This is a genomic window from Flavobacterium sp. (genome assembly GCF_013823965.1).
GTDB lineage: Bacteria > Bacteroidota > Bacteroidia > Flavobacteriales > Flavobacteriaceae > Flavobacterium.
In genome coordinates, this window is the sequence record NZ_PNNA01000044.1 from 1 (window position 1) to 54,078 (window position 54,078).

Here is a 54,078-nt window from a genome sequence, read left to right on the forward strand (position 1 = left end):
TTTTAATTGTTATATAAAAGTACAATAATTATCGTTTAAATACACAATAAAATCGATGAAATACACAAAATAAATAATTAAAATATATTTTTCTTACAACAACAAATGCATTTAATTAAAAAACCTTAATCAAAGTTGTAAGTAGAACCTAAGATCTGCAAAAAATAAAAAAAGACATAAAACAGAAGTAAAAGTTAAGCGCATAAAAAAGTCCCGTGAATGCACGAGACTCTTAAAATATCTAAACTACAAATTTTAAAACTTGACCAATTTCAAAACTTTTTCAAATTGCTCTTGTTTTGAAATATTGGAATTATCAAACTCCAATGCATCTTTGGCCCTTACAAGTGGGGAATCATCTCGGTGAGTATCAATATAATCCCGTTCCTCAATATTCTTTAAAACTTCTTCAAAAGAAACTTGATCTCCTTTTTCTTTTAGTTCCTTAAAACGTCGTTCTGCTCGAGTATGTGCGCTGGCATTCATAAATATTTTAAGTTCGGCTTCAGGGAAAACTACCGTTCCTATGTCTCTGCCATCCATCACGATGCCTTTACTTTTCCCCATTTCTTGTTGTTGTTCGACCAGTTTTGAACGAACTTCAGGTATTTCGGCAACTTTACTCACATAATTAGAGACTTCGATAGTGCGTATTTCTTTCTCTACATTAACATCATTGAGATACATTTCGGCAAAACCCAAATCTGGATTGAATTTAAATACCAATCTAATAAAAGGCAAACTATTGATAAGAGATTGTATATCAAAAAATTCTTTGTCAATATATCCGTTTTGCATTGCAAACAATGCCACGGCACGATACATCGCTCCAGTATCGACATATACATACCCCAAATGCTTGGCTAATTCCTTGGCCAAGGTACTTTTGCCAGTTGATGAAAATCCGTCTATTGCTATGATAATTTTTTTGTCCAAAATAGTATTATTGTAAGTTCACGGTTAAACCAAACAAACTTGTGTTAGCTGCCAATGTGTATCTGGAATAAGAATAGTTAAATTTCAGTTTGTTCATTTTCAATCCAAAACCTATGGAAATTCCAGAAAAATTTCTTTGTTCCAAAATTAGTAATTCTTCGGCTCTTCTGAAATTATATCCCAATCTAATATTGAACGATTTTTGTGGAAAAAGTTCCGCTCCAAAAACCACGTGCCGCAAAGCATTGCCAAACACGGAAACTTTTTTCTCGCTGGAACTGCCGTCAATCGATGTTTGTGCTTGGTTTGGATTGGAAAAAGCGATATTCCATTGCTGTAAATTATCCAAGGTGAGATGCCAGCGCAAGGGAACATTTTCCAATTCTTGCGATACTCCCGCCATAATTTCCAAAGGCAATTTTTCATTCAATCCATTATAGGTGGTAAACTGTATTCCAATGTTTCGAACCACGAAAGCCCAATTGACATCGTTGCCTTCATCGATAAAAACGGCTCCCAAATCGACCGCTCCACCCAAGGAATTGTAACTTTCCAAAGTCGAAGAAATCAATTTTCCATTGGCACCCAAAAATAAATTCGTGTAAGGCACATTATAGGCATATCCAAAAGAAAGTGCCAATTCATTACCCGTAAATTGCGAGGTGGCTACCCCATTTTCGTCATAACCATCAAATTTTCCGTAATTCACGTAATTGACGCCCACCTGAAAAGTTTGCAAATGGCGATCATAGGTATATGCATAAGAAGCCGTTCCGTAACTCACTTCTCCAAAATAACTTCCATAATTCAAGGCCAATTGATTGTCCATTTCCTGATTAATCGTGGCAGGATTAAAATGGGCTTGATTGACGTCGTTGTCATAAATAGTAATCGTTTTTCCACCCAGGGCGGCCTGCCTCGGCGAAGTAACCAAATTTAAAAACTGATAGGTGTACTTACCTCCTATTTGTCCGTAAGATACGGTGCAAATGGAAAATAAAAGAAATAACAAAAGTTTTTTAGGCATACTCAAAAGGACTATTCGCTATTGTAAACGCAAATGCGAAGATAAAATTATAATGATATAAATTCTTGTTTTTCTTTTCGAAGTTCGAAACGATTTTTAACCAAATAAAAATTCCACCCCGAAATTTCAGGGTGGAATTAATTAAAATTTAGAAACCAAGACTATAATACTTTTGCGTTTTTTACCTTTTGATCGGTGATGGCAATTTTCAATACCTCGCTCATTTCCTTTACATAATGGAAAGTTAGTCCTTCTATATATTCCGGTTTTATTTCGTCGATGTCGCTTTTGTTCTCGTGACACAGGATGATTTCCTTGATGTTGGCTCTTTTGGCAGCCAAAATCTTTTCTTTGATACCGCCCACAGGCAATACTTTTCCACGCAAAGTGATTTCTCCTGTCATGGCCAATCCTTTCTTCACTTTCTTTTGTGTAAGCACCGAAACCAAAGAAGTCAACATGGCAATTCCGGCACTTGGACCATCTTTTGGAGTCGCGCCTTCCGGAACGTGCAAGTGAATATTGTATTTGGACAACATTTCGGGACTCAATCCCAACAATTCAGTATTGGCTTTTATGTATTCCAAAGCTATCGTTGCCGATTCTTTCATCACGTTTCCTAAATTCCCCGTTATGGTCATTCCTCCTTTTCCTTGTGAAATCAAGGATTCGATAAAAAGAATGTCGCCACCAACGCTTGTCCAAGCCAGTCCAGTCACCACTCCGGCCACATCGTTGCTTTCGTATTTGTCTCTTTCCAATCTAGGAATACCGAGTACTTGCACGATATCTTCATCGGTTACTTTCTTGTTGTATTCTTCCTCCATTGCAATGGATTTGGCAGCATTTCGAATCACTTGCGCAATTTTGGCTTCCAATCCACGAACACCGGATTCGCGAGTATAACCTTCGACAATTTTTTCCAATTGTTTTTTTCCAATGGACAAATGTTTGGTTGTCAAACCGTGTTCTTTCAATTGTCTTGGAAATAAATGCTGACGGGCAATTTCCACTTTTTCTTCAATCGTGTAGCCCGACATTTTGATGATTTCCATTCGGTCTCTCAAAGCCGGCTGGATTTCCCCCATATTGTTGGAAGTGGCAATGAACATCACTTTCGATAAATCGTATCCCATTTCCAGGAAATTATCATAAAAAGTGCTGTTTTGTTCCGGATCCAAAACTTCCAACAAGGCCGAAGACGGATCCCCTTGATGGCTGTTGGACAATTTGTCTATTTCGTCCAAAACAAAAACTGGATTGGAAGTCCCGGCTTTTTTCAAACTTTGGATGATTCTTCCCGGCATGGCACCAATGTAGGTTTTTCTGTGACCGCGGATTTCCGCTTCATCACGCAAACCGCCAAGCGATATTCTCACGTATTCTCTTCCCAAAGCTTCTGCCACCGATCTTCCAATGGAGGTTTTTCCAACTCCCGGAGGTCCTGTCAAGCAGATAATTGGCGACTTCATGTCGTTTCTCAATTTCAGGACGGCCAAATGTTCTATCATTCTTTTCTTGACGTCTTCCAAACCAAAATGGTCTCTGTCGAGAATTTTTTGGGCACGTTTCAAATCAAAATTGTCTTTGGAATATTCGTTCCAAGGCAAATCCAAAAACAACTCCAAATAATTTCTTTGAATGCCAAAATCAGGTGCTTGCGGATTCATTCGACGCATTTTTGACAATTCCTTGTCAAAATGTTTCTGGGTTGTTTCGTCCCATTTTTTGGTTTTGGCCTTGGCAACCATTTCGTCCATTTCCTCTTCTTGCGAAACGCCTCCCAATTCTTCCTGAATGGTTTTCATTTGTTGGTGAAGGAAATATTCGCGTTGTTGCTGGTCTAAATCAAAACGAACTTTGGATTGGATATCGTTTTTCAATTCCAATTTTTGCAACTCCAAATTCATGTAACGAAGTGTTTCCAGCGCTCGTTCTTTCAAGGAATTAATTGACAATAAATTTTGCTTTTCCTCTACGGATAAATTCATGTTGGAAGTCACAAAATTGACCAAAAACGATTGGCTTTCAATGTTTTTGATGGCAAAAGTGGCTTCGCTTGGAATATTCGGGTTTTCTTTTATGATTTGAATGGCCAACTCCTTGATGGAATCCAGAATTGCCAAAAATTCAGTGTCTTTTTTCCCTGGTCTTTTTTCGGCAACTTCTTTAATGTTTGCCGTTATATAAGGCGTTTCAGATACTATCGCATCTATTTGGAAACGTTTTTTTCCTTGAAGTATAACGGTAACATTGCCATCGGGCATTTTGAGAACGCGCAAAATTCGGGCTACGGTTCCTATTTTATTGATGTCATTTTTGGAAGGATCTTCTACCTCTTCATTTTTTTGGGCAACTACTCCAATTATTTTCCCCGCTGCATAAGCATCATTGATTAATTTTATGGATTTATCGCGACCTGCAGTGATTGGAATGACAACTCCAGGAAACAAAACCATGTTACGCAAAGGCAAAATTGGCAACAAATCCGGTAATTCTTCATTGTTCATTTCCTCCTCGTCTTCGGGAGTCAATAAAGGTATTAAATCAGTATCTGCGTCAAATTCTTGAAGTGACAGATTGTCAAGAGTTCTTATTTTATGGTTTGACATATGTTATTTAAGTCTTTTTGTCATTAAAAAATTTCATTTGCAAACAAAAGTAAGGCAAGGAGTCAATAAATTTAAACAAAATCGACTTATGCTACTTAATATTCGCTTAACACTAAAAATTGACAATCATTATGCCAAAGTCTTGATCAAACGAATTCTGTTTGTCATGAAATGAATTCTTTCGAAAAAAGTTAGCTTACAAAAAAGTGAATTATCGGTTAAATCATTCTGTTCATATTTCATACTGTTGGATGTACTAATACTCTATTTAATGATTTCAAACGCATATTGCATTCCAATTTTTATTCAAAAACTATAGTTTTGAAGCTTCCATTTTCTTCATAAAACTAAGTACGATATAACCCAATAAGAAGAAAATCGCCAAAATAAAAATAGAATTCCGCATCGAATTAGTCAATGAACCCACAAAGCCGAAAATAAAAGTTCCCAATACAATGGCAATTTTCTCGGTTACGTCAAAAAAACTAAAATAAGTGGCGTGGTCTTCAGTTTCGGGCAATAACTTGGAATAAGTGGAACGCGACAAGGATTGAATTGCGCCTAAAACCATCCCTATTGTGGCACCAAGCGAGTAAAATTGCAAATCAATATAGGTGTTGTCCTTATCCAATAAATAAGCTGCAAAACAGATAAATCCCCAGATGGCGATCGTCAGTTTCAGGGTTTTAATGTTTCCAATGTTTTCGGAAATTCTGGAAAAAAGATAGGCTCCAAAAATAGCCACTATTTGGATTAACAATATGGTAATAATCAATTGACTGGTTTCAATTCCCAACTCCACTTTTCCGTAAATTCCAGCCAATAAAATTATGGTTTGGACCCCAATGCTGTATAAAAAAAACGCAATTAAAAACTGTTTCAAAGAAGTCAGTTGCTTCAAACTCAACAAAACTAATTTAAGTTCTCTCAATCCTTTGAAAATAAAATCTTTTCTGGGTTTTTTATTGAACACGTTATTGGGCAAAAAATAAAATGTCACTTGGGCAAAACCCATCCACCAAATTCCAACAGATAAAAAGGATATTCTCGCTGGTAAAGTTGGATCAATAATTCCGTACCATTCCGGTTTCATAACCATTGTCAGGTTAAAAGTCAACAAGAACACAGAACCTGTATAACCAAACATAAATCCCTTGGCACTCACTCTATCGTGTTGCTCCGGAAAAGCAATTTCCGGTAAATACGAATTATAAAAAACGATACTTCCCCAAAAACCAATGCTTGCCAAGACCGTTGCCAAAATCCCTATCCATAACGTATCTTGACCTTTAAAAAAAAACAAACTCATAACCGATAGCGATCCCAAGTAACAAAAAAACTTCATAAAAGCCTTTTTATTTCCTGAATAATCCGCAATTCCTGACAGTATTGGAGATAAAAGAGCAACAATCAAAAACGAAAATGACAACGAATACGACAATAAAGAACTGTTGAGCAATGAAGTTCCCATAAAATTTACCATTCCGTCATTTCCGCTGGTCACGGATTCATAATAGATGGGAAAAACGGCTGTGGCAATTACTAACGAATAAACCGAATTTGCCCAATCATAAAATGCCCAAGCATTTATAAGTTTAGGACTTCCTTTTGGTAAATTTTGCATTTGTGAAATTTAATGTTTCAAATATAGTCAAAAAACTAGTATTTCATAAGTAGATTTAAATCTTCCATACCAAGAAATTGCCAAGAAATCAAAATAGAATTCTTGGCAATTAAATGCTTTTCAAAAGTCCAAAATTTATGCTTCCCTAGTATTCAACTTGCTGTTTTTTCGGCTAAAGCCAAAGTAAATCAAGAGTCCAATAAGCAACCAAATGGTGAAATAAATCCAGTTCCAAACACTCAATTCCGCCATCATGTACAAACAGCAAATCAAGCCCAATAAAGGAATTAACGATAAATTTTCTTTGTATGACCAAATTGTCAGTCCAAACAAGACAATCAAGAAAATCCACATTGGGATTTTGTGTTTAAAAAGGTCGAAACCGCTTTCGTATTTGATGGAATCATCAATAGGCATTCCTTTGATAACTTCGGCATATTTCGCGTCATCTTGTTGATATTGGCTCAACATAAGCTCTAAATCCGGTGTTTCCCTGGTATTATTTTGGGCATCAAAGTTCACTAGATATTCGTAAACTTTCGCAAAATGTTCTTTATCCAATGAAGTAATAATATTTGCCGGATTGTTTATTTGCGTTTCATTTGTCAAAAAATCCATCGTTGCTTTTTTATTGTAACCAAAAGAAAAAACAAGCCCAATGACAATCAAAATCGGCATGATAAATTTTGAATTTATGTAAGGTATTTTAAACTTACCACGAGGAATATCCGTTCTATTTTGCAAAACCAAAACACCGGCACAAACCAATACAAAAGCAAACAAAGTTCCAATGCTGCATAAATCCGTTACCATGGTCAAGTTCAAAAACAAGGCAGGAACGGCAACCACAAAACCGGTTACCACGGTTGCATAAGAAGGTGTTTTGAATTTTGGATGCACTTTAGAAAAACGTTTTGGCAACAAACCGTCACGACTCATGCTCATCCAAATTCGAGGTTGTCCCATTTGAAACACCAATAAAACGCTTGCCATGGCCACCACTGCACTGACGGCGATAATTCCGGACAACCATTTTAGATTCAATTTATCAAATACAAAAGCCAACGGATCACCCACATTCAGTTCACTGTAACTCACCATCCCGGTCAAAACCAAGGCAATGGCAATGTATAAAATGGTGCAAATAATAATGGCCCACATCATGCCGCGGGGCAAATCTCGTTGCGGATCTTTACATTCTTCGGCTGTGGTAGAAATGGCATCGAAACCAATGTAGGCAAAGAAAACTGCTGAAACTCCTTTTAAAACGCCTGAAACACCATTTGGCGCAAATGGTTGCCAATTGGCAATATCTACATAAAAAACACCAACAGCAATTACCAAAAGAACCACGCAAACCTTGATTACAACCATCAAATTACTGGCATTTCTGGATTCTTTCATTCCTCGATAGACCAAAGCAGTAATCAAAATGATAATCAACAAGGCCGGCAAATCAGCAACAAAATGAAAAGAACCAATTACCGGAGAAGTTGTCCAGGCGGTGTAAGCTAATTGCAAACCAGAACTTAAATTTTCGAAAGATTTTCCGCCTTGCATCAAAGCCGTGGCGTCTTTAAAACCGTTTGAGGCGGTTAAGTAATCCATTTGAATCCATTGCGGCAAATAAATTCCTCCACTTTCGAGCAAGCCCGTAAAATAATCACTCCACGAAATGGCTACCGTAATGTTCCCGATTGCATATTCCATAATCAATGCCCAACCAATAATCCAGGCAATAATTTCTCCAAATGCAACGTAAGAGTAAGTGTAAGCACTTCCTGAAACCGGAACCATAGAGGCAAATTCGGCATAAGCAAAAGCGGCAAAACTACAAGCAATGGCGGTAAATAAAAATAGAAATATAACGGCTGGTCCACCGTCGGCACTGGCTTTACCAATGGTGCTAAAAATTCCTGCTCCCACAATTGCGGCAATACCAAAGGCGGTCAAATCGCGCGCTGTCAAGTGTTTTCCTAAAGCATTGTGTCCATCAGATTCATTTTTTGCCACCTGTTTTAAAATGTCTTGAACTGTTTTTTTTCTAAACAAACTGGAAAACGCCATAGTTGAAATTTTATCTGTAGTAATTAATATCCTGTGATTTTTTTCTATTCTATCTTGCAAAAAATTGAAATAGTTTTAAAAATCTAAAAGTATAAAACTATTTCAATTTATGAAGTTTTGGGATACTAATTTTTAGTTTAAAATTTTAAACTCATAAAATATACGTTCAAAAATGGTAAAATTTCTATTTAAGACAAGTTCTCAAAATAGTCACCGGATGCTTTGCTTTTCTATTGGTACCATCAAAAATTTGGTGACGACAACTTGTTCCGGCTGCGGCAATCGCTGTTTCAGCATCAGTTGTGCGAATTTTTGGAAACAAAGTATCTTCGCCCATTTGCATACTGATATCATAATGTTCTTTTTCGTACCCGAAAGATCCCGCCATACCACAACAACCCGAATTATAAATCGTGACAGTACTGTTTTTGGGCAAATTCAACATTGCAAAAGTGGCTTCAACGGAACTCAAGGATTTTTGATGGCAATGTCCATGGATTTTTATGGATTTTTCCACGTCAGAGAATTGGTCGGAATGAATTTTCCCTGAAGTGATTTCTTTTTTGAAAAACTCTTCTATGGTGAGTGCATTTTTGGATATTTTCACTGCACTTTCTTTGTCTTTTGCCAGTCGAATGTATTCGTCCCTGAAGGTCAATATCGCAGATGGTTCAATTCCCACTAATGGTGTGTTTTCGGAAATTAAATCTTTGAAAATGGCTACGTTTTTGTTGGCTATAACCTGTGCTTCTTCCAGAAAACCTTTTGAAATGTATGCTCTTCCACTTTCTTCGTGGTGAATCATCTCTACTTTATAACCCAATTCAGTCAATAGTTCGAATGCGTCAATTCCTACTGAAACATCGTAATAATTGGTAAATTCGTCACAAAACAAATAGACTTTTCCGTTTGGAAATGAATTTTTGTGTGCTTTTGATTGATGGTTTTCATACCATTTTCTAAAAGTGATTTTGGCTAACAAAGGAACTTCTCTTTTTGGAGCAATTCCCATCGTTTTCTTCACCAAAGGCAGGTTTACCACAAAATTAGTTATACTTGGCAAGAGACTTCCCAATTGATTTAATTTGGAATTATTGGCAAAGATTCTATTTCTAAGGGAATAGCCATTTGACTTTTGGTATTGGTACAAAAACTCGGCTTTTAAGGCAGCAACATCCACATTGCTGGGACATTCGCTGGCACAAGCCTTGCAACTCACGCACAATTCAAAAACTTGGTACAGTTCTTTATGGTTAAATTTGTTGTCTTTTTCAGAATTTGTGAGATATTCTCGTAAAGCATTGGCTCTGGCCCGAGTTGTATCTTTTTCGTTTCGGGTGGCGCGATAACTTGGACATAATGTTCCTCCAGCCGAAGGTAATTTTCTACAATCGCCGGAACCATTGCATTTTTCTGCAGCTCGCAAAACACCCAAACTATCCGAAAAATCTTGAATCGTTTGAATATCAGGCTCCACTCTACCGGCTTCCACCCGAAGGTTTTCGTCCATTTTTGAGGTATTTACAATTTTTCCAATGTTTAAAATGGCATTGGGATCGAAAGCCGATTTGATTCGTTTGAGCAGTTCATAATTTTTATCACCAATCATGAAAGGCAAAAACTCGCCACGAACGATACCGTCACCGTGTTCTCCACTTAGCGAACCTCGGTATTTTTTGACCAAATGTGCTACTTCGGTGGCGATGGTTCTAAAAAGTACTACATCTTCTTTTTTCTTCAAATTCAAAACCGGACGCAAATGCAATTCGCCTGCTCCGGCATGTGCATAATAAATTGCCTCTTGATTGTATTTTGCCATCATTGCGGCAAATTCAGCGATGTAATTGGGCAAATCGCTCAATTCTACGGCTGTGTCTTCGATGGAATCGGCAGCTTTATCATCGCCAACGATGCTTCCCAATAGACCTAGACCCGCTTTTCGGAGTTCAATAATTTTATCAATATCGGCTCCATATAATTTTATCACGGCATAACCGAAATTATTTTTTTGCAAATCTTCCACCAAAGCATTGGCTTGATTTTCGGCCTCTTCCATTGAATCCGAAGCCAATTCAAACATCATGATGGCCTTTGGATTTCCTTCAATAAAAAGTCGGTTTTTGGCTTGTTCCCGGTTGTTTTTGGTACAATCCAATATCGTGTCATCCATCATTTCGCAAGTGTACAAATGATGTTTCATTGCCACGACAACGGCTTCCAAACTTTCTTGTACGGTGTGAAAATGCGCCACCACCATCACATTATTGGCTGGCGGTAAATCATCCACTTTCAAGGTGATTTCAGTTGTAAAAGCCAAAGTTCCTTCGCTTCCGCAAAGTAATTTCCCTAGATTTATCGTTGGTTCCGTTCCCGAAAACAACTCTGAATTTAACAATAAATCGACTGCATATCCCGTGTTTCGCCTATGAATTTCAGGTTTTGGAAACTCCGCAACAATTTCTTTTTGGTTGGCTACATTCGAAAGTTCCTCATAAATGGTTTTATAAATAGTGCTTTCTAGCGAATTGCCTTTTGTTTTTTCTATAAAATCAGGCGAAGAAAGTTCTTTGAAAACTGCCGAAGAACCATCGCTCAAAATCGCTTTAATCTCCACAATTTTATCTCGAGTCACTCCGTATCGAATAGAAGTTGTTCCCGATGAATTGTTTCCTACCATTCCTCCTATCATGCATCTGTTTGAAGTAGAAGTATTCGGTCCAAAAAACAGGCCGTGAGGTTTTAAATATAAATTCAATTCATCCCGAATGATTCCGGGTTGGACTGTTATTGTTTTTTTATTGGCATTGAATGAAATAATCTTGGTAAAATGTTTTGAAACATCGACGATAATTCCATTTCCGACAGTTTGTCCTGCCAATGAAGTCCCTGCAGTCCTTGGTGTAAGCGAGATTTTATTCTCGGTTGCAAAATGCATCAACTTGACAATATCCCCGTTGTTTTTGGGATAAGCTACCGCCAGCGGTATCATCCTATATGCAGAAGCATCGGTGGCATATATTGTTTTATGAAGATCATCAAATAGAAGTTTTCCTTCTAATGACGCAGCTAATTGTTGTAATTGAAATTGGGTAGGCACTTAGTTTATGGTATTTCGATTTTGTATACAAAAGTAAAATATAGCTTTATAATTTAATGCTATCGCCTTAAAAAAAACTAATTTATCAAAGCCTCACATTTGTAATTAAAACCATTTGTTTAATAATCAAAACGTTTGAAAGCTTCGATAGCTTGATATTCGGCCAATCCTAAATCATCATATAATTTTGCCGTATTCTTGTTACGATCTTCAGCTCTTACCCAAAATTCTCTTGAGTCGTTTCCTTGAAACATTACTCTGTCTTTTTGAGATTGATGATATAAAATAGCGTGTCTTTTCAACAAAACTTCATCTGGACTTAATGGCACTGCCATGTCAATCTCGTGAATATCCCATTCGTGCCAAGCTCCCCTGTACAACCATAACCAACAATCTTTCATGTAAGGTTCTGGTTTAAGTTCTTTCATGGCAGCAAAAATGGCATTCAAACAAACTTCATGAGTTCCGTGCGGATCGGCTAAATCTCCTGCTGCAAAAACTTGGTGTGGTTTTATTTTTGCAATAATATCTTTTACAATTTTTACATCCTCGGTGCCCAATGGATTTTTCTTTACTAAGCCTGTTTCATAAAAAGGAAGATCTAAAAAATGAATATTTTCATCTTTTAATCCAATGTATCTTGTGGCCGCATATGACTCGCGACGTCTAATTAATCCTTTTAATTTTCGAACTTCCAAAGAATCAACTTCGTTTTCTTTTTTATTGTTTATGAACTCAATAATCTCCTGAAAATTAATTCCCAAGTCTATTTTACCCACAAAATCGTTGCACACTTCGGCAAATTTCAATGCCTCATCGTCAGTAACAGCGATATTTCCAGAGGTTTGGTACACTACGTGAACATCATGTCCTTGTTTTATCAATTTAGAAAATGTTCCTCCCATAGAAATCACGTCATCGTCAGGATGGGGACTAAAAAGGATTACTCTTTTCTTTGCTGGATTGGCTCTTTCTGGCCTGTGGGAATCATCCGTATTGGGTTTTCCACCTGGCCATCCGGTAATGGTGTGTTGCAAAACATTAAACATGTTGATGTTTAAATCATAAGCAGAACCTTCTTGTGCCAAAAGATCGGACATTCCGTTGTTGTTGTAGTCTCTATCAGTCAATTTTAATATTGATTGATTGGTTTTTTGGCAAAGCCAAACGATAGCTTTGTATTTCAATTCCTTGGTCCAAACACATTCTCCAACCAACCACGGTGTCTCAAATCGAGTCAATTCTGAAGCTGCCGATTGATCTAAAACGAAAGTTACATTTTTATGATTTTGTAAAAAAGTAGCTGGAACTTCTGGACTTATTTCTCCTTGAATGGTTCTCTTGATGATGGAAGCTTTATTTTGTCCCCAAGCCATCAATATAATTCTTTTGGATCTGAGAATGGTGGAAACGCCCATGGTAATCGCTCTTTTAGGAACGTTGTCAATCCCGTTGAAATCTGAAGAAGCATCAACTCTGGTTATGTGGTCCAAAGTAATGATGCGGGTTCCTGAATTAATGTGAGAACCAGGTTCATTAAATCCTACGTGACCTGTACGACCAATTCCCAACAATTGAAAATCAAGTCCACCGGCATTTTTTATCTTCATTTCATAATCGACGCAATACTGATTCAAGTTTTCAATTGCTATTGTTCCGTCGGGAATATTGATATTTTCCGGTTTGATGTCGATATGATTGAAAAGATGCTGATGCATGAAATAATGATAACTCTGATTGTTCTCTTTTTTCATTGGATAATATTCATCCAAATTAAAAGTGACAACATTCTTAAAACTAAGCCCCTCTTCTTTGTGAAGACGAACCAGTTCTTCGTATACTTTTATAGGAGACGATCCAGTGGCCAAACCTAAAATACAGTTTTTATTTTTAGCTTGTTTGGATTTTATCAATTGTGCTATTTCTTGAGCAACAATTCTTGAGGCTTCTGTAGAATTTTGAAAAATTATATTGTGAATTTTTTCAAAACGTGTCGTTTCATACTTACCAGGTTCAGTATAAGATAAAGATTGAATTGTGCTCATAAAGGTGTTGGATTAAAGATTTACAACACAAATATACGCAAGAAAAATACAAAAAAGACATATTTATGCATTATTTTAATAAAAACAAATCAATAACGCAAAATAACGCAAATATATCTATTTTTACAAAACTTGAACACCTGCTTTTACATACTCTTCCAATATTGGATTCTTTGGATTCAAATCGGTTATAATCGTATTAAGTTGATTGAGTTCGCAAACTAGATAAGGCATCTTGGTATTTAGTTTTTCAGAGGTTACCATACAAACAACCTTGTCCGAAGCCTCCATCATGGCTTTCTTGACTAACGAAACCTCGTAACCCATTTCCGTAAGACCTAACCTGACATTAATACTGCTTGATCCCATAAAGCAAATATCAGCTTTCACTTTTGACAAAACCTGCACTACATCCATTCCTATTGTTACCATTGCTTTTTTTTGCATTTTTCCTCCAATAAATATAAGTTCCACGTTAGGATGTTGGGATAATTGCATTGCTATTGGCAGACTATAAGTATATATAGTTGCTTTTAAATCATGAGGAATTAATTTTGAAAAAGCCAAGTTTGTAGTACCACCACTTATTATAATAACCTGTCCGTCATGAATTAAGGAAAGCGCTTTATTTCCAATATTATTTTTTTTATCTCCATTTACAATGGTAATGTCAAAAATATTGGTAGGCTTGTCTACAATAGGAAAAGCGCCTCCATACACTTTTTCAAGAAGACCTTTTCGATTCAATTCATTCAAATCCCTTCGAATACTATCTTCTGAAATATTCAAATCTTGTGCTAAATTAATGGTATTAACTTTTTGTTCTTCAACAAGTTTATCCATTATATATTTATGTCTCTCGGCTTTTAACATACCTTATATTTTTAAATTCTATCGACAAATATATTAATTATTATTAGATATTATAACACACAATATGCGCATTTATAATATCAATATGCATAATTAGTAATTAAAAACAATAAAATCATAAAAATTTAATAAATAAATGCATTATTATGCGTTATTTAAAAATAAAATAAAAAAATAAGGACAAATATCGCAATTATATGCAAAAGAATAAATATATTTGCTTAACAATCAAAAAACCATTATAATTATGAAAAAATTATTTCGAATTTCTTTGTTGTTTTTGTTAGTACAAACCGCATTTGCACAAGCACAAACAATTACCGGAACTGTTAAAAACAAAGTAGATGGAATTCCTATACCAGGAGTATCTATCTCAATTCAAGGAACCACTAAGGGCAGTGTGACTGATTTAGACGGAAAATACAGTATTTCTGCATCAGCTGGGCAAACACTTGTTTTTAGTTACATTGGTTTTGAAACCAAAGTAGTAAAAATCACAAAAGAAAAAATACTTAATGTTGATCTCTCGGAAAGCGCATCGCAACTAAATGAAGTTGTGATAGTAGGTTTTGGCTCACAGAAAAAAGCAAATTTAACCGGTGCTGTTGCTACAGTTGATGTGGCAAAAGTTTTTGAAAGCAGACCTGTAACAGATATCAATAAAGCATTACAAGGAACAACCCCTGGTGTAAATATCGGTTTTAATTCAGGAAACATTAGTAGAGGCGCAAATTTAAATATCCGTGGTTCTGGAACCATCAATGGATCTGATGCTCCTTTAGTATTGGTTGACGGAGTTCCTTCTGATTTAGCTCTTATTAATCCAAATGACGTTGAAAGTATGTCTGTATTGAAAGATGCGGCCTCTGCATCCATCTATGGAGCTCGTGCAGCATTTGGTGTAATCCTTATCACCACAAAAAGTGGAAAAACAGGTGAAGGACAAGTTAAATTCTCCTACAGTGGGAATTCAGCATTGTACAATCCAATCTCAACTCTTAAATTTCTTGATCCAACAGTAGAAATCCCTGGTTTGTTAGCCGCAGGAAATCGTACAGACGGTGCTGACCCAGAGTTTTTTGGAGCAAACTACAGAACATTGCTTGCAGGAATAGAAAATTGGAAACAAAATTATGCAGGAAACCGTACCAGTAACGAAATGGTTTATGGTGAAGACTGGGAAATTAAAAATGGCACACCTTATTTCTACAGAGTTTGGGATACTAATAAAGAATTGTTTGCAGAGAATTCACTACAAATCTTCCACAACTTCTCGGCACAAGGAAATCTTGGAAAAAATAGTTCTTTTTATGCCTCTTTAGGATATTCTTCACAAGACGGTATGCTTAAAGTTAATCAAGAATCAAAAGTAAGAACTAATATCAATTTAGGATTTACCACAAAATTAGCAGAGTGGTTAACTGGAGATTTCAAAGTAATGACAATCCGTAGCAATTACAAACAACCTTTCAACTATTATGGAGGTTCTGGGACTGATGACTCTGGTTACGGTGGATATTTTGGTTATGCACTTCGTTGGGGACAATACACTCCAAATTTCGGAACATATAGAGGATACAATTTCCGTACTGCGGGAGGGTATTTATCTAATGCTTCGATGAATGAAAACAACCAATATAACAATAGATTGAGTGCGAAATTCACAGCAGAAATCACTAAAGATTTAAATCTTATTACTGAATTTAGCCAAGTATCTGATTTTTATAGTAGAAAACAAAATGGTGGAAAATTCCAAGCATGGGACAGCTGGTCTGCCATGCCTTTCAATGCGACAACTATACAAACTGCCGTTCCCACTATTCTTGAAGCTGGAAATGATTACGTGGCACAGTCTAAAGCGGAATCAACAACAAATGTTGCCAATATTTATGGTAACTACTCCAAACAAATCGAAAAACATAGTGTTAAAGTATTAGGAGGTTTCAACTCTGAGTGGCAAAATTTTTCTCGTACTTATGCCAGAAGAAACACCCTTTTGGACAAAACAAAACCAGAATTCAACCTTGCAACAGGCGAACAATTTGTTTCTGGATCAGCTAACGGTTCTTTGAATCCAGCTGAAACAGCCTACTCTATCGCAGGTTTCTTTGCTCGTGTAAACTACAATTATGATGGAATTTATTTATTAGAAATCAACGGTCGTTATGATGGTTCTTCAAAATTCCCAACAGCTCAACAATGGGGATTCTTCCCGTCAGCATCCGTGGGATATAAAATTTCTAACGAAAAATTCATGGAAGGTACACGTGGTTGGTTGAACGACCTTAAATTGCGTGCTTCCACAGGATCTATTGGAAATCAAAACGTAGGGAACAATGCCTTTTTATCGGTATTAAATTCTGCAAACCCTTGGTGGGTAAACAGTGGTGTTATAGCGCCTCCTTCAATGGGTTTACCTACGAATGTTGATCCAGCTCTTACTTGGGAGAAAGTGTATACAAATGACGTGGGTATTGATGTAAGAATTTTTAATATGCTTGGCGCATCCTTTGACTGGTACGAACGTAACACTAAGGGAATGTTGGCACCAGGTATAACTCTTCCTGGAACTTTTGGACAAGGAGCTGCGCAAACAAACTCTGGAAACATGAAAACTACAGGTTGGGAATTATCTCTTAACTTTAATAAAGATATCAACAAAGACATTTCTGTTTTTGCCAATGTAGCTTTGTCTGATTACAAATCAGTAATAACTAAATGGAACAATAGCTCCAAATTGTTGACAACTTATTATGACGGTTATGAAATTGGTCAAATTTGGGGATTAACAAGCGACAGACTTCTTCAAGCTGATGACGTAATCACAAACAATGGAAAAACTGTAAATGGAATTGACTATTCAAAAACTATGGGAGGTAATTTCAAATATGGTGCTGGAGACGTTCACTATGTAGATACAAATGGTGACGGAGTAATCTCTCGTGGAGCAGGAACTGAAGCTGACCACGGCGATTTGACCAAAATTGGTAACTCAACTCCTCGTTACAGATATGGAGTAACATTAGGTGGAAATGCACATGGATTTGATTTATCCGTATTCTTTCAAGGTGTAGGTCAACGTGATTACTGGGCAGCTTCTGATGCAGTATTGCCTTTCTATCGTGCTCCTCAACAAATGTATGCTAACCAAGCGGATTACTGGACACCAGAAAATACAGATGCTTACTGGCCTAATCCTAACTATGGTGATGAAGCAGGAGGTTTTGGAGGAAGTACTTCAGGTAGAAATAACTTCATTACCCAAACAAGATATTTATTGGATATGTCTTACTTGCGTTTGAAAAACACTACTCTTGGTTATTCTATTCCAAAAGAAATTATTAGAAAAGCGAGATTAGATAAAGTTAGATTTTATGTTTCTGGAGAAAACTTGATTACATGGGCTGATAGCCGCCTTCCTGTTGACCCTGAAATTAACGAATCTGAAATCTTTTGGGGAAGAACTTATCCTTACACCAAGACTTGGTCTTTTGGACTTGAACTTTCTTTCTAATATCAACTATTAAATTTACAAAAATGAAAAAATCAAATATAAAATCTAAATTTCTGATGCTGTTCGCTACCGCTGTTGTGGCAATGTCATCGGTTAGTTGTGAGGATTATTTAACAGAAGATCCCGCGGATAAATTTACAAACGACAATTTCTGGCAAGGAGAAGACAATGTGAAAACATTTTCTTGGCTTAACTATGATACTTTCTATGGATATGGAAATGGTACAACAATTGGATTATCATTTTTCTATTATCACGGTTCCGACAATAGAATAGATGACAATTTATCGGCTTTTAATTTTAATCAAATGCCAATAACACCAAGCACCACCAATACTTATTCTTGGAACGAATATTATACTCTTATTCGTCGATGCAATTTAATGCTCGAAAAAGTGCCGACAATTACTACTATGAGTGATGTTAAAAAGAATCATTACATAGGTGTTGCCAAATTTTTTAGAGCTTATACTTATTTCCGTTTAGTACAGAAATTTGGTAACGTACCTTACACCGATAAGTTTTTGGCACAAAATGATCCTTTAGTTTATGCACCTTCATCTCCAAGAGGAGAAGTGATAGATAAAGTAATTGCTGATTTAGAAGATGCAGCCAATTTAATGCTGGCAGTTGATGACAAAAATGTAACTGTCAATAAATATACGGCTTATGCAGCATTGAGCAACGTTTGTATTTATGAAGGAACTTACAGAAAATATCATCTTAACCAAGACGGAAGCGCTTATTTGAACAAAGCAAAAACAGCTTCTTTGGCCATCATGAACAATTCAAGTTACAAACTTAATACAGAATGGAAATCATTGTACAATTCTGTAGAATTGATGGGTAATACAGAAGTTATTCTTGCAAAACGTTATATAACAAACGTATTGATGCACTCGCTTCAAAACTATACCAATACATCCACTAGATTGTACGGTTTGACAAAATGGGCTGCCGAAAGTTATGTAACTAAAAACGGATTGCCAATACAACAAACAGGTAACACTGAATATGTAGGAGACAATACTGTTGCAAATACATTTACAAACAGAGACCCTCGTTTTGCACAAGTGATAAATCCTACAGCTTATGGATACGTAGGAAATCCTTTTGGAACATTGAAATTAACGTCAATGTCTGGCTATATTTTTGAATTATACAACAACCCGGCAACAACAGGCCCAGATGTTACAACAGGAGGACGTAACTATACAGACTGTCCCCTATTTACGCTTAGTGAAGTGTATTTGAACTATGCTGAGGCTTGCGCAGAGCTTGGAACTGTAACCAATGCTGATTTAAACCTGTCCATAAACAAAGTTCGTGCTAGAGCTGGAATTGCACCTCTTACTACTGATGGAACAAATGCATTTGCAGGTGGAGTACAAATAAATGACCCTGTGAGAACTTCTGCTTTAGAACAAATTTCAGGTGTTGTAAACCCAATAATCTGGGAAGTGCGTCGTGAACGTAGAATTGAATTCATGAGTTGGACAACTTTAAGACAAATGGATATTTTACGTTGGAAAAAAGGTGATTATTTAGACACTACAAAAAATCCAGATGTAAATCTTGGTGCTAGAGTTGGTACTCCTGTTGGAACCCAAATTAAAGTAAATGCCAATGGATATGTAATAATCTATCCAACAAGCACAAGAAACTTCGAAGCAAAACATTATTTATTGAATATCCCTACAAACGATATTGATTTATATAAAGCTCAGGGTGTTGATTTAAAACAAAACCCAGGTTGGTAGTTTAGTTTTGGTTAAAGAAGCTGTCTGTGTCATGCAGATGGCTTCTTTTTTATTTTACAGCATATTAATTATCTAAAAAATGTTAATTATGAACAACCTAAAGTTTGTAATTCTATTGTTATTGTTCCAAACAAATCTTTTTAGCCAACAGTCGCCAAAAAGAGAAATGAGGGCAGCTTGGATTTCCACGGTAGATAATATAGATTGGCCTTCAAAACCAGGATTGTCGGACAAAGAGATGAAGTCAGAAATGATAACACTTCTGGATAACTTACGGTCCAATAATTTGAACACCGTAATTTTCCAAATCCGTCCCACGGCCGATGCTTATTATAAATCAACAAAAGAACCTGCTTCTCATTGGATTACAGGCATTCAAGGAGTTGCTCCAGGTTTCGACCCGCTCCAATTAATGATTGATGAAGCCGGAAAAAGAGGAATGGATGTCCACGTTTGGCTCAATCCCTATCGCGTACAAAAAGACACGACAAAAGACGTGCTTTCAAAAAAACATTTATATTTCAAAAAACCAGAACTGTTTCTAACTTATGGAAAAACAAGGTATTTTAATCCAGGTTACAAAGAAACAAGGGATTTTGTATCGTCAGTAGTAGGTGAAATTGTCAGAAATTATGACATTCAGGCCATACACATGGACGATTACTTTTATCCTTACAAAATCACGGGGCAAGAATTTCCCGACCAAAAAGCATTCGAAAAAGAACCGCGACAATTCAAGGACAAAGAAGAATGGAGAAGAGACAATGTAGATTTAATAATTAAACAAATCAGGGACACCATAATTGCAAACAAACCAGAGGTAGAATTCGGAATTTCGCCTTTTGGAGTGTGGAGAAACAGATCCAAAGATTTGGAAGGTTCCAACACCGTGGCGGGAGTTACAAATTATGACGATTTGTATGCCAATATTTTGAAATGGCAAAAAGAAAACTGGATTGATTATGTTACTCCACAACTGTATTGGCACATTGGTTTTGAAAGAGCCGATTTTGAAGTCTTGGCAAAATGGTGGGCAGAACACAAATACGGAGCAAGAGTTTATGTAGGCCACGGCGATTATCGCATTTCAAAAACTTCAAAAGATGTACAATGGAGAAGTCCAGATCAAATTGTCAAACAAATAGAAATGATTCGGTCGTTGCCATTATTAGACGGTTCGATGCACTTCACGGCATCCACTTTTCTAAAAATGGGAGATACTTTGAGAAAGCCCATTACTGAAAAACAATATAAACACATAGCATTAGCACCAGAAGCAAGTAGAATTACCAAGATTGTTCCCCTATCGCCTATCAAAGCCGTAATGGTCAAAAAAGGGAATAAAACACTTCTTGCTTGGCAGCCAGGAGCGAACAATCATAAGTTTGTAATTTATAGATTTCGCAAAGGGAAAATAACTGATTTCTCCAATTCCGAGAATATTTATTATGTCACAACAAGTAAAATATTAGAAGTAGCAAATCATGATTTGAAAGATTATGTATATGCAATCACTGCTTTGAGTCAAACACAAACAGAAAGTACACCCATACAATTTATATCCAAATAGAAAATGAATCCATACACCGTTTTAGCCGTTATAGCAGTTTATTTTATTGTTATTTACACCATTTCATATATCTCGTCGCGTAAAGTTGATAATGCAGGTTTTTTTGTCGGAAACCGTCAATCCTCATGGTATGTCGTGGCTTTTGCCATGATAAGTTCCAGTATATCGGGAATAACCTTTATTTCTGTACCGGGAATGGTTGCCGAAAAAAGTTTTTCGTATCTGCAAATGAATCTAGGATTTGTGGTAGGACAATTTACGATTGCTTTCGTTTTGGTGCCTCTTTTTTATAGAATGAATGTCGTGTCCATTTATGAATATCTAGAAAATAGGTTTGGAATGTCGTCCTATAAAACGGGTGCGTGGTTTTTCTTTGTTTCTAAAATGTTGGGAGCTTCCGTACGATTGTTTTTAGTTTGTGTGGTATTGCAATTATTGGTTTTCGAACCATTGAATATTCATTTTATTTTCAATGTTATTTTCACGATAGGCCTAGTTTGGTTGTATACGTTTCAAGGAGGCGTAAAAACACTAATTTGGACAGATACCTTGAAATCGGTTTGCTTGATCGTGTCATTGGCACTTTGCATTTATTTTTTGGCAAGCAGCCTAAATTATACGCCTGTAACGATGGTTTCGTCCATCTTTGAGCACAAATATTCTCAAATGTTCTTTTTTGACGATGTAAACGACAAACGTTTTTTCTTCAAACAATTTTTGGCAGGTGTTTTTGTAATGATTGCCATGACGGGACTTGACCAAGATATGATGCAACGTAATTTGAGTTGCAAAAATTCTAAAGATTCCCAAAAAAATATGGTCATCAGTGTTATATCGCAATTTTTCATCATTGTGCTTTTCTTAATGCTTGGTGTTTTGAGTTATACTTTTGCCGAACTCAATGGAATCACGGTAGAAAAAAGCGATCAATTGTTTCCTAAAATTGCAACGGGAGGTTATTTCCCAATGATTGTTGGAATTCTATTCATCGTAGGATTGATTTCGGCGGCTTATTCTGCAGCAGGTTCTGCGCTTACGGCTTTGACAACTTCTTTCACGATTGATATTCTTGGTGCCACCCGCAAAAACGGAGAAGCCGGAGTAAAACGCATCCGAATGGCGACTCACATTGCCATGACTGTTGTAATGGGAATTGTTATTATAATATTTGAAGCCCTAAACAAAACTAGCGTTGTCGATGCCGTTTACATTCTTGCCAGTTACACTTATGGCCCAATTCTGGGAATGTTTGCTTTCGGAATTTTGAACAAAAGCAAAATCAAGGACAAGTATATTCCCTACATCGCCATTGCGGCACCGATAGTGTGCTATATTTTGGATAAAAACTCGGTGGAATGGTTCAATGGTTATCAATTTAGTTATGAATTACTGATAATGAATGCTTTGTTTGTCTATATCGGAATGTGGTTTATTAAAAAAAGATAATCCAAATAAAAAATAGTTCTAATAATACCCCTTTCATTTAGCACTTTGACTGTGTTGAATACAGAAAACCTGGATATAATTCGAACTTCCGTAGAACTAAAACAGAAAATACCTGTGACAATTTTTAGAGATTGTTTGAAATAAATTTCTTAAGAAAAATTAATGTTTTTTCTTAATATAAAGACACCATAATGCAATGAAAAAAACAATCTATTTATTAGTTTTTGTATCGATATTTTTTTCTGCCAAAGCGGCTAAAGTTGATACTTTAGAAGTTTTTAGTGCTTCAATGCAAAAAAACATAAAAACCTGCGTCATAACTCCTGAAAGTTATAAAAAAAGCAACAAAAAATTCCCCGTTGTTTATTTGCTACACGGATACAGTGGAAATTATTCGACTTGGGTGAAAAGCTTTAAAGAAGTTGCGCAACAGGTTGATAAATATGATTTTATAGTGGTGGGTGTTGACGGAAATTATTCAAGTTGGTATTTTGACAGTCCAATTGATCCCACGTTCCAATATGAGACTTACATCATCGACGAATTAGTTCCCTTCATAGATAAAAAATACAAAACCATTGCAGGTTTAGAAGGAAGAGCAATATCAGGTCTAAGTATGGGTGGACACGGCGCCTTGTATTTATCCTTCAAGCATCAAGAAGTATTTGGAGCAGCGGGAAGTATGAGCGGAGGTGTTGATTTTCGTCCATTTTCTGAAAAATGGGATATAAAAAAACGCTTGGGTTCTATAACGGAATTTCCTGAAAACTGGGATAAAAACACGGTTGTCAATATGCTTGAATTGGTAAAAGACAACCATTTAAAACTTATTGTTGATTGTGGTGTTGATGATTTTTTTATTGATGTAAACAGGGAACTGCACCAAAAGATGCTGGCTTTAAAAATAAATCACGATTATGTAGAACGTCCAGGGAAACATAATATTGAATATTGGGAAAACTCTTTAAAGTTTCAATTGCTATTTTTTCATAATTTTTTTAATGATAAAGTAAAATAAATAATTGCTCATGAAATACCTGTTTTCCAAAATAGTATTAATTTTTATAATAGCATCCGGATTTTCTCAAAAAGCAGAAAAATCAGGAAACATCAAGTTTGTGCAACTTACTGATTTGCACGTTTCCGTGGGCAACGAAAATGATTTTCTATTGCAAAGCATGGTCAAAGAAATCAATAATTCGGATTATGAATTTGTAATTGTAACCGGAGATTTAACCAATCGTGGCGCCGATGATGAACTGAAACAAGTCCATTCCACTCTTGCTAATTTAAAAATTCCATATTATGTGATTTCTGGAAATCACGAAACAAACTGGAGCGAAAGCGCGGGTTTAACGTATAAAAAAATATGGGGCAACGATAGATTTGCATTTTCAAAAGGTGATTATTTTTTCATCGGATTTCCTTGTGGACCTTACATGAAAATGGGAGATGGCTTTGTAAAACACGAAGATGTGCTCTGGCTTGACAAAACCTTAAAAGACAGTTTAAAAAACAACAATAAAAAAGTCCTGAACTTTGCCCATTATCCGCTAGACAATAGTGTCAGCAATTATAAAGAAGTACTTTCGGTATTAGAAAAATATCCTACAGTGGTCAGTTTTTGCGGTCACGGACACACTTTAAAAAAATATGATTTCTCTGGTTTGAGTGGTGTTATGGGAGCATCTATTACCTCACGCGATGGAAAAACAAAAAGCTATAATGAGGTAATCATCAGCAATGACAGTATCCGTATTTATCAGAAAGAGATTGATAAAGCCAGTGTTTTCAAATTTTCAGTTCCATCAAAACCTTCAAAAATAGAAATTCCGAAAGATAATTCCGGAAACAACTTTACTCCGTTCGTAAAAGACGTTGCCTCAATTTATAATCTTCCTTCTTTCGACAAAAAGAACCTTTATTTCACTAATTCCATTGGAGAAATACATTCTGTTAATTTGAAAAACAAAACGCTGAATTGGAAAGTAGCAACAGGAAATGCAATTTATTTCTCACCAATAATTGTAAAGAATACCCTTGTTATTGGTACAATAGAAGGAAATCTGTTAGGATTTGATAATAAAACAGGCAAGCAAAAATGGAATACTCCTGTTGGAGGGGTTTTGGTAGGTTTGCCAATTGTCGAAAACAATACACTTTATACAGCGAGTTCATCGGCATTCATTTGCATTGATGCTGCAACTGGTCAATTAATTTGGGAAAATAAATTACCACAATCTTATTCGCAGGGAACTCCTTTAATTCAGGATGACAAAATAATTTTCGGAACCTGGGATACCAATATCTATTGCTTGAATAAAAATACAGGAAGTTTTATTTGGAAATGGAATAACGGTAACGATAAACAAATCTTGTATTCGGCAGGAAATGTAAATGTGGCTTCGTCAAAAAGCCGACTTTATTTTGTTACTCCCGAACGTTTCTTGACCATTTTAGAAATAGAAACCGGTAAAACACTTTTAAGAACTTCTAAATGGAAAGTGAGAGAATCTATGGGGAAAAGCCAAGACGGAAAGTGGTTTTATGCTAAAACAATGAATGGTGAACTTTTAAGATTGCCCCTTAATGATGATCTCGAATTGACAGAAGAAAACCTCATTGCACAAAGTAAAGTTTTGGATTTAAAATTAGATTACGATCATAATCCTGCACCAATATTAGAAAATAAAAGCAAAATATATATTGGAAGCCGAAAAGGCGAAGTTGTCATTGTCGATGCTGAAAAATTTGAGATTATAAAACAAATCAATATGGGGAGTTCCAGCGTAAATGGATTTTCGATCGATAATAAAGGTAATGTTTGGACGTCGCTTATAGAAGGTGGAATTTATTTATTAGACTAAGGTTTGGTAATGGATTTAGCCAATTTGAATACAAACCGAAAGCAACCAAATAATAATTGTAGCAAAATAAAAAAGATACAAAAATGAAAAAAAGCATTCTACTAATTGCCGTTTTATTTAGCACTTTGAATGTGTTAAATGCCCAAAAACTGGATATAATTCCAACTCCAGTAAAAATAAAACAGAAAGAAAAAGTATTTGTAATTCCTGCATCGGTCCAGATTGTTGTCGACAAAAAACTGGAGAAAAGTATGGAATTTATAGGAAGTAATTTTTATAAAAACACGGGGATTGCTCCAACAATTGCTATTGGAAATAAACAAAAAAAAAATGGAATCCAGTTTTTGGTAGATGAAAAAATGAGTCTTCCCAATGACGGCTATAAATTGAGCGTAACAAAAAAATGTGTTGTCGTAAAAGGAAAATCTTCAAAAGGTGTCCTGAATGGTTTTCAGACTTTGTTGCAAATTAGTTCTGCAAAAGAGGTAAAAAAAGGTACAATTCCTTTGGTAAAAATAGAAGATTATCCTCGTTTTGAATGGCGTGGAATGATGCTCGATGTGTCCAGACAATTTTTCGATAAAGAAACGGTCAAAAATTATATCGACTGGTTGGCAGCACACAAAATGAATGTTTTTCACTGGCATCTAACAGATGATAATGGCTGGAGAGTTGAAATAAAATCAATGCCTGATTTGACTTTGAAAGGCGCTTGGAGAGGCCCAGGAGAAGTATTGTTGCCTTCGTATGGTTCAGGAAATAAGCGTTACGGAGGTTATTATACTCAAAACGACATCAAAGAAGTCGTTGCTTACGCAGCAGCTCGCGGAGTAGATATTATGCCAGAAATCGAGATTCCGGGACATTCCCGCGCAGTAACCGCAAGTTATCCTGAAATTGGTTGTGTCACAACTGAAGAAACAAAAAGTGTGCAAGGGGAAGTGAAAAATGTTTGGTGTGTTGGTCGAGAAGAAAATTACGAAATTTTGGATTCTATCATAAAAGAACTCACCGGAATGTTTCCTTTCGATTACATTCATGTGGCGGGTGACGAAGTAAATACGTCCACTTGGAAACAATGCCCAAAATGCACAGCCTTGATGGAAAAACAAGGTTTTACAGATCCGTTTCAACTACAGAATTATTTCTTTAAACGTGTCGAAAAAATTGTGGAAAAGTACAATAGAAAAACTACGGGTTGGAACGAAATCATGGAAGGTGGCGAGTTGAGTCCCAATACAGAAATTTTTGCTTGGCAAGGCATCAGTTACGGAATAAAATCGGCACAAAAAGGGCATAAAACCATTATGATGCCAGGCCAATATCTATATTTTGACATGGCTCAGTCAGAAAACGAACGCGGTCACCGTTGGGCAGCCATTACGGATACCAAAAGAGCCTATTCGTTTGAACCTATTCCTGAAAATGATTTAACACCTGAACAACAAAAATTGATAAAAGGTGTCCAAGGCGGCTTGTGGAGCGAATATCTTGACCGTCCAACACGCTTTGTAGAATACCAAAGTTATCCAAGAATTTCTGCTTTATCAGAAATTGGTTGGTCACAAAAAAAGGATAAAAATTGGGATAATTTCTACAGTAGATTGACCAATAGTCATTTGCAACGTCTTGCCAATATGGGAATTGCTTTTAGGGATTTTCCTCCAACGGCAACTTACAAAAATGGAATCATTACAGTGACACCGCCTTATGAAGGTGCCATTGTTCGCTATGATGCGCAAGGAAATGAGCCTACAAGACAATCTCCTTTATATACAAACCCAATTCCAACAAAGGAGTACGAAAGATACCTGTTCCGTACTTTTTTCAATGAAAATTCCGCAAGTCCAGCGGTAAAAGTAGAAAAACCAGCGGTAGCCAATTGGAACACTTCCAAAGTTGAAATTATCAAAATTTCCGAAAATATTTCCGAAAACGTGGACAAGAACGGAATTTGGTACTTGGATTTTGTACCAACAACAGATAATTCTAACGCTGGAGTTATTAGAGAAGTTTCCTTATTTGAAAATGATAAATTGATACAAACGTATTCAGAAGAAAAAACGTTACGATCAAAACCTCGTATGCGGTTTGTGATAGACAATTACAACGAACAAAACACCTATCGTTTGGATTTCACTATCGAAAATAAAGAAGCAAAAGAATCTTCTGCCAAAGTGAATTTCAATTGTTCACCTTATCTCGAACCAGAAGTAAAAGTCACTTCATCGATGATGGAAAACCCAAAATTCCCTATTGCAAAATTAGAGGATTACAATATCGAAACGTACTTGCGAACAGGTGTTCCTTGTGCAAATGGCGACTGGATTTTATACACTTTCACCAATCCTGTTACTTCTTCCAAAATTGACGTTTTGACAGGAATTCCGCACCATCCGCGATTCATCGTGAATGATGGCTATGTTGAATATTCGTATAATGGAATTGACTTTGAAAAAGGCGATAATTTTGATTATGGAAATGCTTCAATTTATCCAAAACAACCCGTAAAAGCGGTTAGAATAATGATTACAGGAACCAATAATGAGCCTACTGTTGCTGCTCAAGATTTGAGAATTAATCCATAATTAGGGAAAAAGATGAAAAAATTAACGATTGGAATTGTACTTCTTTTTGTGATTCTAATAGGAATCAGTTGTCGCTCTGCAAAGAATTCGAAAACATCTTTTGATACAACGAAAAATGAAGTTTTCATCGATTCGATGATGAATAATGCGCTCGAAAAAGGTTTTTTCCCGGGAGCACAAATCATTGTGGGAAGTAAAGATGCCATTTTTATTTCCAAAAATTACGGGTATCACGATTACTCAAAAAAACAACCGGTAACAACCGATGATGTTTACGATTTGGCTTCCATGTCGAAAGTTTTGGGAGCTACCGTGGTGGCAATGCGTTTGGTTGGAGAACATAAAATAAAGTTGGACGACAAATTGGGCGAGGTTGTTCCAGTTTATAAAAACACGCCAATTGCCAGTTTGACTCTTTTTGAATTACTGACGCATACTTCGGGACTAAAATCAGGAATCACTTTTTATCAAAGCCTGCTCACCACTTCCGACGGTTTGCCTTTTCTAAGTAAAGAAAAATCGGAAAATTATCCCGAGTTATTTGACAATTTGTACGTAAACAAAAATATGGTTTATGACACAAAATACCTTTCTTTCGAACCAAAAGAGAATTATGTCCAGGTCTATAAAAATATGTGGTTGAATCCCGAGTTTTACAAATCGGTTTATGAAAAAATAGCTTTGGCCAATACCAATCCACGTGGCAAATATTTGTACAGCGACTTGAATTTGATTCTGGTACAACAAATGATGGAAACCAAAACTGGTGTAACCCTCGACAAGTTGGCGAAAGAAATTTATACCGAATTAGGAATTATAAAAATAGGTTACAACCCAGTAAAATGGACTTCGAAAGATGCCATAATGCCCACAGAAATTGACAATTTCTTCAGACGAGATACCCTTCAAGGTTATGTTCACGATGAAGCAGCAGCGATTTTGGGAGGTGTTTCAGGAAATGCGGGCTTATTCGCCAATGCAAAATCAATCTCGGTAATTTGCCAAATGTTCCTTAATAATGGAACGTATCAAGGAAAACAAATTCTAAAATCCAAAGTGATAAAACAGTTTACGAAATCACCACTTGCCAAAGAAGGCATTTATCGTGGACTTGGTTTTGACAAACGTAAACCTGATGAATTTTATCAACAAAATCATTTTGGACATACCGGTTTTACAGGAACATTTTTCTTCATAAACCCGGACAACAACAGGTTTTTGATAGTTCTTACCAATCGCGTAAATCCCACCCGAACCAATCGACTGATGTACAAAGATGATTTTTGTCCAAAAATTTGGAAAGAAATAAACAACTAAAAGAAGAAATTATAAATAAATTAAAAAATCATTTCATGAAAAAACTAACCCTAATCTGTTTGCTGATTGCAACGGTTTCTTTAGCACAAAACATAAAAACTGGAGCAGAGAATTTCGAAAAATATTTGCCTTTATTGAAAGGCAAGAACGTTGGAATTGTAACCAATCAAACAAGTATTATTGACGAGAAAACACATTTGGTCGATTTTTTATTGGCCAAAAATATAAAAATCAAAACCATTTTTGCTCCAGAACACGGTTTCCGTGGTAAGGCTGATGCCGGCGAACATGTGAACGACGAAATTGATGCAAAAACAGGCTTGCAAATCGTTTCCCTTTACGGAAAAAACAGCAAACCAAAGCCGGAACAACTTCAGGGAATTGACGTCGTGGTTTTTGATATTCAAGATGTGGGCTCTCGTTTTTATACTTTTATTTCGACACTTCACATTGTCATGGAAGCTTGCGCCGAAAATAATGTTCCGATTATTGTATTGGATAGACCCAATCCAGTCGGAAGCATCGTTGACGGCCCTATTCTTGAAAAAGAATTTACGAGTTTTGTGGGAATGGACGCTATTCCAATTTTGCACGGAATGACTTTTGGCGAATATGCCAAAATGCTGAATGGAGAAAAATGGTTGAAAGATGGTGTTCAATGCAAATTGACGGTTATAGAATGTAAAAATTACAAAAGAGAAATGCCGTATAGTTTGCCAGTAAAACCATCTCCAAACTTGCCAAACGACCAGTCCATAAATTTATACGCCAGTTTGTGTTTGTTCGAAGGAACGAATGTAAGCATGGGGCGCGGAACGGAAACACAATTCCAAATTTACGGTTCTCCCTACTTGCTAAAAAGTGATTTCGTATTCACGCCAAAACCTAATTTTGGTGCAAAAGAACCCACTTACAACGGCGTTTTGTGCTACGGAGAAGATTTGACCCAATACCCAAAACTGGATAAAATTGAGTTGAAATGGCTTATAAAAGCTTACAACACTACTTCGGACAAATCTCGTTTCTTCAATAAATTTTTCACAAGATTGGCTGGAACCAAAAAATTGCAAGAGCAAATTGAAGCCGGAGTTTCGGAAGAAGAAATTAGAAATAGTTGGAAAGAAGGGTTGGACACTTTCAAAAAAATCAGGGCGAAATATTTAATTTACAAATAAAAGATTCTATTGGTCGAACTAATTAACAAGAGCATTTTATGAATCAAATCACTAAAAATATCGCAAGTCTTTTTTTATTCATTTCCCTATTTGGATATGCTAATCCGATACTGGAATCTGGAATAAAATCAGGAAAAGAAATTGTTACGGGTGCCGATAATTTCAAGGCCTATTTGCCCTTGTTGAAAAACAAAAAAGTTGGAATAGTGACCAACCAAACGGGAATTTTGACCAATAAAAAACATTTGGTTGATTTTTTGGTGGAGAAAAAAATTAAAATCAAGACCATTTTCGCTCCAGAACACGGATTTCGAGGTACTGCCGATGCTGGTGAACACGTATCTGATGATATTGACCAAAAAACAGGTTTGCCAATTGTCTCTCTTTATGGAAAAAACCAAAAACCAAAACCAGAACAATTGGAAGGCATTGACATCATGGTTTTTGATTTGCAAGATGTGGGAACCCGCTTGTACACTTACGTTTCCACCATGCATCGAATTATGGAAGCTTGTGCAGAAAACAACATCCCCTTAATTGTATTGGATCGCCCCAATCCAAATATTGCCATTGTTGACGGGCCGGTTTTGGACATTGCTTTCAAAAGTGGAATTGGGATGCACCCTACTCCATTGCTTCACGGAATGACTTTTGCCGAACACGCAAAAATGATCAATGGAGAAAAATGGTTGAAAGATGGAATTCAATGCAAATTAACAATTATTCCTTGCCTTAACTACGACAGAAGCAAGAGTTACAGCTTGCCAGTGAGGCCTTCGCCAAATTTGCCCAATGACCAATCCATCAATTTATATGTCAGTTTATGTCTTTTTGAAGGCACTAATGTAAGCATGGGACGTGGAACTGAGAAACAATTCCAAATTTATGGTTCTCCTGATTTACCAAAAAGCGATTTTGCATTTACTCCAAAACCTAATTTTGGTGACAAAGACCCTTTGTATAATGGAATAAAATGCAATGGAGAAGATTTATCAGCAATTCCAAGAATTAACAGGTTGGAAATTAAATGGCTCATCAAGGCATACCAAACAACTGCAGATAAATCTAAATTTTTCGACAAAAGAAAGTTTTCCATACGTGCTGGAAATGAAAAATTACAGCAGCAAATAGAAGCAGGACTTTCTGAAGAAGAGATAAGAAATAGTTGGAAAGAAGGTTTGGAAAACTTCAAGAAAATGAGACAGCAGTATCTAATTTATAAATAGCAGAAAATGGATAGAGGTACTTTTATTAAAACATCTTTGCTTTCGGCTGCTGTTCCTTTATTAGGATTTGGAACACCTACAGAAAGCAGGAAATCCACTCCCCTTCGGTTCGCTCATCTTTCAGATATTCATGTAAAAAAAGGCATTATTCCTGAATCCGGAATGGCAAAAGCGTTGCAATCTGTAAATTCATTAAAAGACAGTCCTAGTTTCATTATCAATGGAGGTGACTCTATTATGGATTCACTTGAGGCAAATAAGGAAGAAACCCAATTGCAATGGGATATTTTTAAGAGAATTCTAAATGAGAATAACAAATTACCTATCCATCATTGCATTGGAAATCACGATATATGGGGTTGGTTTTCGAAGGTTCCAGGCATTGATAATGAACCTCTTTACGGAAAAAACTGGGTTGTGGAAACTTTACAAATGCCTAAGCGTTATTATCAATTTCAAAGTGGTAAATGGCATTTTGTCGTTTTGGACAGCACCCAATTAAACCCTCTTGGAGGCTATATTGCAAAAATTGACGATGAACAATTTGTTTGGCTAAAAGAAACATTGAATGCCATTCCGAAAGACAATCATATTTGTATTGTATCGCATATTCCCATATTATCTATTTGTGCTGGTTTGTTTTTTGAAAAAAATGAGCCAAATGGTGATCGATTATTAAAGCGAAATTTAATGCACACAGATTTTATACAATTGAAGGAACTTTTTATTCAACATCCAAATGTGAGATTAGGAATCAGTGGACATATTCATTTGCAAGATGAAATTGAATATTTAGGAGTTAAATATTATAATAATGGAGCTGTTAGCGGCAAATGGTGGAAAGGTAATTTTCAAGAATTTGCGCCGGCTTATGCCATTATGGAATTATTTGATGATGGAACTTCCCGAAGAATAATGTGTGAGTGTTAATGTAATAAAATAAAATGTCATGAAAAAAATCTTTCTTTTTTGCTTTTTGCTTTTGTCGTTCACCTTTTCAGCACAGCAATTGGACTTAATTCCTGCGCCAGTGAACGTGAAACTAAACATCAAGGAAAAACCTTTTTCATTGGATGCACGTACAAAAATAATTGCTTCGGATTCTTTGAAAAACAGCGTTTCGTTTTTGAATGATTATTTAAAAAAGTACTTGAATGTAAATTTAAACAGTACTGCCAATGTTACTGAAAATTCAGTTTCAACCATCAAATTGGAAATTGATAGTGAATTATCGAATAACCTGAATGAATATTCATTGACCGTTAACAAGTCGGAGATAAAAATTCGTTCTGCATCAGCCAATGGTGTTTTTTATGGCATCCAAACGCTTATTCAACTCTTGCCTTACACACAAGGAACAGCCATAAAAATTCCTAGCGTTGCCATTACTGATTATCCTAGATTTGATTATCGCGGAATGCACTTGGATGTAAGTCGTCATTTTTTTGATGTTGCTTTTATCAAAAAATACATCGATTATCTTGCTTTACACAAAATGAATTATTTTCATTGGCATTTGACCGATGATCACGGTTGGCGAATTGAAATAAAAAAATATCCCAAATTAACTAGTATCGGTTCTTGGCGCAACAGCAGCATCATTGGGTTGTATCCTGGAACAGGAAACGACAACATTCGATATGGTGGTTTTTATACACAAGAAGAAATCAAGGAAGTTATAAAATATGCATCAAATAGATACATAACGATTATTCCTGAAATAGAAATGCCGGGTCACAGTATGGGCGTTTTGGCAGCTTATCCGCAATTTGGAACGACTCCTTCTATCCCGACAGAAGTTGCCCAAACTTGGGGTATTTTCAAAAAATTCAATAATGTATTACAGCCAACAGAGGAAACATTCCGTTTTTTAGAAGATGTTTTGACCGAAGTGATGGATTTGTTTCCTTCAAAATACATTCATATTGGAGGCGATGAATGTGATAAAAAATGGTGGAAAGAATCTGCCGTTTCCCAGCAAATCATGAAAGAGAATAATTTGAAAGACGAAAATGCTTTACAAAGTTATTTTATAAAACGAATTGAAAAATTCGTGAACAGCAAAGGAAAAAATATTATTGGCTGGGATGAAATTCTCGAAGGAGGGCTTGCGCCAAATGCTGTCGTAATGAGTTGGCAAGGAGAAAAAGGAGGCATAACCTCCGCAAAAGAAAAACATAACGTAATTATGACTCCCAACGCATCATTATACTTTAACCATGCCCAGTTTGTCAAAGAGGACAGCTTGACGGCAACTAGACCTATTTTGCTTGAAACAGTTTATAATTATGATCCGGTTCCAAAAGAATTAAATGAAGAAGAAAGTAAATTTATATGGGGAGCGCAAGGTTGTTTATGGTCAGAATACATTTCTAACCCAGCAAAAGTAGAATATATGTTATTCCCGAGATTAGATGCTTTAAGTGAAATTTTATGGAGTCCAAGAAGAAATAAAGATTACTTAGAATTTTTATCGAGGTTAAAAACCCAGAACAAAAGACATGATTTAATGAAAATAAAATACAATAAACGCAATCCAATAGAATAACATCCATCACTAAAATTAAAACAATACTATTTTGAGTATAAAACAAAAAAATAAAATGAAAAATATGAAACCAGATACCGAAATTGACTCATTATATTCAGATCTTGAAAAAATGAGTACACGTGAAATGCTCACAAACATCAACGCAGAGGACTATAAAGTGGCCGAAGTGGTTAGACAACAAATTCCAATTATTGAAAAACTCGTGGATGCCATCGTTCCAAAAATGAAAAACGGAGGACGATTGTTTTATATCGGCGCAGGAACTTCAGGAAGAATTGGCGTCCTTGACGCATCGGAATGTCCGCCTACTTTTGGTGTTTCCCATGAAATGGTCATCGGAATTATTGCAGGAGGAGACACCGCAATTCGAAAAGCAGTAGAAAATGCAGAAGACGATGCGGAGCAAGCTTGGAAAGACTTACAAACTTTTAATATTACAGAAAATGACGTGGTAATAGGTTTGGCAGCTTCAGGAAATACTCCATATGTTGTTGGAGGATTGCAAAAAGCCAAAGAAAATAATTTAATAACGGGAGCCATTTACTGTAACAGCAAGGGAATTATGTCTGAAATTGCCGACTATTCAATCGAATTGGTGGTTGGTCCAGAATTTCTAACCGGTAGTTCCCGCATGAAAGCAGGAACTTCTCAAAAATTAGTCCTTAACATGATTTCCACTTCAGTAATGATAAAGTTAGGCCGTGTCAAAGGAAACAAAATGGTTGACATGCAACTTTCAAACAAAAAATTAGTAAATAGAGGAGCCGAAATGATTGTTGACGAGTTAAACATAGATATAGAAAAAGCCGCTGAGTTACTAAAAAAATACGGAAGCGTTCGACAAGCTTTGGCTGCATATAAGAATGACAATCAATAGAAAAACATGAAGTTGAATATTCAAAAATTCAAGAAATCTTGTTTTGCCAAAGGAGCAATTTTATTGACATTGTTTATGTTCATGACAAATTGTGCCAGTTTTAGAAGCAAAAAAGAAAACCTTGCCCTTGAAGAAAACAAAGAAGTTTATATCCGAAAAAACAAATCGGAAAGAACTGATTTTTTCAAAGTTACCGATGCAGAAACTCGTTGGGTAGACAGTATTTACAACAAAATGACGCTTGATGAAAAAATTGGGCAATTGTTCATGATTTCTGCCTATTCCAACAAAGATAGCCTGCACAAAAAAGAAATTGACAAATTAATTCAAGACTATAAAGTGGGTGGACTGGTTTTCTTTCAAGGAGGACCAATTCGTCAAGCGCAATTAACCAATCATTTTCAATCCAAAGCCAAAGTTCCTTTATTCATTGCAATTGATGCCGAATGGGGTCTTAGCATGCGTCTGGATTCTACCTATCGATATCCCTGGAACATGACTCTTGGAGCCATTCAGGATTTAAAATTGATAGAAAAAGTGGGACGTGCAATGGGCAAGGAAAATAAACGAATGGGAATCCAGTTTAATTTTGCTCCCGTAATCGACATCAATACAAATCCAAATAATCCAATCATAGGAAATCGTTCTTTTGGCGAATCCAAAATTAATGTGACCAATAAGGCAATCGCTTTGATGTCGGGTGAACAAAAAGAAGGCGTTTTTTGTACCGGAAAACATTTCCCGGGACATGGAGACACTTCAACCGATTCGCACAAATTATTGCCAACACTCAATTTCTCCGAAAGTAGAATTGATTTAGTCGAAATGTATCCCTTCAAAAAAATGTTCGACGAAGGTCTAGTGTCCGTTATGGTGGCGCATTTGAATATTCCAAGCATGGAAAAAGTGCCAAATACTCCAACTACGGCTTCGTACAATTTGGTTACCAATATTTTGAAAAACAAACTGGAATTTGACGGATTGATTTTCACGGATGGTTTACCCATGAAAGGAGCGGCTAATTTCAAACCTTCCGGCGATTTGGAACTGGCTTGCTTCCTTGCGGGAAATGATATTTTGCTTTGTTCGGAAAATGTTCCGCTTTCGATTGAAAAAATTAGAAATGCATACAATCAAAACCAATTTACGGAAGAACGACTGGCTTATTCCGTGAAAAAAATATTGCGGTATAAATTCAAATCCGGTTTGAATACCTTTAAACCAATTGACACCAAAAATCTTTTGCAAGACATAAATCCTATTGAAAATGATGCTTTACAATACGAACTTTATGAAAATGCCGTAACCGTTTTGCAAAATAAAAACGAAATTTTACCCCTAAAAGACCTCAATCAAAAAATAGCTTATGTAAAACTTGGAGATGCCGGCAACAGTGAATTTGTTTCTACTTTGAAAAAATACACCGCCGTTACCGAAATTCCGTTTAAAAATATTGATAGCCTAAACATCGTTTTGAAAGCATACAAAACCGTGATTGTTGGGTTTCACAAATCGGACAAGGCTTGGGCAAAACACGATTTTACTAAACTGGAATTGGAAAATTTGCAGAAAATCGCAAAGAAAAACAAGGTGATTCTTGATGTTTTTGCAAAACCATATACACTTTTGCCTTTAAAAAAGATAAAAAACATTGAAGGAATAGTGCTTTCGTATCAAAATTGCGACATTTCCCAGATTGTTTCAGCCGAATTGATTTTTGGAGCAATACAGTCCAAAGGAAAATTGCCCGTTTCTATTGGTAAACATTTCGAAATTAATTCTGGATTAACAACCCAAAAATTAGATCGATTAGGCTTTTCGACTCCCAAAAATGTAGACATGAATCCCATGATTTTGTCTAAAATTGATTCCATTGCAAAAAAAGCAATTGATGGAAAAATGGCTCCGGGAATTCAAATTTTGGTGGCACGAAAAGGAAAAGTGATAATGCAAAAATCCTATGGTTATCATACTTACGAGAAGAATCAAGCGGTTTCAAATACCGATTTATTCGACTTGGCTTCTATTTCAAAAATGGTGGGAACGTTGCCAAACGTGATGCAAGAATTTGATAAAAACAAAATAAATCTCGAAACTCGACTCGGAGATATGTATCCGCCACTTGCAAATTCCAATAAAAAAGACATAAAATTTATTGATTTGCTAACACATACCGCAGGTTTAGTGGCTTGGATTCCTTTTTACCAAGCGACTCTTGATAAAGACAATAAACCTTCTGCCAAATATTACAGCAAGAAACCGCTTTCGAATTTTAACATAAAAGTAGCCGATAGTCTTTACCTTAGAAATGATTATCGAGATACCATAATGGAAAGAATTGTAAAATCTAAAGTTTCTTCAAAGAAAGAATTTGTTTATAGTGATTTGACTTTCATATTGTTAAAAGAATATCTTGAATATGCAAAAGGCAAAAAATTACCCGAAATCGCCAATGAGAATTTCTTCAATAAACTAGGAATGAATTATACTTTGTACAATCCTTTGCAAAAATTTGAGAAGAAAAACATAGTTCCAACAGAAATAGATTCCTATTTTAGACAACAAGTAATTCAAGGCCATGTTCATGATATGGGAGCGGCCATGATGGGAGGAATTGCAGGACATGCAGGCTTATTTTCTAACGCGATGGATGTTGCAAAAATGATGCAAATGTATTTGCAAAAAGGAAGTTATGGAGGAGAAATTTATTTTTCAGACCAAACTTTTGACACTTTCAACAAGTGCCATTATTGTGATAAAGGAATTCGCAGAGGCTTAGGTTTTGATAAACCACAACTTGAACACGAAGGCTATCCAACTTGCGATTGTGTGTCGAAACAAAGTTTTGGCCACACAGGATTTACTGGAAATATAGCTTGGGCCGATCCAGAAACAGAAATAGTTTACGTGTTTTTATCCAACAGAACCTATTCTGATGTTCCCACTGGTGGAGTGAATTTTTTAGCTAAAGAAAGAATAAGGGAGGGAATCCAGAAAATTATACAAGACGCCATAATTAAATAATTTCTAAAAAATAAATAGCATGAATGCAAATATTCAAAAATTGTTTACCAATGCCCAAAAAGAAACGCGAAGCATCATTGGATTGATGTCGGGAACCTCTTTGGATGGACTTGATGTGGCTTTTTGCAAAATTTCAAATTCAGGAGAAAACACGGCAGTGGAATTGGTCGAGTTTGAAACAATTTCCTATTCCTCTGAATTTAAAGACCAAATCCGAAAGGTATTCACTAAAAAAGAAATTATTTTTCAGGATCTTGTTTTACTCAACGAAATTATAGGAACAGTTCACGGGGAAATGGTTTTGGAATGTTTGAAAAAATGGAATATCACTACTGATGAAGTAGATGCCATAGCCTCTCACGGACAAACGGTTTTTCATGCTCCCAAAAACTTGCATCAACTCGAGGGTTTTCCAAATGCGACACTTCAAATTGGAGATGGTGACCATATTGCAGTAAAAACAGGTATTATAACCATTTCGGATTTTCGTCAAAAACATGTGGCTGCTGGTGGTGAAGGCGCTCCATTGGCGGTTTATGGCGATTATTTTCTTTTTGGACAAAAAGACGAAAATCGAATCATGCTCAATATTGGAGGAATCTCGAACTTCACTTTTTTACCAGCAAACAGGAATCCAAGCCAAATTATCGTGACCGATACGGGTACCGGAAACACCTTGATAGACAATTTCGTGAAAATATATTTCCCAGATAAAACTTATGACCAAGATGCTGAAATCGCAAAAAAAGGAACTGTAAATCAAGCCCTTTTGCAGTCCTTGAAATCCGATGATTTTTTTAAAAATAAATTTCCAAAATCAACAGGACAAGAACTTTTTAGTGTGGAATATGTGGAAAATGCCTTGAACAAAAGCAATAATAAACACATATCTGTCGAAGATTTATTGGCTACATTAACTCGTTTTACCGCCGAAACAATTGCTGAAGCAGTCGAAATAAATATGGCAAATAGCAATCAAGATCTTAAAGAAATTACAATTTATGCGTCAGGTGGCGGTGTTCACAATCCATTGCTGATGCAATGGTTAACAGAATTATTGCCTTGCAAATTTAGAAATATAAATGATTTGGGGTTTTCTGGCGATGCAAAAGAAGCCGTTCTTTTTGCAATTCTGGCAAATGAAACCTTGGCAGGAGGCGACTCACAATTTGATTTAAAAAATGGAATACCATCTGTTTGCATGGGCAAAATTTCATTGCCACGATAATGATATTAAAATGAATCAGTCAAAAAATTAAACAATAAAAAATAAGATATGAAAGAACGTATTATTTCACTGGATGTTTTGCGAGGAATTACCGTTATGATGATGGTTTTGGTAAATAATCCGGGAAGTTGGGGCAATATTTTTGCTCCGCTAGAACACGCCGAATGGAATGGTTGTACTCCCACCGATTTGGTTTTTCCTTTTTTTATATTCATACTTGGTGCAGCAATTCCTCTTGCGATTGTCACCAAAGAGCTGAATCAGCAAACTTTTTTGAAAATACTGACACGCTCCTTGCGAATTATTTCTCTAGGATTGTTTTTGGGTTTCTATGGAAAAATTGAACTATTCAATCTAGAGGGCTATCCCCTACTACTCTCAAAACTAATTATCACGGGAATAGTAGCCTATGCTTTACTTGGAAATTTTGAACAAAAAATAAAATTGTATTTGGTTTTGGCTTTGTTTTTTATTTTTATGTTTCTGGCTTTTAGTGGTATTGAAGCATATCAAGAGGTTCGATTGCCTGGTGTTTTGCAACGTATTGGCCTCGTTTACTTTTTTGCTTCATTGGTGTATTTAAAGACCAACATCAAAGGTCAAATACTTACTGTTGCCCTGTTATTACTCGGATATTGGGCAGTAATGACACTAATACCTGTACCCGGATTTGGACCTGCAAATTTAGACAAAGGCACCAATTTAGCCGGTTGGATTGATAATTTATTATTGGAAAATCATCTTTGGGCATCATCCAAAACTTGGGATCCAGAAGGTATCCTTAGCACAATTCCAGCCATAGCAAACGGAATCGTAGGTTTGTTAGTCGGTCAATTGTTAAATAGTAATTTGCCTAAAAATGACAAAGCCCTAAAAATGTTTGGGACAGGATTGACTTTGGTTATTTTAGGTTTGATTTGGAATCAATTTTTCCCCATGAATAAATCATTGTGGACGAGTTCATTTGTACTTTACACAGCGGGTTTTGCCACATTATTTTTGGCTTCTTTTTATTATATGATTGATATCAAAGGATATAAAAAATGGACAACTCCAATATTGTTTTGGGGAGTAAATCCAATGATTGTTTTCTTTCTTTCGGGAATATTACCTCGTGTTTTATCCTCCATAAAAGTGGCTAATCCAGAGTATATTACAAGTAATTTAGAGGAAATTCCCGAGCAAATAGGACTACAAACCTACTTGAATAAATTTTGCATTGTGCCTCATTTTGATGATCCAAAAGTAGCCTCACTTGTGTGGGCATTGTTGAACATTACTTTCTGGTCTCTAGTTTTATGGTATTTTTATAAAAAGAAAATGTTTTTTAAAGTTTAATGTTGTAAAAAGGTCTAAACCGCTTAACCATCAAAAAAAGTCTTTTAGTATTTTGGCAAAGAAATTGCTGAATGATAAAAAGTGGAATTTTATCAAATTTTATGGGATAAACTTCTTCAAAAAAACTACTTTTGATTTTTACATAATACAAATAATAATGAATAAAATTAAGTCTTTTTTAGTACTGGCTTCCCTTGTCTTCCTTTCGTTTTGGAAAGGAAATGCACAAGAAAAAATTACAAATCCCAAGAATGAATTCCGGGCAGTTTGGATAGCCACCGTAGCCAACATCGATTGGCCAAAGGCTAATATTGACGCCGTCGAAAAACAAAAAGCCGATTTTATCGAAATTTTGGACACCTATAAAAAACTGAATTACAATGCCGTAATCGTGCAAATCCGCAGTTCCGGAGAAGCATTTTATCCTACTGATTTGGCTCCTTGGTCCCGTTTTTTGACTGGAAAAGAAGGAAAAGCGCCAAGCCCCTACTACGACCCGCTCGAATGGATGATAACAGAGGCTCACGCCCGAGGTTTCGAATTTCACGCTTGGCTAAATCCCTATCGTGCCACGATGGACTTGAAAACGGAAAACTTGAGTCCCAACCATGATTTTTACAAACATCCCGACTGGATGATTAAATATGCCGGGAAATACTATTATAATCCGGCCTTGCCCGAGGTTCAAACCCATTTGGTCACCATTGTGAATGAAGTGGTTCGAAATTATGATATCGATGCCATTCATTTTGACGATTATTTTTATCCATATAAAGTTCCTGGAGAAGTTTTTAATGACAAAGCGGCATATGTGAAATACGGTGACGGCCTTAGTTTGGATGATTTTAGACGTTCGAATGTGAACAACTTGGTCAAATGTGTTTCTCTTTCCATAAAAAATATCAAGCCTTGGGTACAATTTGGCATCAGCCCATTTGGGGTTTGGCGCAACAAATCGGTTGATCCCAAGGGTTCCGACACCAATTCCGGACAAACCAATTATGACGATTTATATGCAGATCCATTGGCATGGATGCAAAACAGCTGGATAGATTACCTGGTTCCGCAACTTTACTGGAGCTTGGATCATCCTAAAGTTTCCTATTCGAAACTGTTGAAATGGTGGTCAGAAAATTCTAAAAACACGGCTATCTACATTGGAAACGGAACCTATAAAATCAATGCCGATTCCGACAAGAAATGGAACAATCCGTACGAAATTCCAAACCAAATAGACATTACCAGAACCTACAAAAACGTTCAAGGAAATGCTTTTTTCAGTGCCAAATGGTTCGTGAACAAAAATCAAAATGTGACCAACCTTTTAAAGGCAAATCAATATAAATATCCTGCACTTCCGAACGTGGTTCCCAATTCAAAGCAAATTGTAATGGACAGTCCAATGATAGACAATGTCAAAAAAGAAGCTGCCAATTCCAGTTTTTCCATCAAATATCCATTGAACAGCAAAGTGCGTTACATCATGGTGTATCGCGCCAATAAAGATTCAAAAATAGACGTGAACAATCCGAGCCAAATCATCGACAAAATAAATTTAGCAACAAAAAGTGATACTATTTTAATCAATATTCCAATTAAAAATGGGGAAGAAAACAGTACTTGCGCCCTTACTTTCGTAGATTTTTACGGCAACGAAAGTACACCTACAATCCTAAATTAACCAACCGAAAATAACCCAAATGAATACAGACAACAAGCCTTGGTATTGGATACCTTTATTAAATTTCGCATCGGGTTTTCCCTATATAATAATTACTTCGGTCTCTGTATTGATGTACAAAAAACTTGGAATCAGCAATGAAGACATTGGAGTATATACCAGTTTATTATATTTGCCATGGGTCATAAAACCGTTGTGGAGTCCGTTTATTGACTTGCACGGAACCAAAAGAAAATGGTTTTTGTCCATGCAAATGATCATTTCAATTGTGTTTTTAATCGTTGGATTCACGATTCCGTTAAATAATTTTTTCCTCTTAAGTTTAGCCCTTTTTTGGGTAGCCGCTTTTGCTTCTGCATCTAATGATGTGGCCACAGACGGATTCTATTTATTGGCTTTACAAAAAGAACAACAATCCCTTTTTCTAGGAATTCGAAATACCTGTTATCGATTGGCAATGTTGACCGGAAATGGACTTATTGTTCTTTTTGCAGGATATTTGGAACATAAATACGGTGACAATACAAAAGCCTGGTCCTATACTATGATTTTAGTGGGGATATTAATGGTGTTTTTGACCGTTTACAATTTCTTTTCCACACCTACAATCGAAGAAAACACGATCGAAACAAAAGCTGAAGACGAACAAAAAAGTTTTTTTACCGTTTTTGGAAGTTTCTTTAAAAAGAAACAAATCGGATTGGTTTTAGCATTTATTCTTGTGTTTCGATTAGGAGAATCACAATTACTCAAAATGATAACTCCTTTTTTAGTTGATCCAAAAAGCGCCGGAGGAATGGGGCTAGAAACCGAAGATGTCGGATTAATTTATGGAACTTTTGGACTTATTGCTTTATTATTGGGTGGAATTTTAGGAGGAATTGCCATATCACAACAAGGTTTAACCAAATGGATGTTGCCCATGATTTTGACCATGCACTTGCCTATTCTTGGTTTTATATTGTTGGCCCATTTTCATCCAGCCTCCATTTATTATGTTTATGCAGTGGTTATTGTAGAACAATTTGGCTACGGTTTTGGTTTTGCCGCCTTTATGATGTACTTGATCTATGTTGCCGAAGGCGAATCCAAAACTTCCCACTACTCCATTGCAACGGGATTTATGGCTTTGGGAATGATGCTTCCCGGAATGTTGAGCGGTTATATCCAACAATATTTAGGCTATGGAAATTTCTTTATTTGGGTGCTTTTGGCCACTATTCCAGGGCTAATCTTGTCACGCTTTTTGATTTTTCCAAAGGATTATGGAAAAAAAACAGAAGCATAAAATTCTAAAATAATGACCTTAGAACAAAAAATAGGACAATTCTTTTTCCCGGCCGTTTTCATCAACGACACCGAGGAAAACTTTCAAGAAACGGAACGTTTAATCAAGGAACACCACATTGGTGGACTGACCTTTTTTCATAGCAGGGCCAGTGCCGCAACCAACTATGAATCCAAGAAAAAAATTGTTTTCAACGACAACAGTTACGAACGTCTAAAAGAACTAGTCATCCGATTTCAAAAATGTGCCACCACGCCACTTTTGATGAGTATCGATGCGGAATGGGGATTAGCGATGCGGGTCGAAAAAACGCCACAATATCCTTATGCCATAACTCTTGGCGCTTTGCCGAGCAGAACAAAAAATTTGGTTTACGAAGTAGGGAAACAAATTGGATTGGACTTGAAATCAGCAGGGATTCATTACAATTTGGCGCCTTTGGCAGACATCAACAACAATCCGAACAATCCCGTGATTGGCTATCGTTCCTTTGGTCAAAACAAGGAAAAAGTGGCTCGTTTTGCACTTGAATATTTGCGAGGAATGAATGATGTCGGGGTTTTGGGTTGCCTGAAACATTTTCCGGGTCACGGAAACACCAGTGTCGATTCGCATTTGGGATTGCCCATTTTGGAAGAAACCTTGGAACAATTAATGGACAACGAATTGTTTCCGTTCATCAAAGGAATAGAAAATGATGTCGATTCGATCATGATTGGACATTTGGCGGTTCCAGCATTGAATGATGGCAAAAATACTTCGGCAACATTATCAAAACCCATTATTGAAGACCTTTTACGAAAGCAGTTGGGTTATGATGGATTGGTGATTTCCGATGCCTTGAACATGCACAGCGTTTGCAAATTATACGACATTAAAGGACAACTGGAATGGGAAGCTTTCAACGCTGGAAATGATGTCTTGTGTTTCGCCGAAAACGTGGCCGAAGGCATTCAAGAAATTCTAAAAAATGCCAGGCCGGAAAGGATTGAAGCCAGCTTCAACCGACTATGGAAATGCAAACAAAAAGCAGGAATCATTGATGGTGATTTTGCGCCCCAAGGAAATTTGAATTTTGAAATGGCTTCAGCTTTAAACAAAAAAATTGCAACTTATTGCGTCACCAAAATAAAAGACAACCATAATAGTTTGGCTCTTTTTGAAGCCAAAAATAATGAAGAACTGGCCAAAATAAGTCTTTATAAAAATACGGACAACGTCTTTTTCAAAACTTTATCCACTGCGCTTCCATCTCCAGAATTTGCATTGGAAACAGTAGACAAGGATACCATTGATGCATTGGAAAAAGATCTGGCTGATTTTGACGTTATTTTACTTTCTCTTTTTGTGCCAAAGGCCAAACCTTTGAATAATTTTGATATTGACGATGCTGTTTTAACTTTTTTAGGAAAATTATTTTCAACCAAAAAATGTGTTTTGTATGTGTTTGGAAATCCTTATGCTTTGCAAGTGATTCCAAATTTGGAGTCTGCATTGGGCATCATACAAGTATATCAGGATTTCACTGAATTTCAAGAAAGTGCCGCCCGACAATTACTTGAAAACACTAAATGCAAAGGAACTTTGCCTGTAGTTATTAATGGTATAGAAATATAATCATAAGAAATAACTATTATTGTATAAAAATTAATAATAAAAATTTATACCTACAAACATCTGTTTTGAATTATCTTTGTATCAAATAAAAAATAACAACTTTAAATCATAAAAAAATGTCATTAGTAGGAAAAAAATTCCCAAGTATTACAGTAGACGCCATCTCTGAAATGGGCGATAATTTGAAAATAAACATTTTCGAAGAAGCAACAAACAACAAGAAGAAAGTATTACTTTTTTGGTATCCAAAAGACTTTACATTCGTTTGTCCGACAGAATTACACGCTTTTCAAGCAGCTTTGCCTGAATTTGAAAAAAGAAACACAATTGTGATTGGCGCATCTTGCGACACCAACGAAGTGCATTTTGCTTGGTTGAACACTCCAAAAAACAGCGGTGGAATTGAAGGTGTCACTTATCCAATCCTTGCCGACACAACAAGAAATTTATCAGCTGCTTTAGGAATTTTGGATGCTGAAGCTGGTGCTTACAATGAAGATGCCGACACCTATTTGGTTGAAGGTTCCAATGTGACTTACAGAGCAACTTATTTGATTGATGAAGATGGGAAAATTTTCCACGAAAGCGTAAACGACATGCCATTGGGACGTAACGTAAAAGAATATTTGCGTTTGGTTGATGCTTACACACACGTTCAAGAAAAAGGCGAAGTTTGTCCAGCAAACTGGGAAGAAGGAAAAGATGCGATGCACGCTGACAGAAAAAGTACTGCTGCTTATTTAGGTTCACACTAATTCATAAAAGAGAAAATCATGTTAATCGAATTAAACGAAGACACGTTACAAGATTTAGTTTCCAATAATGAAAAAGTGGTCGTTCAATTTTCGGCTTCTTGGTGTGGAAATTGCCGCATCATGAAACCAAAATTCAAAAAGATGGCTTCAGAAAATGAAAACTTGACCTTTGTTTTGGTAGATGCCGAGAATTCTCCAGAATCAAGAAAACTGGCCAACGTAAGTAATTTGCCCACTTTTGCCACTTTCGTAAATGGCGCATTGGTCAACGAAACCCAAACTAACAAAGTAGAAGTTTTGGCTGAATTGGTAAACGAAATCAAATAATCATGAAGTTACCCGTAATCAAACATTTATCTCAATTCATTGAAGAAAATGACCAAGATTATCTCATTGAAACCATCGAAGTATTGGAAGCTTTAACCGAAGTTTCTTCCCTTAAAGACGAAGAATTGGACGTTATAGGCGAATTGATTTCCAATATGTACGGCGCACTCGAAGTTCAAAAAATGATCAAGGGCGGAATGGATAAAAAAGAAGCGTTGAATACTTTCATGAAACGTGTTCTGGGTTCAATCGACAAATAATTTATGATGAATTTCACCAATTAGTGCGAAACAGCATATAAAAACAACAAGGAAACGCTTTCAGTAATGAGAGCGTTTTTTTTATCAAATTTGCAAATCGTAAATCCTAAATCGTAAATCCTAAATAAATTTTCATACTTTTGAACCTCATTAAAAAACAAATAACATGGCTTCAATAACATTAGGAGGAAATCCAATACACACTTCAGGTGAATTACCAAAAGTTGGCACAAAACTGGCTGATTTCAAATTAGTAAAAAACGATCTTTCCATCGCTTCTTTGAGCGATTTTGCAGGAAGCAAATTAGTTTTAAATATTTTTCCAAGCATTGATACCGGGACTTGTGCCACATCGGTTCGAAAATTTAACGAAAAAGCGAGCCAATTAGAAAATACAAAAGTATTGTGTATTTCAAGAGATTTGCCATTTGCGCAAAAACGTTTTTGTGGTGCCGAAGGATTGGAAAACGTGGTCAATTTATCAGATTTTCAAGAAGGAAGTTTTGGCAAAGCCAATGGATTGGAGATTATTGATGGCGCATTGGCCGGTTTACATTCTAGATCAATCATAGTAGTTGACGAAAAAGGAACGGTTGTACATACGGAACAAGTTCCCGAAATTGCAAATGAACCCAACTATGAAGCAGCATTAGCTTCACTTTAACATCCATTTAATGGAATTCCAGAAAGATAATTCTCTCGTTGGCGGGAGACTTAAAAGCGTCACCTATGCTTTTAATGGCGCCGTAAAATTAATCACGACCGAACACAGTATCATGGTGCAATTTTCCATTGCAATCTTGATGACGATCGCCGGTTTTTGTTTGAATATTACGGCAACCGAATGGCTTTTTCAAACTTTGGCCATTGGGTTAGTGATGAGTGTCGAAGGATTGAATACCGCTATAGAAAAAATAGCCGATTTCGTTCATCCCAATTATCACGAGAGCATTGGATTCATAAAAGACATTTCGGCTGGGGCGGTATTTTTTGCTGCCATCACGGCGATTGTAATTGGATTAATTATATATGTACCTAAATTTTTATAGCAAATAGTTCAATCAAGAATGGCCAAAACAATAAAAAAGGAATCTCCAGACAAGAAAACCGATTCAAAATCCGTGAGCAAAAAACCTTGGGTAATCTCTAAGCAATACAAAATTGTTTTTGGGTCACTCTTGGTCTTGTTCTCCATTGCTTTATTGCTTGCTTTTATTTCCTTTTACATTTATGGACAAGTCGATCAAAGCGCCGTAAACCAATTGACGGACAGAAATGAAACCGTTCAAAACTGGTTGGGAAAAGTGGGTGCTTTCCTGGCAGATGCCATTGTTTACAAAGGTTTTGGGATTGCCTCATTCCTGTTTGTACGATTGTTTTTCCTGACGGGACTGTTTTTAGTACTTGATATTTCAATACGAAAACTGAAAAATATTTGGTTTTGGGATTTGTTCGTCATTATTGTCCTTTCGGTTTTGTTCGGATTTTTTGCCACTTCCCTACCCGAGTTAGGCGGAACCATTGGTTATGAATTGAATTTGTTTTCGCAAGATTACATTGGAAAAACAGGCACTTTATTGGTGCTCTTCTTTGGACTCATCCTCTATTTGATATTCAAAATCAAGGTGTCTCCTGAAAAAATAAAGACTTTTTTCGAAAATACCAAGAAAGAAATCAAAGCAGATTTAAGTTCGGCAACAGCAAGCAGTACTGCCGCAAGTGCTTATAATTTGGAAGAATATGCCGTTGAAGAAACCGAAGAGGAAGATTTAATCGATGGAATTCATTTAAAAACTACGGGATCCCAATTTGAACTCAACAAAGAAGCGCTAAAGCCCACCATCAGTAATCCTTCGGAAATTAGTTTGAAGACCGTTCCAATGGAAGCAACGCCTCCTCCTTATGTCACGCCCGAAATTATTCATACCAACGACGAGAGTTTTGTTATTGAAAAAGCGCCCGAAGAAGATATTATTGAAGAAAATTTGGCTTCAAAACTGGTCGCCGATTTTGGATTGTTTGACCCCACATTGGATTTATCCAATTACAAATACCCGACGATTGATTTATTAAAAGAATATTCGACCGGAGGAATCACCATCAACCAGGAAGAATTAGAAGAAAACAAAAATAGAATTGTTGAAACCCTTCGCAATTACAAGATTGAAATTGCACAAATAAAAGCCACCGTTGGCCCATCGGTTACATTATATGAAATCGTTCCGGAAGCCGGAATCCGCATTTCAAAAATCAAAAGCCTGGAAGACGATATTGCCTTGTCACTTTCGGCATTGGGGATTCGTATCATTGCTCCCATTCCCGGAAAAGGAACTATCGGTATTGAAGTTCCCAACAAGAATCCAACGATGGTTTCGATGAAAAGCGTCATTGGATCCGCCAAATTTCAGGAAGCCGAAATGGAATTGCCCGTTGCTTTGGGAAAAACCATTTCTAATGAAACGTTTGTCGTTGATTTGGCCAAAATGCCCCATTTATTAATGGCTGGAGCCACCGGACAAGGAAAATCAGTTGGCTTGAATGCCGTGATTACTTCTTTGCTGTACAAAAAACATCCTGCGGAAATCAAGTTTGTCTTGGTCGATCCCAAGAAGGTAGAATTAACGCTTTTCAACAAAATCGAAAGACATTATCTGGCCAAATTGCCCGATACGGACGATGCCATCATAACGGACAATGCCAAAGTAATCAATACCTTGAATTCGCTTTGCGTGGAAATGGACAATCGTTATTCGCTGTTGAAAGACGCAATGGTTCGAAACATCAAGGAATACAACGACAAATTCAAGTCTCGAAAGTTGAATCCAGAAAACGGACACCGATTTTTACCTTACATCATATTGGTGGTCGACGAGTTTGCCGACTTGATCATGACCGCTGGCAAAGAAGTGGAAACCCCGATTGCCAGATTGGCACAATTGGCCAGAGCCATTGGAATCCACTTGATCATAGCCACGCAAAGACCTTCGGTAAATGTTATCACCGGTTTGATAAAAGCCAATTTCCCCGCCAGAATTGCGTTCAGGGTAACATCAAAAATCGATTCCAGAACCATTCTTGACGGTCAAGGAGCCGATCAATTGATAGGTCGAGGCGACATGCTTTACACCAATGGAAATGACATGGTGCGCGTACAATGTGCCTTTATCGACACTCCTGAAGTAGAAAAAATAACCGAATTCATCGGTTCACAGAAAGCCTATGCAACCGCTTATCTGCTTCCAGAATTCATTGGAGAAGAAAGTGGCATTAATCTTGATATGGATATTTCCGAAAGAGACGCTTTGTTTAGGGAAGCCGCCGAAGTTATCGTGAATGCCCAACAAGGTTCGGCTTCATTACTGCAAAGAAAGCTCAAATTGGGTTACAACAGGGCCGGTAGATTGATTGATCAATTAGAAGCTGCCGGAATTGTGGGACCATTTGAAGGCAGTAAAGCACGAAATGTAAACATTCCCGACATGAGTTCTCTTGATCAATTTTTCAACAACGAACAAAATTAATTAAAAAACAAAATGAAAAAGTCTTTTCAAATTATTGCCTTACTCCTTTTCAGCATCTCCATACAAGCACAAGACAAGAAAGCCAAGGATCTTTTGAACCAAGTAACAGCCATTGTAAAAAGTTACGACAACATAGTAATCGACTTTAAATATTCTTTACACAACTCCAAAGAAAACATCCATCAAGACAGTAAAGGGAATGTGACCCTGAAAGGCAATCAATATGTATTGAATTTTATGGGAGTGACCAAGGTTTTTGACGGCAAGAAAAGCTACACCATCGTTCCCGAAGACGAAGAAGTTACCATTTCATCCGTGAATGAAAATGACGACAGTGCCGTAACGCCATCCAAGATGTTGACTTTTTTTAATTCAGGTTATAAATGTACAATGGATAAATTGGAAGACATCAAAGGCCGAAAAATCCAATACATCAAATTGATTCCAATGAACGCCAAAGACCAGAGAAAAGAGATATTGCTGGGCATTGACGTGCAAACCAAACACATCTATAATTTGATTGAAACGGGTAAAAAGGGAACAAAAACCACTTTGACCGTTAATTCTTTTAAAACCAACCAACCTTTGTCAAAAAATCAATTTACCTTTGTTGCCAGTAAATATCCAAATTACTACATCAATAAATTAGATTAGCCTTAGGTGAAAATTCTTGACAAATATTTATTAAAGACCTTCCTGACTACATTTACCATGGTATTTGTAATCCTGTTTTTTATATTCATACTGCAATCGGTGTGGTTGTTCATAGCAGAATTAGCGGGCAAGGACCTAGATTTGGTAATGGTTCTCAAGTTCTTGTTGTTTGCAATGCCAAGGATAGTGCCATTGGTACTTCCCTTATCCGTTTTGTTGGCATCGATAATGACTTTCGGGAATTTGGCGGAAAACTACGAATTTGCCGCGATGAAATCGGCTGGAATTTCACTTCAAAGAGCCATGAAAAGCTTGATTATCTTCATATCGCTATTGAGCATCGTCGCTTTCTTGTTTGCCAATAACGTCATTCCCTATGCCGAATACAAATTTATCAATTTCAGAAGAAACATTGCCCAATTAAAACCTGCGATGGCCATTGCCGAAGGACAGTTTAGCGATGTGGGTTTATTTACCATCAAGGTCAACAAAAAGTCCGGCAACAACGGAAATATTCTTACCGGAATTACCATCCACAAGAAATCAGCCATGGGTGATGGGAGCAAAACCGTAATCAGGGCCAAAAATGGAGAATTGATCAGCAGCGAGAAATCCAGCACCCTGCAATTGGTATTAAATGACGGATACTATTATGAAGATGTCACTCCAAAAAATTACGAAGACCGAAAAAAGGTTCCTTTTGCAAAAAGTTCCTTCAAGAAATACATCATCAACATTGATTTGTCTAAATTGAATGCCGTAAACGTGGATGACGCCAGCATAAGCAATACCAATACTATGCTTAATTTAAGCGAACTCACTTACACCCTGGATTCCTTGCACAAAAACCGGGATACCGATATTTTGTCCTTTTCGGAAAACATCAATCAACGCATAGGAATTCCAAGAAATACCACGGTACTTTCCCCGCTTCCCAAAAACAAGACCCTTAAGCCGCTTCCCAACAATATATTGTCCTTGTACAAAGCGGACGAGCAATTGACCATCTTGAAATTTGCAGCAACTACCGTTGAAAGCACGATGTTTAGCATCGAAGGAACCAATGTTGAATTAAACAACAAGCAGAAAAACATCAACGGCCACATACTGGCTTTTTACGACAAATTTGTAATTGCCTTTGCCTGTTTCTTGATGTTTTTTATAGGAGCTCCCTTGGGTGCCATCATTAGAAAAGGAGGTCTTGGTTTGCCCATTGTTTTTGCCGTATTGATATTTATATCTTTTCATTTCATCAATACTTTCGGCAAGAGAATCTCGCAGGAAGACCAGCTAGCCCCATTTCTGGGTGCTTGGATGTCTTCCCTAATCTTGTCGCCGTTGGCCATATTATTGACTTATAGAGCCACGAACGATATTGGATTAATCAACTTGGACATCCTAATGGCTCCCCTTCAAAAAATATTTCAAAAAGTATTTCCACCATCCAAATAAAAACCCGTCATGACTAAACCAAAAATACAACTCAATACCATTGAAGAAGCCATCGAAGCCATTCGTCAAGGTCAAATCATAATTGTCGTGGATGATGAAGGTCGGGAAAATGAAGGCGATTTTCTGGCTGCTGCCGAGAAAGTAACCCCCGAAATGATCAATTTTATGGCTACCCACGGTCGTGGATTGATTTGTGCCCCATTGACGGAAAGCCGTTGCAAGGAATTAGGATTGCACGCGATGGTCAACAACAATACGGATCCCATGGAAACTGCTTTCACCGTTTCGGTAGATTTAAGAGGCCATGGCGTCACGACAGGAATATCTGCAGCCGACAGGGCACAAACCGTCTTGTCCTTGGTAGATCCAAACACCAAACCATACGATTTGGCCAGACCAGGCCACATATTCCCATTAATAGCCAAACAGGGAGGCGTTTTAAGACGAACCGGACACACAGAAGCCGCCATAGATTTCGCACGATTGGCGGGGTTTAAACCGGCCGGCGTGATTGTGGAAATCATGAATGAAGACGGCTCGATGGCACGATTGCCCGAATTGGTCAAAGTGGCCAAGAAATTCGACTTGAAATTGGTTTCCATAGAAGATTTGGTTGCCTACCGAATGCAGCACGACAGTTTAATCATCAAGAAAGAAGATTTCGAGATTGAGACGCGTTTTGGCAACTTTAGACTGAGAGCCTACTTGCAAACCACCAACAATCGCATCCATATTGCCCTGACCAAAGGGACTTGGAACATTGGCGAGTCCGTGTTGACCCGCATCAATGCCACCTTGATCAACAATGATATTTTAGGTACATTGACGAATGATGCGAACAAGAAATTATGCGATCTTTTTGAATTGATCAATGCCGAAGGAAAAGGCGCCGTTTTGTTCATCAATCAAGACACGCAATCTGTCGATTTATTGAACCGCATCGTTGAATTGAAAGAATTGCAAAGCAAAGGTATTTTCAAGGCTCCCCAAATCAAGATGGACAACAGGGATTTTGGGATTGGTGCCCAAATTTTACACGACATCGACATCTCGAAAATTCGTTTATTGTCAAATACCGAGCAAACCAAACGCGTGGGAATGATTGGATACGGACTGGAAATTGAAGAATACGTACAATATTAAGCCTATTTCTTCATTTTATTTTGGTTTTATTTTGACATAAAACCAAGGAAATGAAACCATTAAAAAACAGTATCCCAATAGCCGTTATTTTTATTAAAAATAGTTTTTGTAAAACAAAAAAAGGTTCTTATATTTGCAACCGCAATCAGAAAATGATTGTGTCTTACTGGAGAAATGGCAGAGTGGTCGATTGCGGCAGTCTTGAAAACTGTTGACTGTAACAGGTCCGGGGGTTCGAATCCCTCTTTCTCCGCTGAATTAAAACCCTAACGATTGATTTTCAATTAGTTAGGGTTTTTTATTTCTAATTTTAGCCCACATTTAGCCCACATTCTTACTACACAACTTTAAAAATTATTTATAATTGAATAAAGTCCCTTTAGCCTGCTTTTAGCTTGTAAATTCCATTCCTGATACATTGGAAGCTTTTCACAAAAAACGTCGTTATATGGCTTTGCATAGCCTTCTTTTATCATAATTTCGTTTAATTCCCTTCCATCATTTAATATTAAATATCCAAGTGATCTTCCATATTTATCAAAAAGATTATTATCTTCTTGTAATAAATTGCAAACATCCCCTATTTGTAGATTGGTTTTTAGAAATTCAAAAGACATA

Annotated in this window: 37 protein-coding genes and 1 tRNA gene; 29 read left to right on the forward strand and 9 right to left on the reverse strand. The window is 36.6% G+C overall.

The window, feature by feature from the left end; translation table 11 throughout:
- Nucleotides 1–255: 255 nt before the first annotated feature.
- The 8 genes from cmk to C0430_RS05000 form a co-directional block, all read right to left on the reverse strand.
- On the reverse strand, nucleotides 256–936 hold the full coding sequence (cmk, locus tag C0430_RS04965; RefSeq protein ID WP_290866101.1) for a (d)CMP kinase: 681 nt from the start codon (nucleotides 934–936) through the stop codon (nucleotides 256–258).
- 7 nt (nucleotides 937–943) lie between these two features.
- Complete coding sequence (porQ, locus tag C0430_RS04970; RefSeq protein WP_290866103.1) at nucleotides 944–1,963, reverse strand: type IX secretion system protein PorQ; 1,020 nt, start codon at nucleotides 1,961–1,963, stop codon at nucleotides 944–946.
- Between the two features lie 161 nt (nucleotides 1,964–2,124).
- Nucleotides 2,125–4,575, reverse strand: a complete 2,451-nt coding sequence (gene lon, locus C0430_RS04975) for an endopeptidase La (protein ID WP_290866105.1) — start codon at nucleotides 4,573–4,575, stop codon at nucleotides 2,125–2,127.
- A 313-nt stretch (nucleotides 4,576–4,888) separates the two neighbouring features.
- Nucleotides 4,889–6,199 (reverse strand): MFS transporter, encoded by a 1,311-nt coding sequence (locus C0430_RS04980; protein WP_290866108.1) that lies wholly within the window; start codon nucleotides 6,197–6,199, stop codon nucleotides 4,889–4,891.
- A gap of 135 nt (nucleotides 6,200–6,334) precedes the next feature.
- Nucleotides 6,335–8,266 (reverse strand): amino acid permease, encoded by a 1,932-nt coding sequence (locus C0430_RS04985; RefSeq protein WP_290866110.1) that lies wholly within the window; start codon nucleotides 8,264–8,266, stop codon nucleotides 6,335–6,337.
- Nucleotides 8,267–8,450: 184 nt separating this feature from the next.
- Nucleotides 8,451–11,363: an FAD-binding and (Fe-S)-binding domain-containing protein gene (locus tag C0430_RS04990; protein WP_290866112.1), complete on the reverse strand. Its 2,913-nt coding sequence runs from the start codon at nucleotides 11,361–11,363 to the stop codon at nucleotides 8,451–8,453.
- Between the two features lie 119 nt (nucleotides 11,364–11,482).
- The gene (gene nagB / locus C0430_RS04995) at nucleotides 11,483–13,408 is read right to left on the reverse strand and encodes a glucosamine-6-phosphate deaminase (protein WP_290866114.1); all 1,926 of its coding nucleotides are present in this window, start codon (nucleotides 13,406–13,408) and stop codon (nucleotides 11,483–11,485) included.
- Nucleotides 13,409–13,531: 123 nt separating this feature from the next.
- Nucleotides 13,532–14,281 (reverse strand): DeoR/GlpR family DNA-binding transcription regulator, encoded by a 750-nt coding sequence (locus C0430_RS05000; protein ID WP_290866117.1) that lies wholly within the window; start codon nucleotides 14,279–14,281, stop codon nucleotides 13,532–13,534.
- 247 nt (nucleotides 14,282–14,528) lie between these two features.
- Between C0430_RS05000 and C0430_RS05005 the strand changes: the two genes are divergently transcribed.
- The 29 genes from C0430_RS05005 (at nucleotide 14,529) to C0430_RS05145 (ending at nucleotide 53,713) form a co-directional block, all read left to right on the forward strand.
- Nucleotides 14,529–17,795: a TonB-dependent receptor gene (locus C0430_RS05005; RefSeq protein WP_290866119.1), complete on the forward strand. Its 3,267-nt coding sequence runs from the start codon at nucleotides 14,529–14,531 to the stop codon at nucleotides 17,793–17,795.
- A gap of 23 nt (nucleotides 17,796–17,818) precedes the next feature.
- Nucleotides 17,819–19,555, forward strand: a complete 1,737-nt coding sequence (locus tag C0430_RS05010) for a RagB/SusD family nutrient uptake outer membrane protein (protein ID WP_290866121.1) — start codon at nucleotides 17,819–17,821, stop codon at nucleotides 19,553–19,555.
- 88 nt (nucleotides 19,556–19,643) lie between these two features.
- Complete coding sequence (locus tag C0430_RS05015) at nucleotides 19,644–21,125, forward strand: family 10 glycosylhydrolase (protein WP_290866123.1); 1,482 nt, start codon at nucleotides 19,644–19,646, stop codon at nucleotides 21,123–21,125.
- Nucleotides 21,126–21,128: 3 nt separating this feature from the next.
- Nucleotides 21,129–22,571 (forward strand): sodium:solute symporter, encoded by a 1,443-nt coding sequence (locus C0430_RS05020; RefSeq protein ID WP_290866126.1) that lies wholly within the window; start codon nucleotides 21,129–21,131, stop codon nucleotides 22,569–22,571.
- Between the two features lie 196 nt (nucleotides 22,572–22,767).
- Nucleotides 22,768–23,589 (forward strand): alpha/beta hydrolase family protein, encoded by an 822-nt coding sequence (locus C0430_RS05025; RefSeq protein ID WP_290866128.1) that lies wholly within the window; start codon nucleotides 22,768–22,770, stop codon nucleotides 23,587–23,589.
- Between the two features lie 10 nt (nucleotides 23,590–23,599).
- Nucleotides 23,600–25,438 carry a PQQ-binding-like beta-propeller repeat protein gene (locus C0430_RS05030; protein ID WP_290866130.1) on the forward strand — a complete coding sequence of 613 codons (1,839 nt, stop codon included), beginning with the start codon at nucleotides 23,600–23,602 and terminating at the stop codon, nucleotides 25,436–25,438.
- 83 nt (nucleotides 25,439–25,521) lie between these two features.
- Nucleotides 25,522–28,026, forward strand: a complete 2,505-nt coding sequence (locus C0430_RS05035; RefSeq protein ID WP_290866132.1) for a family 20 glycosylhydrolase — start codon at nucleotides 25,522–25,524, stop codon at nucleotides 28,024–28,026.
- Nucleotides 28,027–28,038: 12 nt separating this feature from the next.
- On the forward strand, nucleotides 28,039–29,343 hold the full coding sequence (locus C0430_RS05040) for a serine hydrolase (protein WP_290866134.1): 1,305 nt from the start codon (nucleotides 28,039–28,041) through the stop codon (nucleotides 29,341–29,343).
- Nucleotides 29,344–29,378: 35 nt separating this feature from the next.
- Nucleotides 29,379–30,518, forward strand: a complete 1,140-nt coding sequence (locus C0430_RS05045) for a DUF1343 domain-containing protein (RefSeq protein WP_290866136.1) — start codon at nucleotides 29,379–29,381, stop codon at nucleotides 30,516–30,518.
- A gap of 38 nt (nucleotides 30,519–30,556) precedes the next feature.
- Nucleotides 30,557–31,744 (forward strand): DUF1343 domain-containing protein, encoded by a 1,188-nt coding sequence (locus tag C0430_RS05050; RefSeq protein WP_290866138.1) that lies wholly within the window; start codon nucleotides 30,557–30,559, stop codon nucleotides 31,742–31,744.
- Nucleotides 31,745–31,750: 6 nt separating this feature from the next.
- A complete protein-coding gene (locus C0430_RS05055) occupies nucleotides 31,751–32,674 on the forward strand; it encodes a metallophosphoesterase (protein ID WP_290866140.1) in 924 nt (307 codons plus the stop codon).
- Between the two features lie 19 nt (nucleotides 32,675–32,693).
- A complete protein-coding gene (locus tag C0430_RS05060; protein WP_290866142.1) occupies nucleotides 32,694–34,292 on the forward strand; it encodes a beta-N-acetylhexosaminidase in 1,599 nt (532 codons plus the stop codon).
- A 55-nt stretch (nucleotides 34,293–34,347) separates the two neighbouring features.
- A complete protein-coding gene (gene murQ, locus C0430_RS05065) occupies nucleotides 34,348–35,172 on the forward strand; it encodes an N-acetylmuramic acid 6-phosphate etherase (protein WP_290866144.1) in 825 nt (274 codons plus the stop codon).
- Between the two features lie 6 nt (nucleotides 35,173–35,178).
- Nucleotides 35,179–38,196, forward strand: coding sequence for a glycoside hydrolase family 3 N-terminal domain-containing protein (locus C0430_RS05070; protein ID WP_290866146.1), 3,018 nt, complete (start codon nucleotides 35,179–35,181; stop codon nucleotides 38,194–38,196).
- Nucleotides 38,197–38,215: 19 nt separating this feature from the next.
- Complete coding sequence (locus C0430_RS05075) at nucleotides 38,216–39,424, forward strand: anhydro-N-acetylmuramic acid kinase (RefSeq protein ID WP_290866148.1); 1,209 nt, start codon at nucleotides 38,216–38,218, stop codon at nucleotides 39,422–39,424.
- A 48-nt stretch (nucleotides 39,425–39,472) separates the two neighbouring features.
- Nucleotides 39,473–40,762 carry a DUF5009 domain-containing protein gene (locus tag C0430_RS05080; protein WP_290866150.1) on the forward strand — a complete coding sequence of 430 codons (1,290 nt, stop codon included), beginning with the start codon at nucleotides 39,473–39,475 and terminating at the stop codon, nucleotides 40,760–40,762.
- 157 nt (nucleotides 40,763–40,919) lie between these two features.
- The gene (locus C0430_RS05085) at nucleotides 40,920–42,443 is read left to right on the forward strand and encodes a family 10 glycosylhydrolase (RefSeq protein WP_290866152.1); all 1,524 of its coding nucleotides are present in this window, start codon (nucleotides 40,920–40,922) and stop codon (nucleotides 42,441–42,443) included.
- A 19-nt stretch (nucleotides 42,444–42,462) separates the two neighbouring features.
- Complete coding sequence (locus tag C0430_RS05090; RefSeq protein WP_290866154.1) at nucleotides 42,463–43,731, forward strand: MFS transporter; 1,269 nt, start codon at nucleotides 42,463–42,465, stop codon at nucleotides 43,729–43,731.
- A gap of 12 nt (nucleotides 43,732–43,743) precedes the next feature.
- A complete protein-coding gene (locus C0430_RS05095; protein ID WP_290866156.1) occupies nucleotides 43,744–45,348 on the forward strand; it encodes a glycoside hydrolase family 3 N-terminal domain-containing protein in 1,605 nt (534 codons plus the stop codon).
- Nucleotides 45,349–45,464: 116 nt separating this feature from the next.
- Nucleotides 45,465–46,103: a peroxiredoxin gene (locus C0430_RS05100; protein WP_290866158.1), complete on the forward strand. Its 639-nt coding sequence runs from the start codon at nucleotides 45,465–45,467 to the stop codon at nucleotides 46,101–46,103.
- Between the two features lie 18 nt (nucleotides 46,104–46,121).
- Nucleotides 46,122–46,430 (forward strand): thioredoxin family protein, encoded by a 309-nt coding sequence (locus tag C0430_RS05105; RefSeq protein ID WP_290866160.1) that lies wholly within the window; start codon nucleotides 46,122–46,124, stop codon nucleotides 46,428–46,430.
- Between the two features lie 2 nt (nucleotides 46,431–46,432).
- The gene (locus tag C0430_RS05110; RefSeq protein WP_290866162.1) at nucleotides 46,433–46,690 is read left to right on the forward strand and encodes a hypothetical protein; all 258 of its coding nucleotides are present in this window, start codon (nucleotides 46,433–46,435) and stop codon (nucleotides 46,688–46,690) included.
- Nucleotides 46,691–46,856: 166 nt separating this feature from the next.
- A complete protein-coding gene (tpx, locus tag C0430_RS05115; protein ID WP_290866164.1) occupies nucleotides 46,857–47,354 on the forward strand; it encodes a thiol peroxidase in 498 nt (165 codons plus the stop codon).
- Nucleotides 47,355–47,364: 10 nt separating this feature from the next.
- Nucleotides 47,365–47,739 (forward strand): diacylglycerol kinase family protein, encoded by a 375-nt coding sequence (locus tag C0430_RS05120; protein ID WP_290866166.1) that lies wholly within the window; start codon nucleotides 47,365–47,367, stop codon nucleotides 47,737–47,739.
- 18 nt (nucleotides 47,740–47,757) lie between these two features.
- Nucleotides 47,758–50,211: a DNA translocase FtsK gene (locus C0430_RS05125; RefSeq protein WP_290866168.1), complete on the forward strand. Its 2,454-nt coding sequence runs from the start codon at nucleotides 47,758–47,760 to the stop codon at nucleotides 50,209–50,211.
- A gap of 12 nt (nucleotides 50,212–50,223) precedes the next feature.
- The gene (locus tag C0430_RS05130; RefSeq protein ID WP_290866170.1) at nucleotides 50,224–50,865 is read left to right on the forward strand and encodes an outer membrane lipoprotein carrier protein LolA; all 642 of its coding nucleotides are present in this window, start codon (nucleotides 50,224–50,226) and stop codon (nucleotides 50,863–50,865) included.
- A 6-nt stretch (nucleotides 50,866–50,871) separates the two neighbouring features.
- The gene (locus tag C0430_RS05135) at nucleotides 50,872–52,317 is read left to right on the forward strand and encodes an LptF/LptG family permease (RefSeq protein WP_290866172.1); all 1,446 of its coding nucleotides are present in this window, start codon (nucleotides 50,872–50,874) and stop codon (nucleotides 52,315–52,317) included.
- A 9-nt stretch (nucleotides 52,318–52,326) separates the two neighbouring features.
- On the forward strand, nucleotides 52,327–53,460 hold the full coding sequence (gene ribB, locus C0430_RS05140; protein WP_290866174.1) for a 3,4-dihydroxy-2-butanone-4-phosphate synthase: 1,134 nt from the start codon (nucleotides 52,327–52,329) through the stop codon (nucleotides 53,458–53,460).
- A 168-nt stretch (nucleotides 53,461–53,628) separates the two neighbouring features.
- A tRNA-Ser gene (locus C0430_RS05145) sits at nucleotides 53,629–53,713 on the forward strand.
- A 94-nt stretch (nucleotides 53,714–53,807) separates the two neighbouring features.
- Here the strand turns inward: C0430_RS05145 and C0430_RS05150 are convergent.
- A partial coding sequence (locus C0430_RS05150; RefSeq protein ID WP_290866176.1) for a thermonuclease family protein occupies nucleotides 53,808–54,078 on the reverse strand: 271 nt, incomplete at its 5' end.

Coding starts and splice junctions, on each gene's coding strand:
- C0430_RS05030 (WP_290866130.1), top strand. CDS start 23,600: ATGAAATACCTGTTTTCCAAAATAGTATTAATTTTTATAATAGCATCC.
- C0430_RS05060 (WP_290866142.1), top strand. CDS start 32,694: ATGAAAAAAATCTTTCTTTTTTGCTTTTTGCTTTTGTCGTTCACCTTT.
- C0430_RS05035 (WP_290866132.1), top strand. CDS start 25,522: ATGAAAAAAAGCATTCTACTAATTGCCGTTTTATTTAGCACTTTGAAT.
- C0430_RS04985 (WP_290866110.1), bottom strand. CDS start 8,266: ATGGCGTTTTCCAGTTTGTTTAGAAAAAAAACAGTTCAAGACATTTTA.
- C0430_RS05010 (WP_290866121.1), top strand. CDS start 17,819: ATGAAAAAATCAAATATAAAATCTAAATTTCTGATGCTGTTCGCTACC.
- nagB (WP_290866114.1), bottom strand. CDS start 13,408: ATGAGCACAATTCAATCTTTATCTTATACTGAACCTGGTAAGTATGAA.
- C0430_RS05040 (WP_290866134.1), top strand. CDS start 28,039: ATGAAAAAATTAACGATTGGAATTGTACTTCTTTTTGTGATTCTAATA.
- porQ (WP_290866103.1), bottom strand. CDS start 1,963: ATGCCTAAAAAACTTTTGTTATTTCTTTTATTTTCCATTTGCACCGTA.
- C0430_RS05130 (WP_290866170.1), top strand. CDS start 50,224: ATGAAAAAGTCTTTTCAAATTATTGCCTTACTCCTTTTCAGCATCTCC.
- C0430_RS05025 (WP_290866128.1), top strand. CDS start 22,768: ATGAAAAAAACAATCTATTTATTAGTTTTTGTATCGATATTTTTTTCT.
- C0430_RS05075 (WP_290866148.1), top strand. CDS start 38,216: ATGAATGCAAATATTCAAAAATTGTTTACCAATGCCCAAAAAGAAACG.
- C0430_RS05100 (WP_290866158.1), top strand. CDS start 45,465: ATGTCATTAGTAGGAAAAAAATTCCCAAGTATTACAGTAGACGCCATC.
- ribB (WP_290866174.1), top strand. CDS start 52,327: ATGACTAAACCAAAAATACAACTCAATACCATTGAAGAAGCCATCGAA.
- C0430_RS05070 (WP_290866146.1), top strand. CDS start 35,179: ATGAAGTTGAATATTCAAAAATTCAAGAAATCTTGTTTTGCCAAAGGA.
- C0430_RS05110 (WP_290866162.1), top strand. CDS start 46,433: ATGAAGTTACCCGTAATCAAACATTTATCTCAATTCATTGAAGAAAAT.
- C0430_RS05020 (WP_290866126.1), top strand. CDS start 21,129: ATGAATCCATACACCGTTTTAGCCGTTATAGCAGTTTATTTTATTGTT.
- C0430_RS05085 (WP_290866152.1), top strand. CDS start 40,920: ATGAATAAAATTAAGTCTTTTTTAGTACTGGCTTCCCTTGTCTTCCTT.
- C0430_RS04980 (WP_290866108.1), bottom strand. CDS start 6,199: ATGCAAAATTTACCAAAAGGAAGTCCTAAACTTATAAATGCTTGGGCA.
- C0430_RS05050 (WP_290866138.1), top strand. CDS start 30,557: ATGAATCAAATCACTAAAAATATCGCAAGTCTTTTTTTATTCATTTCC.
- C0430_RS05125 (WP_290866168.1), top strand. CDS start 47,758: ATGGCCAAAACAATAAAAAAGGAATCTCCAGACAAGAAAACCGATTCA.
- lon (WP_290866105.1), bottom strand. CDS start 4,575: ATGTCAAACCATAAAATAAGAACTCTTGACAATCTGTCACTTCAAGAA.
- C0430_RS05055 (WP_290866140.1), top strand. CDS start 31,751: ATGGATAGAGGTACTTTTATTAAAACATCTTTGCTTTCGGCTGCTGTT.
- tpx (WP_290866164.1), top strand. CDS start 46,857: ATGGCTTCAATAACATTAGGAGGAAATCCAATACACACTTCAGGTGAA.
- C0430_RS05105 (WP_290866160.1), top strand. CDS start 46,122: ATGTTAATCGAATTAAACGAAGACACGTTACAAGATTTAGTTTCCAAT.
- C0430_RS05095 (WP_290866156.1), top strand. CDS start 43,744: ATGACCTTAGAACAAAAAATAGGACAATTCTTTTTCCCGGCCGTTTTC.
- C0430_RS05120 (WP_290866166.1), top strand. CDS start 47,365: ATGGAATTCCAGAAAGATAATTCTCTCGTTGGCGGGAGACTTAAAAGC.
- C0430_RS05080 (WP_290866150.1), top strand. CDS start 39,473: ATGAAAGAACGTATTATTTCACTGGATGTTTTGCGAGGAATTACCGTT.
- C0430_RS05090 (WP_290866154.1), top strand. CDS start 42,463: ATGAATACAGACAACAAGCCTTGGTATTGGATACCTTTATTAAATTTC.
- murQ (WP_290866144.1), top strand. CDS start 34,348: ATGAAAAATATGAAACCAGATACCGAAATTGACTCATTATATTCAGAT.
- C0430_RS05015 (WP_290866123.1), top strand. CDS start 19,644: ATGAACAACCTAAAGTTTGTAATTCTATTGTTATTGTTCCAAACAAAT.
- C0430_RS05000 (WP_290866117.1), bottom strand. CDS start 14,281: ATGTTAAAAGCCGAGAGACATAAATATATAATGGATAAACTTGTTGAA.
- C0430_RS05005 (WP_290866119.1), top strand. CDS start 14,529: ATGAAAAAATTATTTCGAATTTCTTTGTTGTTTTTGTTAGTACAAACC.
- C0430_RS05045 (WP_290866136.1), top strand. CDS start 29,379: ATGAAAAAACTAACCCTAATCTGTTTGCTGATTGCAACGGTTTCTTTA.